The sequence below is a fragment of the Enterococcus sp. LJL51 genome (genome assembly GCF_054871795.1).
Genome location: NZ_JBTXLW010000006.1, coordinates 115,343 through 173,013, shown reverse-complemented (window position 1 = coordinate 173,013; position 57,671 = coordinate 115,343). Strand labels below are relative to the sequence as shown.

At 38.9% G+C, this 57,671-nt stretch carries 52 protein-coding genes (2 of these 52 running past the window's edge); 12 read left to right on the top strand and 40 right to left on the bottom strand.

What is annotated here, in order from left to right:
- From arcC to ptcA, 4 genes are all read right to left on the bottom strand, one after another.
- Positions 1 to 493, bottom strand: the 5' portion of a protein-coding gene (gene arcC / locus ACYSNQ_RS08395) for a carbamate kinase (RefSeq protein WP_426082465.1). 446 nt of this gene lie to the left of the window's left edge; 493 of the gene's 939 nt are visible here — the first part of the coding sequence; it begins with the start codon at positions 491 to 493; the stop codon falls past the left edge of the window.
- A gap of 18 nt (positions 494 to 511) precedes the next feature.
- Positions 512 to 1,609, bottom strand: coding sequence for an agmatine deiminase (gene aguA / locus ACYSNQ_RS08390; RefSeq protein ID WP_426082464.1), 1,098 nt, complete (start codon positions 1,607 to 1,609; stop codon positions 512 to 514).
- 20 nt (positions 1,610 to 1,629) lie between these two features.
- Positions 1,630 to 2,991: an APC family permease gene (locus ACYSNQ_RS08385; RefSeq protein WP_426082463.1), complete on the bottom strand. Its 1,362-nt coding sequence runs from the start codon at positions 2,989 to 2,991 to the stop codon at positions 1,630 to 1,632.
- 130 nt (positions 2,992 to 3,121) lie between these two features.
- Positions 3,122 to 4,141: a putrescine carbamoyltransferase gene (ptcA, locus tag ACYSNQ_RS08380; RefSeq protein WP_426082462.1), complete on the bottom strand. Its 1,020-nt coding sequence runs from the start codon at positions 4,139 to 4,141 to the stop codon at positions 3,122 to 3,124.
- A 346-nt stretch (positions 4,142 to 4,487) separates the two neighbouring features.
- Between ptcA and ACYSNQ_RS08375 the strand changes: the two genes are divergently transcribed.
- Both ACYSNQ_RS08375 and ACYSNQ_RS08370 read left to right on the top strand, forming a co-directional pair.
- A complete protein-coding gene (locus tag ACYSNQ_RS08375; protein ID WP_426082461.1) occupies positions 4,488 to 5,477 on the top strand; it encodes a helix-turn-helix transcriptional regulator in 990 nt (329 codons plus the stop codon).
- A 296-nt stretch (positions 5,478 to 5,773) separates the two neighbouring features.
- Complete coding sequence (locus ACYSNQ_RS08370; protein ID WP_426082460.1) at positions 5,774 to 6,682, top strand: oligosaccharide biosynthesis protein Alg14; 909 nt, start codon at positions 5,774 to 5,776, stop codon at positions 6,680 to 6,682.
- 239 nt (positions 6,683 to 6,921) lie between these two features.
- Here ACYSNQ_RS08370 and ACYSNQ_RS08365 read toward each other — a convergent pair whose 3' ends face one another.
- The 5 genes from ACYSNQ_RS08365 to ACYSNQ_RS08345 form a co-directional block, all read right to left on the bottom strand.
- Positions 6,922 to 7,398, bottom strand: coding sequence for a SprT family protein (locus ACYSNQ_RS08365; RefSeq protein WP_426082459.1), 477 nt, complete (start codon positions 7,396 to 7,398; stop codon positions 6,922 to 6,924).
- Positions 7,395 to 9,584 (bottom strand): Tex family protein, encoded by a 2,190-nt coding sequence (locus ACYSNQ_RS08360; protein ID WP_426082458.1) that lies wholly within the window; start codon positions 9,582 to 9,584, stop codon positions 7,395 to 7,397. The genes ACYSNQ_RS08365 and ACYSNQ_RS08360 overlap by 4 nt, the downstream gene beginning before the upstream one ends.
- Positions 9,585 to 9,787: 203 nt before the next feature.
- A complete protein-coding gene (locus tag ACYSNQ_RS08355) occupies positions 9,788 to 10,522 on the bottom strand; it encodes a metallophosphoesterase (protein ID WP_426082457.1) in 735 nt (244 codons plus the stop codon).
- Positions 10,523 to 10,819: 297 nt separating this feature from the next.
- On the bottom strand, positions 10,820 to 11,227 hold the full coding sequence (locus ACYSNQ_RS08350; protein ID WP_426082456.1) for an EVE domain-containing protein: 408 nt from the start codon (positions 11,225 to 11,227) through the stop codon (positions 10,820 to 10,822).
- 12 nt (positions 11,228 to 11,239) lie between these two features.
- Positions 11,240 to 11,662, bottom strand: coding sequence for a pyridoxamine 5'-phosphate oxidase family protein (locus tag ACYSNQ_RS08345; protein WP_426082455.1), 423 nt, complete (start codon positions 11,660 to 11,662; stop codon positions 11,240 to 11,242).
- Positions 11,663 to 11,913: 251 nt separating this feature from the next.
- On the opposite strand from ACYSNQ_RS08345, the gene ACYSNQ_RS08340 reads away from it, so the two are divergent.
- Positions 11,914 to 12,849, top strand: a complete 936-nt coding sequence (locus ACYSNQ_RS08340; RefSeq protein WP_426082454.1) for a helix-turn-helix transcriptional regulator — start codon at positions 11,914 to 11,916, stop codon at positions 12,847 to 12,849.
- 117 nt (positions 12,850 to 12,966) lie between these two features.
- Here ACYSNQ_RS08340 and dnaJ read toward each other — a convergent pair whose 3' ends face one another.
- From dnaJ to ACYSNQ_RS08305, 7 genes are all read right to left on the bottom strand, one after another.
- On the bottom strand, positions 12,967 to 14,133 hold the full coding sequence (gene dnaJ / locus ACYSNQ_RS08335; RefSeq protein WP_426082453.1) for a molecular chaperone DnaJ: 1,167 nt from the start codon (positions 14,131 to 14,133) through the stop codon (positions 12,967 to 12,969).
- Positions 14,134 to 14,535: 402 nt separating this feature from the next.
- A complete protein-coding gene (gene dnaK, locus ACYSNQ_RS08330; RefSeq protein ID WP_426082452.1) occupies positions 14,536 to 16,365 on the bottom strand; it encodes a molecular chaperone DnaK in 1,830 nt (609 codons plus the stop codon).
- Positions 16,366 to 16,419: 54 nt separating this feature from the next.
- Positions 16,420 to 16,944, bottom strand: a complete 525-nt coding sequence (gene grpE, locus ACYSNQ_RS08325) for a nucleotide exchange factor GrpE (RefSeq protein ID WP_426082450.1) — start codon at positions 16,942 to 16,944, stop codon at positions 16,420 to 16,422.
- Positions 16,945 to 17,005: 61 nt separating this feature from the next.
- On the bottom strand, positions 17,006 to 18,049 hold the full coding sequence (gene hrcA, locus ACYSNQ_RS08320; protein ID WP_426082449.1) for a heat-inducible transcriptional repressor HrcA: 1,044 nt from the start codon (positions 18,047 to 18,049) through the stop codon (positions 17,006 to 17,008).
- A gap of 154 nt (positions 18,050 to 18,203) precedes the next feature.
- Positions 18,204 to 19,373, bottom strand: coding sequence for a radical SAM family heme chaperone HemW (gene hemW, locus ACYSNQ_RS08315; protein WP_426082498.1), 1,170 nt, complete (start codon positions 19,371 to 19,373; stop codon positions 18,204 to 18,206).
- A 295-nt stretch (positions 19,374 to 19,668) separates the two neighbouring features.
- Positions 19,669 to 19,854, bottom strand: coding sequence for a helix-turn-helix transcriptional regulator (locus tag ACYSNQ_RS08310; protein WP_426082448.1), 186 nt, complete (start codon positions 19,852 to 19,854; stop codon positions 19,669 to 19,671).
- Between the two features lie 6 nt (positions 19,855 to 19,860).
- Entirely contained in the window at positions 19,861 to 20,217 is a 357-nt protein-coding gene (locus ACYSNQ_RS08305; protein WP_426082447.1) for a winged helix-turn-helix transcriptional regulator, read from the bottom strand.
- Positions 20,218 to 20,347: 130 nt separating this feature from the next.
- Between ACYSNQ_RS08305 and ACYSNQ_RS08300 the strand changes: the two genes are divergently transcribed.
- Positions 20,348 to 21,187, top strand: a complete 840-nt coding sequence (locus tag ACYSNQ_RS08300) for an aldo/keto reductase (RefSeq protein ID WP_426082446.1) — start codon at positions 20,348 to 20,350, stop codon at positions 21,185 to 21,187.
- 14 nt (positions 21,188 to 21,201) lie between these two features.
- A complete protein-coding gene (locus ACYSNQ_RS08295; RefSeq protein WP_426082445.1) occupies positions 21,202 to 21,996 on the top strand; it encodes an SDR family NAD(P)-dependent oxidoreductase in 795 nt (264 codons plus the stop codon).
- A gap of 279 nt (positions 21,997 to 22,275) precedes the next feature.
- Here the strand turns inward: ACYSNQ_RS08295 and ribF are convergent, their stop codons facing one another.
- From ribF to ACYSNQ_RS08275, 4 genes are all read right to left on the bottom strand, one after another.
- A complete protein-coding gene (ribF, locus tag ACYSNQ_RS08290; RefSeq protein ID WP_426082444.1) occupies positions 22,276 to 23,223 on the bottom strand; it encodes a riboflavin biosynthesis protein RibF in 948 nt (315 codons plus the stop codon).
- A gap of 18 nt (positions 23,224 to 23,241) precedes the next feature.
- Positions 23,242 to 24,162: a tRNA pseudouridine(55) synthase TruB gene (truB, locus tag ACYSNQ_RS08285; RefSeq protein ID WP_426082443.1), complete on the bottom strand. Its 921-nt coding sequence runs from the start codon at positions 24,160 to 24,162 to the stop codon at positions 23,242 to 23,244.
- A gap of 280 nt (positions 24,163 to 24,442) precedes the next feature.
- The gene (locus ACYSNQ_RS08280) at positions 24,443 to 25,753 is read right to left on the bottom strand and encodes a DEAD/DEAH box helicase (protein ID WP_426082496.1); all 1,311 of its coding nucleotides are present in this window, start codon (positions 25,751 to 25,753) and stop codon (positions 24,443 to 24,445) included.
- A gap of 90 nt (positions 25,754 to 25,843) precedes the next feature.
- Entirely contained in the window at positions 25,844 to 27,031 is a 1,188-nt protein-coding gene (locus ACYSNQ_RS08275; protein WP_426082442.1) for a VanZ family protein, read from the bottom strand.
- A 355-nt stretch (positions 27,032 to 27,386) separates the two neighbouring features.
- Here ACYSNQ_RS08275 and ACYSNQ_RS08270 point away from each other — a divergent pair, with 355 nt between their 5' ends.
- The gene (locus ACYSNQ_RS08270; RefSeq protein ID WP_426082440.1) at positions 27,387 to 27,722 is read left to right on the top strand and encodes a hypothetical protein; all 336 of its coding nucleotides are present in this window, start codon (positions 27,387 to 27,389) and stop codon (positions 27,720 to 27,722) included.
- A 127-nt stretch (positions 27,723 to 27,849) separates the two neighbouring features.
- On the opposite strand, the gene ACYSNQ_RS08265 is transcribed toward ACYSNQ_RS08270, so the two are convergent.
- The 10 genes from ACYSNQ_RS08265 to ACYSNQ_RS08220 form a co-directional block, all read right to left on the bottom strand.
- Positions 27,850 to 29,058 (bottom strand): esterase/lipase family protein, encoded by a 1,209-nt coding sequence (locus tag ACYSNQ_RS08265; protein WP_426082438.1) that lies wholly within the window; start codon positions 29,056 to 29,058, stop codon positions 27,850 to 27,852.
- Positions 29,059 to 29,368: 310 nt separating this feature from the next.
- Positions 29,369 to 29,710: a zinc ribbon domain-containing protein YjdM gene (locus ACYSNQ_RS08260; RefSeq protein WP_426082437.1), complete on the bottom strand. Its 342-nt coding sequence runs from the start codon at positions 29,708 to 29,710 to the stop codon at positions 29,369 to 29,371.
- A gap of 234 nt (positions 29,711 to 29,944) precedes the next feature.
- On the bottom strand, positions 29,945 to 30,895 hold the full coding sequence (locus ACYSNQ_RS08255) for a DHH family phosphoesterase (RefSeq protein ID WP_426082435.1): 951 nt from the start codon (positions 30,893 to 30,895) through the stop codon (positions 29,945 to 29,947).
- A gap of 13 nt (positions 30,896 to 30,908) precedes the next feature.
- The gene (locus tag ACYSNQ_RS08250; protein WP_426082433.1) at positions 30,909 to 32,243 is read right to left on the bottom strand and encodes a DRTGG domain-containing protein; all 1,335 of its coding nucleotides are present in this window, start codon (positions 32,241 to 32,243) and stop codon (positions 30,909 to 30,911) included.
- Between the two features lie 10 nt (positions 32,244 to 32,253).
- Positions 32,254 to 32,934, bottom strand: a complete 681-nt coding sequence (locus ACYSNQ_RS08245; protein ID WP_426082432.1) for a metal-dependent hydrolase — start codon at positions 32,932 to 32,934, stop codon at positions 32,254 to 32,256.
- A gap of 423 nt (positions 32,935 to 33,357) precedes the next feature.
- Positions 33,358 to 34,011, bottom strand: a complete 654-nt coding sequence (locus tag ACYSNQ_RS08240) for a peptidoglycan amidohydrolase family protein (RefSeq protein ID WP_426082430.1) — start codon at positions 34,009 to 34,011, stop codon at positions 33,358 to 33,360.
- Positions 34,001 to 34,246: a phage holin gene (locus ACYSNQ_RS08235; protein ID WP_426082429.1), complete on the bottom strand. Its 246-nt coding sequence runs from the start codon at positions 34,244 to 34,246 to the stop codon at positions 34,001 to 34,003. The genes ACYSNQ_RS08240 and ACYSNQ_RS08235 overlap by 11 nt, the downstream gene beginning before the upstream one ends.
- A 2-nt stretch (positions 34,247 to 34,248) precedes the next feature.
- Positions 34,249 to 34,578, bottom strand: a complete 330-nt coding sequence (locus tag ACYSNQ_RS08230) for a hypothetical protein (RefSeq protein WP_426082428.1) — start codon at positions 34,576 to 34,578, stop codon at positions 34,249 to 34,251.
- Positions 34,579 to 34,707: 129 nt separating this feature from the next.
- A complete protein-coding gene (locus tag ACYSNQ_RS08225; protein WP_426082427.1) occupies positions 34,708 to 35,124 on the bottom strand; it encodes an ArpU family phage packaging/lysis transcriptional regulator in 417 nt (138 codons plus the stop codon).
- Positions 35,125 to 35,139: 15 nt separating this feature from the next.
- The gene (locus tag ACYSNQ_RS08220) at positions 35,140 to 35,439 is read right to left on the bottom strand and encodes a hypothetical protein (RefSeq protein ID WP_426082426.1); all 300 of its coding nucleotides are present in this window, start codon (positions 35,437 to 35,439) and stop codon (positions 35,140 to 35,142) included.
- A 263-nt stretch (positions 35,440 to 35,702) separates the two neighbouring features.
- Between ACYSNQ_RS08220 and ACYSNQ_RS08215 the strand changes: the two genes are divergently transcribed.
- The 4 genes from ACYSNQ_RS08215 to ACYSNQ_RS08200 all read left to right on the top strand — a co-directional run bounded on the left by ACYSNQ_RS08215 (position 35,703) and on the right by ACYSNQ_RS08200 (position 39,564).
- Positions 35,703 to 36,065: a helix-turn-helix domain-containing protein gene (locus ACYSNQ_RS08215; protein WP_426082425.1), complete on the top strand. Its 363-nt coding sequence runs from the start codon at positions 35,703 to 35,705 to the stop codon at positions 36,063 to 36,065.
- 16 nt (positions 36,066 to 36,081) lie between these two features.
- Complete coding sequence (locus tag ACYSNQ_RS08210; protein ID WP_426082424.1) at positions 36,082 to 36,762, top strand: ImmA/IrrE family metallo-endopeptidase; 681 nt, start codon at positions 36,082 to 36,084, stop codon at positions 36,760 to 36,762.
- 392 nt (positions 36,763 to 37,154) lie between these two features.
- Positions 37,155 to 38,285, top strand: coding sequence for a baeRF6 domain-containing protein (locus tag ACYSNQ_RS08205; protein WP_426082423.1), 1,131 nt, complete (start codon positions 37,155 to 37,157; stop codon positions 38,283 to 38,285).
- A gap of 1,078 nt (positions 38,286 to 39,363) precedes the next feature.
- Positions 39,364 to 39,564 (top strand): cold-shock protein, encoded by a 201-nt coding sequence (locus ACYSNQ_RS08200; RefSeq protein WP_086275065.1) that lies wholly within the window; start codon positions 39,364 to 39,366, stop codon positions 39,562 to 39,564.
- 103 nt (positions 39,565 to 39,667) lie between these two features.
- Here ACYSNQ_RS08200 and icd read toward each other — a convergent pair whose 3' ends face one another.
- The 4 genes from icd to ACYSNQ_RS08180 form a co-directional block, all read right to left on the bottom strand.
- Positions 39,668 to 40,924: an NADP-dependent isocitrate dehydrogenase gene (gene icd / locus ACYSNQ_RS08195; RefSeq protein ID WP_426082494.1), complete on the bottom strand. Its 1,257-nt coding sequence runs from the start codon at positions 40,922 to 40,924 to the stop codon at positions 39,668 to 39,670.
- Positions 40,925 to 40,941: 17 nt separating this feature from the next.
- Positions 40,942 to 42,084, bottom strand: coding sequence for a citrate/2-methylcitrate synthase (locus ACYSNQ_RS08190; RefSeq protein ID WP_426082422.1), 1,143 nt, complete (start codon positions 42,082 to 42,084; stop codon positions 40,942 to 40,944).
- Positions 42,085 to 42,106: 22 nt separating this feature from the next.
- Positions 42,107 to 44,824, bottom strand: coding sequence for an aconitate hydratase AcnA (gene acnA, locus ACYSNQ_RS08185; RefSeq protein WP_426082421.1), 2,718 nt, complete (start codon positions 44,822 to 44,824; stop codon positions 42,107 to 42,109).
- 461 nt (positions 44,825 to 45,285) lie between these two features.
- Positions 45,286 to 45,666: a PH domain-containing protein gene (locus tag ACYSNQ_RS08180; protein WP_426082420.1), complete on the bottom strand. Its 381-nt coding sequence runs from the start codon at positions 45,664 to 45,666 to the stop codon at positions 45,286 to 45,288.
- Between the two features lie 186 nt (positions 45,667 to 45,852).
- Here ACYSNQ_RS08180 and ACYSNQ_RS08175 point away from each other — a divergent pair, with 186 nt between their 5' ends.
- Complete coding sequence (locus tag ACYSNQ_RS08175) at positions 45,853 to 47,055, top strand: YdcF family protein (RefSeq protein WP_426082419.1); 1,203 nt, start codon at positions 45,853 to 45,855, stop codon at positions 47,053 to 47,055.
- Between the two features lie 685 nt (positions 47,056 to 47,740).
- Here the strand turns inward: ACYSNQ_RS08175 and ACYSNQ_RS08170 are convergent.
- Positions 47,741 to 48,952, bottom strand: a complete 1,212-nt coding sequence (locus tag ACYSNQ_RS08170; protein ID WP_426082418.1) for a serine/threonine protein kinase — start codon at positions 48,950 to 48,952, stop codon at positions 47,741 to 47,743.
- 117 nt (positions 48,953 to 49,069) lie between these two features.
- Here ACYSNQ_RS08170 and ACYSNQ_RS08165 point away from each other — a divergent pair, with 117 nt between their 5' ends.
- Positions 49,070 to 49,498 carry an XRE family transcriptional regulator gene (locus tag ACYSNQ_RS08165; protein ID WP_426082417.1) on the top strand — a complete coding sequence of 143 codons (429 nt, stop codon included), beginning with the start codon at positions 49,070 to 49,072 and terminating at the stop codon, positions 49,496 to 49,498.
- Between the two features lie 277 nt (positions 49,499 to 49,775).
- On the opposite strand, the gene lpdA is transcribed toward ACYSNQ_RS08165, so the two are convergent.
- The 5 genes from lpdA to mgtA form a co-directional block, all read right to left on the bottom strand.
- Positions 49,776 to 51,182 carry a dihydrolipoyl dehydrogenase gene (gene lpdA, locus ACYSNQ_RS08160; RefSeq protein ID WP_426082416.1) on the bottom strand — a complete coding sequence of 469 codons (1,407 nt, stop codon included), beginning with the start codon at positions 51,180 to 51,182 and terminating at the stop codon, positions 49,776 to 49,778.
- A 7-nt stretch (positions 51,183 to 51,189) separates the two neighbouring features.
- Positions 51,190 to 52,830 carry a dihydrolipoyllysine-residue acetyltransferase gene (locus tag ACYSNQ_RS08155; RefSeq protein ID WP_426082414.1) on the bottom strand — a complete coding sequence of 547 codons (1,641 nt, stop codon included), beginning with the start codon at positions 52,828 to 52,830 and terminating at the stop codon, positions 51,190 to 51,192.
- A 26-nt stretch (positions 52,831 to 52,856) separates the two neighbouring features.
- Positions 52,857 to 53,834, bottom strand: a complete 978-nt coding sequence (locus ACYSNQ_RS08150; protein WP_426082413.1) for an alpha-ketoacid dehydrogenase subunit beta — start codon at positions 53,832 to 53,834, stop codon at positions 52,857 to 52,859.
- A gap of 2 nt (positions 53,835 to 53,836) precedes the next feature.
- The gene (gene pdhA, locus ACYSNQ_RS08145; protein WP_426082412.1) at positions 53,837 to 54,946 is read right to left on the bottom strand and encodes a pyruvate dehydrogenase (acetyl-transferring) E1 component subunit alpha; all 1,110 of its coding nucleotides are present in this window, start codon (positions 54,944 to 54,946) and stop codon (positions 53,837 to 53,839) included.
- A 675-nt stretch (positions 54,947 to 55,621) separates the two neighbouring features.
- Positions 55,622 to 57,671 carry the 3' portion of a magnesium-translocating P-type ATPase gene (gene mgtA, locus ACYSNQ_RS08140; protein WP_426082411.1) on the bottom strand. 563 nt of this gene lie beyond the right edge of the window, so only the last 2,050 of its 2,613 coding nucleotides appear in the window; its start codon lies beyond the right edge, outside the window; the stop codon is at positions 55,622 to 55,624.

Sequence of the window (57,671 nt, the reverse complement as noted above, 5' to 3'; positions counted from 1 at the left end):
TAGGCGAAGCAACCATTTGGCGGTAGCCTCTGCCAGAATCCTCTTTGAATACTAACGCCGGATTTTCTTTTTGTAGCTTTTCAGCTTGTTCTTCAGTGTAAAAGCTGCCAATCGGCTTGGTTGGCGCTTCAAACGCCGGATCTTTCGGATCTACTTCTACCTGAGTAACAATTGTCGCTACGTTCCAAGGCATGCCTTCTTTCCGAAGCTGATTCAAAATTCTATTCTGCAAATGAAAACCAATATACCCCTGACTCATTGCTGTACATTCTGGAAGCTGGAAATGAGCAACAGATTCATCCTGATCAGCAGCCATATTCAATGCTTTTTCCAGCATCCCAACCTGAGGACCATTTCCATGGCTCAGAATGATTTCATGACCCTGCTTAATTAGATTGATTAATGCAGGAGCGGATGCTTCAATTTGTTCCAGCTGTTCCTCTGGAGAATTTCCCAGCGCATTTCCTCCAAGTGCAATAACGATTCGTGACATCTTTTTTCCTCCTGCTTCCTAACATTTTGGCTGTTGCTGTGTAATACAGTGAATGTTTCCACCGCCGTACACTACTTCTACTGTATTAACCCCTACTACTTCATGATTTGGGAATATTTCCTGAATTTGCTGAATAGCCAGTGCATCATTTTCATCCCCATATTGAGGAACGATTACACCATTATTTGTAATCAGGAAGTTCATATAAGAAGCAATACAAATATCTCCATCTTCTCTTGGCATTGTTCCTTCTACATAATCAATCTTAAATGAGCCTTTGATTGTTACATTTTCAACAGGACAACAAATTTTGTGAACCTTCAGTTTTCTACCTTTCGCATCAGTCATTTCATTTAAACGCTTATATGCATCCTGAGCAGCTGCATAGAAAGGACTGTTTTCATCTTCTGTATAAATGCAGGCAACCTCTCCCGGTGCAACAAAGCAGGCGATGTCGTCAACGTGTCCATTGGTTTCTTCAGGATCGATACCATCCTTCAGCCAGAGAACTTTCTCACAGTTTAGATAATCACAAAGTTTAGCTTCAATCTCTTCTTTGGTCATATGAGGGTTGCGTCCTTCACTCAATAAGCACATTTCTGTAGTTAAAACTGTTCCTTCACCATCTACATGAATCGAACCGCCTTCTAAAACAAAATCTGGTGTCCGATAAGAATCCACATGTTCAATCTCACAAATTTTCTGAGCCACTAAATCATCTTGATCCCAAGGGAAATACAAGCCATCTACTAAACCGCCCCAGGCATTAAATGCCCAATCTGCACCACGCAATTCACCTTTATCGTTAATTAGGAATGACGGACCGCAGTCTCTCACCCAAGCATCATTATTAGACATTTCATAAACCGTAATTTCCGCCGGCAGCTGCCGGCGACAGTTCTGGAACTGTGCTTGAGAAACAACCACATTCATTGGGGTAAAACGGCTGATTGCCTTAGCAACTTCAGTAAACGCCTCTTGCACTGGTTTGCCGCCATCCCGCCAGTTATCAGGACGTTCCGGCCAAATCATCCAGACTTTTTCCTGAGGTTCGTACTCACCGGGCATTCTAAATCCGTCTTGCTTAGGGGTTGTTCCTTCAATTCTTTTAGCCATCTCTATCTACTCCATTCGTTTTATTTTTTTATTTTCTTGAATAAAATGATTCCTTCACCAAATAGGACAAAAACAATTGCGCCAATGGTTATCGGCAGCTGTTCATTTAGTGTTTCCGCATCAAATTGTAGAGGCAGCGCTGTAAATACCAGAGAAATAAGAATTAGAATCATTGGTACAACAACTAGAACTTTTAAGAACAAATCGCTTCCTCCAACCTTGAATGGTCTCGGTGTATCTGGATCGATTTTTCTCAGTTTATAGAAAGCTGGGAAAACCGGTACATAAGATAATAAGAACATCACCAGATTTAACGAGAAGAATGCCCAGAATAAATCTTGATTCGGCAATATTGGTGCGATTATTACTACAACTGATGCAACGACACCGTTCATGATTGCTGAACCAATCGGCATTTCATTCTTCTTACTTCTCAAACCAAAGAATTTCGGCATATCGCCATTTTCAGCAGCATAGCAGGCCGTATTATTTACACCAAGTGACCATGAAATCATATTGCCAAAAAGTGTTAACAGGAATAGGAAAGCCATCGCGCCAATGAAAAACCCTGAGTTTGATCCTGTAAGCAGCTTGAAGCTATCCATTAGACCACTGCTTGTACTAATTTCTTCTGTCGGAATGGCTACGCCAATACCAAATGCTGAGAAAATATAAATCGCGGCAATTACAATTCCTGCAGCAATAATTGACTGAGGAATTTGTTTTTTAGGATTTTCCATATCATCAGCAAACGTACAGATTACTTCAAAACCTAGTAGGTTAAAAATGATTACAGAGATAAAGGATAAGCTGTGAAGATCAAATTTCGGCAGCATCGAACCAACAGAGTATTCGTTCGCTACACCTTTGGTTAATGCTACATAAACGCCCAGTCCGCCGATTAGAACTGCCAGCAGCATTTTAACAACAGCTGCTCCGTTCAAAATCCAGATACTGTCGCTGACTGGGTAAAAGCTAATCCAGACAATCAACCAGATGAAGATTAATTCAATAATAACAGCTCCTACTGTAGATACTTCAATACCAGTAATTGTGGTAATTAATTCAGGACACATAACTGCTAACGATGCTAACCACAGCGGATAATTAATCCAATAATACCAGGATACTCTAGAGCCCCAGCGGTGACCGTAAGCCTTTGTCACCCAATCATAGATTCCCCCATCGCCAATATAAGTAGTTCCAAGCTCAGATGAAATTAGACCATAAGGGAGTAAAAAGGCAATTAATAGAAAAATCCACCAAAAAAACTGCGAATTCCCAATTGCAGCTACTGGTGCGGCCGCTTCTGCCACAAACACCACACATATTACAGAAAGTATGGCGCTGAATAGACTAAACTTTTTTCGTTTTGCTTCCATGTTTAACATCCTTTCTTTTGGGTGTATGGAAGTAGGAGGGAAAACAGCTTAACTTTCCCTCCCGTCAACGAATATACTTCTCAGAAGAATGTTCCTAAGCTGTTTTCTCTGAATACTCCGATAGCATTTTTTACAATGGTTTACCTAAAAATACTTCCAGTGCTGCTTTTGCATCCGCTTGTTTTTTGATATCAATCGGATTTCTTTCGTCATGCTTGCCTAATAGATAAACTAGTAAACCGCGAATTGAGGTTAAACGATTTTCTGCTTCATCAAAACAGATAGAGTTTGGTCCGTCCATCACTTCATCTGTTACTTCTTCACCTCTTGAAGCAGGCAGGCAGTGCATAAATTTACAATTTTCTCCTGCTTTTTTCAACATGTCGGCAGTCACCTGATATTTTGGATAGAAAATAGCTAAACGTTCTTCTTCAGAAAGCTCAGCATCATAAAGACCATACCAAACGTCTGTATATAGAAAATCAGCTCCCATAATATCATCTTCATTATCAGTGATTAAGAAGCTTCCTCCTGAAACTTCACAATTTTTTGTCAGTTTAGCCTGATGGTCTTCATTTAATTGGTAGCCTTTAGGTCCAAAATGAACAAAATTCATTCCCATTTTAGTTGCAATCAAACCAAGAGAGAAACATACCTGAGTAGCATCCCCTACGAAAACAACTTTGCAGTCTTCAATCTTTTTACCTTCCGGCAAATGTTCAATCATTGTACATAAATCGCCTAATTCTTGTGTTGGGTGATTATAATCTGACATTGCGTTGATTACAGGTATTGTGGCATGAGTAGCTAAATCATCTACACTATGATGACGGTCAACACGAGCCATGATAATATCTACTAATCTTGAAAGAACACGACTAGTATCTTCTATTGTTTCATGTCCGCCCAGTTGAATCTGACCAGGTGCTAGGTATTGAGCATGACCACCTAATTGTGTCATGGCTGTTTCAAAAGATACACGTGTACGAGTAGAGCTTTGCTGGAAAATCATTCCAAGTGATTTATTTTTTAATAGTTGAGGATAATAACCGTTTTTGATACATGCTTTAATTTTTAATGAAAGATCTACAATTTCAGTAATTTCTCCTTTCGTATAATTTTCAGTTGTAATAAAATCTTTTTTTGACATGTTTGTTTCCTCCTCATTTTTCCTTTGTGCTTTTTACACTCCAAACTATAAACTTTAAAAAACAAGTTTACGATAAACCAACGGATGTAAACGCTATCATTTTGTCCCTACCTAAGTATTTAATCATTCAGAAAATGTAGGTTTATCAAGGGTTTAGAAAAGTTTAGATGAAAAGTTTAGAAAGTTTTATGAATAAACCTTTGAAAAAATGTTATAATTTAAGCGCAAAGAAGAAATAGAACCTTATGCTTTACTTAGTCATTTTTTATTTATTTTCGATCATTTTATTTTGCTGTCTACTATACACAAATCGTTATCATTCGAAAAAAATGAAAGGGGTTTCTTCATGATGATATCTATTTTTATCTATAATATCTTATTGATTGTCCTATATGCGCTCGCCATGTCTCTTTCTATTAGCTTTTACATGAAAGAAAAAAAGAAAATCTACATGGTATTAACTATTTTTCTGCTATTTTTTATTTTTGATAATGTCATTATTTATATGACAGAGTTTATTAACTCCTTTGCCTCCAGCTACAATCAAACCTTTATGAGTATTCCTGCTGCTAAAACCATTATTTATTTGGCAAACGCTTATTGCTCATTTTTAATCATCACAACACTTTTAAATGAAAAACTCAAAATGATTCACTACCTACTCTTAATTATGATGGCTGTTTGGCTCTTAAGTGTTCCGCTTCTGCCTAACTCTGCTTTTAAAATCTGGCTTTACTATCTGCCTAATCAACTACTCATGATTTACATGGGGCTCTTTGCCTGGATGAAGTGGCGCAGACATTCGGCTGAATTATCTACTAACAGTGCTTACTATTTGAAGTGGGCTGCACTTGCTTCTCTAATTGGCGGGATTCTGATTTTACTTGAAGACACCTACGTCATCTTTAACCTGGATCAATACACCTCCCTATCGATTAAAATCAACAATCGAAACGTTTGTGAAGATATTTTCTCAATCCTTATTTGCGTGTTAATGATGAAGTTCTTCCTCCATGACAGTCAGAAACCTGTGGCAGTTGAAGAGCCTGAACAAAATAATGAAGCCGTTCTATTTGAAAATTTTTGCTGTCATTACGCTCTTACACAACGGGAAAAAGAAATTTTCACCCTGCTACTTGCTCATAAACAGAATCAGGAAATCGCCGATGAAATTTTTCTCTCTATCGGCACAGTCAAAACCCATGTCCACAATATTTTTATTAAACTAAACATCAAAAAAAGAAATCAGATATTTAGCTTATACGAAGCATTTACAGCAGATCAAAGCAATACACTCTCTCCGCTGAATCAGCAGCAGAAACATCCTTCCTTTTGAAAGGAGTCTGCAGCAAATTATGTTGGCAAGAAAAAACTGAATAAAAATGAAGAGCTTGGAACGAAAAAGCAGAGAATTGTACCGACCTCCAAACGTTAGAATTTTGGTCTAACTTTTGGGGTCGGTACAATTTTTTATTTTGAAATAGCCTGCTGGTTTTTTACTAATAAAATATGCTCATTCCAATTTTTTGAAGCTGCTCTTTCCAATCAGTTGTGAGCAAATCAGATGGGAAATTATCTAGAACATGCTACTATAATCAAAACCAGCATTATATGGAAAGTGGGGAGAAAATCATGCATGAGCAAACAACCTTGTTAGTTGCTAAAGATGAACATTTGTATTTTTTTGATACGCTAACTGATATCGATGTCATTTCAGGCCATCAGCTACTTCGCATTCCTTTGGATAAAAAAAGCTGGGAAAACAAACTCTCTCAGTATTGTCTGATTATTTTTCTTGATAACGGCTTTGAACCAGTCATGGCCAAGCTGGTTCGTCCATTAACAAATGCCAAACTGGTCCTTTTCTTCTGGAATCACCTTACTGAAGAAAAAATCACCATGCTTCAACAAACACAATCAGATCAAATCATCGACGACATCTACAGCTTTGATCCTCTGGAAGCTCAGAATTTCTCATTAAAACATAATTCAAGCTTTTACTCGAAGCACATGCAGCTGCCGAAAGAGCCTGTGAATCATGATATCTTTTTTGGTGCTTCTAATAATGGCCGTGGAAAACAGGCGCACTATCTTTTGGAAATCTTTAACTACCTACGCTTACATAGTCGTTTTTTCATATTGGAAGGAAAAGGAAACGACCAAAAAGGCTATCTCTCCTATCCTGATTATCTGATCCTGACTGCTCAAAGTAAGAGTATTTTAGAGATTATGCGACCTGGGCAAACTGGTATCACATTACGCTCCCTTGAGTCTATCTACTTCAAAAAGAAGTTACTTACAACTAATAAAAAAATCCGTTACTACCACTTTTACAATCCTGCCAATATATTTATTATTGGCTATGACAATTTCACCGATCTCCCGGACTTTCTTGAAACACCATACCTTGCAGAAAATGATACGTTCTTAGATTTTTATGACCATAGTCAATGGGCACAGCGGTTTCTTGCAGAGGATTCCGCTATCTTTGAAGAACTAGAGTACCGACCGCAGCTTTTCGATTACCATTACGCTGAATAGCAGACAAAAAGAGCACACCAAAACAGATAGTTCGTTTTGGTGCGCTCTTTACAGGATAAGCAACAAGACAGAAGTAAATTCTTATACTAAACTACGGCAAATAATTACAGGAACAGCTCTTTCAAAAACAAGCAGACATTCCCTAAAATTTGAAGAGTATTTACGGGATTTCTTGCCTGTTTTTTAGCCATAAATCTTTTTTGTTTTATTTGACAAAAAAGTTATATTCTTCTTACTTTCTATTTCCCTATCCATTTCAATGTACCCCGACAATTTCCACAGACATAGCGCTGAGTATTTATCTTTCGTTTTCGTTTGATTACTCCACCACAGCTCGTACATCGATAAACCTGAAACTGCTGCTCATCAACCAGTGACTGCACATATCGGCTCCCACCAGTAACAGCAAGCAACTTTTTAAACTCAGGATCTTTATGTTGATAGCCTCTACCCTCTATATGAAGATGATAGTGGCATAATTCATGCTTAATCACGCCGATCAATTCTGCCAATCCATATTTTTCCAATACTTTGGGATTAAAATCAATGTCGTGAGTGCTTAAATGGTAGCGGCCTCCGGTTGTTTTCAAGCGACTATTGAAATACGCTTTATGAAGAAACGGCTTTTGAAAAAATTCCTGCGATACCTGCGATACCAGCTGCTGCAGCTCTCCATCTGTTTCTGGTGCGCTCAGCTCTGCTAATAATTGGCTCACTTGTCGTTTCCTTTTGGCAGCATCGTCAGACTAATTCGTCCTTTTGCTACATCAATTGCTTCTACCCAGACAGTCACTACATCTCCAACAGCTACTACATCTGTTGGATGCTTAACAAAACGATTGCTCAGTTTGGAAATATGAACCAAGCCATCCTGCTTTACGCCAATATCTACGAAAGCACCAAAATCAATCACATTTCGAACGGTTCCTTCAAGCTCCATCCCCGGCTTCAAATCCTCCATAGAAAGTACATCTTTTCTTAAAAGAGGGGCGCTCATCTCATCCCGCATATCTCTTCCCGGCTGCTGCAGCGATGCTAAAATATCTTTTAACGTCTCAAGCCCGACAGATAGCTCTGCTTCCAACTGCTGTGCTTTCAGCGTTTTAATTTTTTCTGTTGCTTCAGCGGTTCCCAGAGTTTTCAGTTCAACATCAGCTTTTGCAAGAATAGCTTTCGCCGTATCATAGCTTTCTGGGTGAATACCTGTATTATCAAGAACATTTTTCCCATCCGGAATTCGTAAAAAGCCGATAGCCTGTTCATAGGCTTTCGGTCCTAAGCGAGGAACCTTTTTTATTTGATTTCTAGCAGTGAATGCGCCATTCTCATCCCGATAGGTTACCAAATTCTGAGCTGTTGTTTTATTCAGACCAGAAATATACTGCAGCAGCTGCGGACTCGCCGTATTCACATCTACACCAACCTGATTTACCGCTGTTTCAACGACAAACGCCAGCTGTTCAGCCAATCTTTTTTGAGAAACATCATGTTGATATTGTCCCACACCAACGGCTTTAGGATCAATTTTTACCAGCTCTGCCAATGGGTCCTGTAAACGGCGGGCAATACTGACTGCACTTCGCTCTTCAACCTGAAGATTAGGAAATTCTGTTCGAGCTACCTCACTGGCAGAATATACGGAAGCACCTGCTTCGTTTACGATAACATAATAGATATCCCGCGGCAGTTTTTTCAGATGTTCAGCAACAAACTGTTCTGATTCCCGGCTGGCTGTACCATTACCAATCGCAACCATCTCTACACCATATTTTTCAATTAGCTTTTGAAAAGCCGGGCCTGCTGCAGCTCGTTTTTCACCAGACGCTGGTTTATGCGGATAAATGACATCAATAGCCAGCACCTTTCCTGTAGCATCCACGACTGCCAGCTTACATCCTGTGCGATAAGCAGGGTCAAAGCCCATCACTACTTTGCCTTTTAGCGGCGGCTGCAGTAGTAAATTGCGTAGATTTTCGCCAAAAATACGGATGGCTTGCTCATCAGCCATTTCAGTCAGCTGATTGCGGATTTCCCGCTCAATTGCTGGTCCAATAAACCGTTTATAACTATCTGTATAAGCTGCGATAATCGCTGACGCGGCAACCGAGTTCTGCTTTTTACCAATCAGCTGTCTGTTAAAATAATCATTAATCTTCTCTTCTTCTACAAGCAGAGATACTTTTAAGATATCCTCTTTTTCTCCACGGTTTGTAGCCAAAATTCGATGAGAGACCATCTTACTTACCGGTTCTGAAAAGTCATAGTACATCTCATAAACAGCTTTTTCATCTTTATCACCGTTCTTAACTGTACTCGTGTATTGTCCTTTATTGAAAGTAAAATCACGAATCCATTTACGGAATTTGGCTTCGTCACTAATTCGTTCAGCCAGGATTTCATGTGCGCCAGCCAATGCGTCAGCAACTGATGCTACTTCCTTACCGCTGTCAGTATACTTCTCGGCTTCGGCAGAAACATCCCCGGCTTCAGGCAGTTGAGCCAGCCAATCTGCCAACGGCTCCAGCCCTTTTTCTTTTGCAATTGTTGCTTTGGTCCGCCGTTTTTGCTTATATGGACGATAGAGGTCTTCTACCTGCTGCATTTTTGCAGAAGCAAGGATTTCTTTTTTCAGCTCTTCTGTTAATTTTCCCTGTTCTTCAATGATTCGTACAACTTCTTCTTTTCTTTTTTCCAGATTTTCCAAGTAGCCGTAGCGTTCTTCTATTTCTCTAATTTGTACTTCATCTAGACTTCCCGTCATCTCTTTACGGTAGCGGGCAATAAACGGGACTGTATTTCCTTCACCCAATAAAGTCAGTACTGTAATCATTTGTTTTGGGCGATATTCTGTTAATTCTTTTTGGAGTAATTCTACTATTTTCTGATTGTAACTATCAGTCATTGTTTCAACCTCTTTCTTTAGCATACCTATCTATTTTAGCACATCTTGCCAGTTTTTTGTAGAAACCCAGATGCATAACTGACTTGTCTATACCTGACATGTAAAAGATATACACGACACAAAAAAGCAGCTCCGATAAGTATTGGTGAAGACAGCTCTTTACTTAGCCATCCTTCCATATCTTTACCTGCTGCTCTACTTTTTTAAAATTCCGGCTGCCACGGTCCGTGCATGTTCTGATATTCTATATCCTGAACAATGCCATCCTCATCAAAGATTACTCCATGAACAGAACCGCCGAAAACGGCTCCGCCGTCAATCCCAATTTTGTTATCTGAAATCCATAAATCTGTCGTCTGCATATCTCCGTGAAGCATGGGTGTAATTGTATGACCGAAAACAATCGTCCGGCCAGTCTTATTTTTACCTCGATGGAAAGCATCTCTAATCCAGATAAAGTCCCGAGGACTGGTCTGATGCCAGTCTTTTTTTGTTAAATCAACGCCAGCATGAACAAAAACATAATTCCGCCATTCATAGTAAAGGGGACGCTTCACTAAAAAGTCTACTAAATCGGCATAACGACTACGAATCATCAGCGCGATTTCTGTTGGAGAATATTCTTCTGTAGCGCCTGTATGAAGAAGACTATCAATCGTTTCTTTGCCTCCATTGCGAACATACCCTTGATACCAGTCTTCCGGATTTTGTAAAAATTGAAGGAAATATTCCTCATGGTTTCCCCGAAGATAAACAGCCCCATATTCTTCTACAAGTCTTTTTCCAAGTAAAAAACTTTCTTTACTCTTTTTTCCGCGGTCATTTAGGTCACCAATCAAGACCAGCTGATGCCTTCTATCGTCATAGTAATTGATCAGCTGTTCAAATAAGTCAAATTCTCCATGAATATCACTGATTGCATAAACATATTTCTTCATGATCTTTCCTCCTAAACCTTGGAAAAACTTTTTCTATTTATAGTATACCTCAGAAACTCCTAAAAAATCATTGTTTTAGGTAAAATGACCACAAAAAAATAACGTTGGTTATTTATCGAAAAGGGAAGTAGGACATAAAGAAATTTTTAACTCTTTCTACTCCTAAAAATCGAATAACTGGTGGTCTAAAAGCTGCCTCTTCGGAAATAAACCGGCGATACTGAAAATATGAAGAGTTATTTTCAGTATCGTCCGGCATCTTTTTAGCTGTTTGTACGAGCCGTTTGAACCTTCTGCTTATGCTTCAAACATATGAAAAGTAATATATTCAAATAATTCTTGCGGTATTTCTAAATGACCAAAACGCAGTTTAGAACGGTACTCAGACCACAAAGGATAGTCACTAACTGCTTGAAGTGAAACTGGATATGGATTGGGTAAATAAGAGACATTTTTTCGAAACGGGAAAAAATTCGGCTTCATCTCTACCTGATAAGCACAGCCGGCTTTTATGGTACCTACCGCAATAAACTTCTGACAAGGTTCATTTCGTTTCAAGCTTTCCTTAGGTGCATAATAAATCAGCCAATCCCCTTCCTTCATTCTATTTAACGGGGCTTGTTTTCCGTGACACAGCTGACTGAATCCTCCTGCCACACCAATCTCCACGTGCTCCTTCGATGCTACTCCTAGCCAGTACCTCATTGATTTTTCCTCCTAAACAGCAATATCCTCCCGTGCCATCATTCCTTGGATGACGGTTGCCTTTTCAAATGAAATTTCATACACATCCAGCTGTGCTGTTCCCATATCGATAATTTCTTGATAAAACGGCATCTTAGCTACCCATTGCTCAGCCAGATCAAGCAGTGAGTATTCACTCTTTTCAGCGTGTCCCTCTAATACCCGTATGTGATTGTTTTCTTCTCCCGTGACAACTGTGGTAAAAGCAACTTTAGGATTTTTTTCGATTTCTTTTACCTTGTCACTTTCCTTAAATGTGGAAAAATAAACGACCTTGCGTTCTGAATCATAAAGAAAATTAACGATTCGAACATTTGGCTGTCCATAAACACTTGTTGCTAAAGCAATCTCCATTTGAGTTTCCATCATTTCTTCATATTTTTCTCTGACTTTCATTTTTCCGCCTCCATAAGCTTATTCTCTAGGACTTATTTGAAATTTGGGGCTAGTAGATTTTACTAAAACAGAAGTAATTTGTATGATGCATCGACTTCCTTTAGCTCTGTCATCTGCTGCTTTTTCCTACACAAAACATTTACTGCTAAACTTTTTTTCAAACATATCCTAGTACAAATTTAGTTTATCAAACAAACCTTGACAACTATTTGTCAGGGTTCTATTATTTTAATTGAGGAGTGTGAAAAAAGATGAAAAATGAACGTCTGCTGGCAATCACTATGTTGCTGCTGGAACAAAAACAAATCAGTGCACCTAAATTAGCAGAACGCTTTGAGGTCTCTGTTCGAACTATCTATCGAGATGTTGACTCTTTGGGACAAGCGGGAATCCCCATAACAACAATTCCCGGCAGCAAAGGCGGAATTCGAATAATGGAAAACTACAAAATCGATCAGCGCTTCTTTACTTCTTCTGAGCTGGTTTCTCTCATGATTAGCCTAGCCAGCTTGAATAACCACATCAATATGAAGCAAACACAATACACTCTTGAAAAGTTAAAATCATTGATTCCGCAAAAAATGGAAGAGGAAATTGCACTGAAAACCGATCAGCTGATTATTGATTTAACTCCTTGGATCCGAGGAGAACTTTCCCGTAATACCATCGAAGCTATCCAACTATGTCTAGACAAAAATCAAATTTTGTCTATTGCTTATGAGAATAGATCTGGTCAGTACTCTACAAGAAAATTAGAGCCCTATCGGTTGATTCTGAAAGAAGCCAGCTGGTACACACAAGCATATTGTTTGGAAAAACAGGATTTCCGTATCTTTAAACTATCCAGAATGAAAAATGTTATTGTAACAGAGGATACCTTTGTCCCGAGAGCTGCTCCTCCTGCTGCACTGGGCAAAAATACCATTAAAGAAGCAGACTTTACTACGATTTTTCTTGAAGTTGACTACTCTGTAAAGGACCAGCTTCTAGAGCGATTTCCTGATTTAATATTCAACAAAAAAAAGAATAGTGATTACTTTGATGTTACCTTTCCTTATTTTATACCCGATGATTTTGGCTATCATCTCCTTTTAGGCTTTGGCAATCGATGTATATGTCACGGTCCCGCATTTGTTCGTGAAGAACTTGCTCAGCGTGTCCGACAAATGCTGACGCAGTATGAATAAGACTGTTCTAATTATAAAAAAAGAGCTGTACTAGTTGTCAAATTGACAATCCAGTACAGCTCTTAATTTTTAACCAGCACTCTATTGATAGAAGCTGTCTCTCTTCGATTTATTCAACTATTTCTTTTTCTTACCGCCAAAAGCATCTTTCATTTTATCGAAAAAACCTTCTTCTTGCTGCTCACTAATTTCTTGTCCGCCTGCCTTAGCGAAAGAACGAAGGGCGTTCCGTTGTTCCTCACTAAGATTTTTTGGTGTAATTAGTTTCACCTTCACATGCTGATCGCCATTTGCTCCGCCCCGTAAACGAGGTGCTCCTTTTCCACGTAAGCGGAAGTTGGTTCCAGTTTGTGTACCGGCAGGAATTTTTAATTTCACATCTCCATGAACAGTAGGTACCTGTACCTCATCACCTAGTGCAGCCTGCACAAAGCTTAACGGCATTTCATAGTAAATTTCAGCACCATCCCTGTCGAAAATATTACTTTCCTCCACATGAAAGACAACATACAAATCGCCATAAGGTCCGCCATTCATTCCAGCTTCCCCCTGATTAGCCAGGCGCATTTGTTGACCATCTTCCACACCAGCAGGAACTTTAACCTTCACGTGATGTGCTTTCTTCTCATGTCCAGAGCCATGACAGGTTGGACATGGGTCCTTAATTTCTTTTCCGGTTCCGCGACAGACATCACATGTTTGACGGCTCATAACTCGTCCTAATGGAGTTTGACGTTCTACATTGATTGAACCAGAGCCATGACATTTGTGACAGGTTTCCGGTTGTGTTCCCGGCTTAGCCCCATTCCCATGACAAGTGCCGCAAACATCTTCACGTTTATATTTGATTTCTTTTTCTATACCGAAAATCGCTTCTTCAAATTTTAACTGAATGGTATATTGAAGATCCGATCCTTGTCTTGGTGCAGTCGGATCAACAGTACGTCCACCACCGCCGCCAAAGAATGAATCGAAGATATCTTCAAATCCGCCAAAGCTGCTGCCGCTGAAGCCACCGCCGCCAAAACCACCAAAGCCGCCGGCACCGCCATAATTCGGGTCAGTACCTGCATGACCATATTGATCATACGCCGCTTTCTTTTGAGGGTCGCTTAAAACCTCATATGCTTCAGAAATTTCTTTAAACTTATCTTCGGCATCTGCTTCCTTATTAATATCTGGGTGATACTGCTTAGATAGTTTACGGTACGCTTTTTTTATTTCATCATCTGAAGCCCCTTTAGACAGCCCCAGTACCTCATAATAATCTCGTTTTGTAGCCATTGGTTTCCCTCCAACTTGTATTTCCCTTGAGTATAGATACACCTTAGCCATCATCACTCAAAACTTGAATAGTTGACAATCAGAAGCAGTGTGATCAGAAACAAAGGTTTTGCTTATAGAGAATTCGGCGTCACATCAGACACATACATGCAAAAAATATCTGGTTTATTCCCGCCTGTTTTCTCCGCACTGACTGCCTTTTTTAGTCTTTTACAACAAAAGCACCGTTGTAATCATACCATAATTCAAGTAAAACCTAAATACATTTATGTAAAATCAACATTGGCAGTGTCCTTTTTGATTATCAGAAAATTATTTTTCTCTCTACAATAAACGGCGGGACAGAAGCAGTTTCCGGCTTCTGTCCCGACCTCTTTCCTGACTTCTTTTTAGGCAGTCTGCTTATTGTTCGTCTTTGTCGACTTCTTCAAAGTCTGCATCAACAACATCATCTGCGCCGCCTTGAGCTGCTTCCGGATTTTCCTGTGCTTGTTGCTGAGCTGCCTGCTCATACAATTTAACTGTTAGATTTTGAACGATTTCGTTTAATGAATCACGTTTAGCTTTCATTTGTTCGATATCATTTGCTTCTACAGCTGCTTTCAGTTCATCACGAGCATCTTCTGCTTTTTTCACTTCATCCGCATCAACTTTACCTTCAAGTTCTTTCAATGTTTTGTCTACAGTGAACAGCAAAGCGTCTACGTCATTACGAAGATCTACTTCTTCTTTACGTTGTTTATCTGCTTCCGCATTTGATTCAGCATCCTTCACCATGCGTTCGATTTCATCGTCTGATAAACCTGAAGAAGATTTAATTGTAATTGTTTGTTCTTTTTGTGTTCCTAAATCTTTCGCACGTACGTTCACGATACCGTTCTTATCGATATCAAAGCTTACTTCGATTTGCGGTACACCGCGAGGAGCAGCTGGAATATCTGTCAATTGGAATCTTCCTAATGTTTTATTGTCTGCCGCCATTGGACGTTCACCTTGCAGTACATGAATATCTACTGCCGGCTGGTTATCTGCTGCGGTAGAAAATACTTGAGATTTACTTGTTGGAATCGTTGTGTTGCGGTCAATCAGCTTCGTAAATACGCCGCCCATTGTTTCAATACCTAGTGATAAAGGAGTCACGTCTAATAGTACAACGTCCTTCACATCACCAGTGATAACGCCCCCTTGAATAGCCGCACCCATTGCCACTACTTCATCCGGGTTCACAGATTTATTTGGTTCTTTATTCGTTTCTTTACGAACTGCTTCAACAACCGCTGGAATACGAGTTGAACCACCAACTAAAATCACTTCATCAATATCAGAAGCGTTCAATGCTGCATCCTTTAATGCCTGACGTACAGGAATTTTTGTCCGTTCTACTAAATCAGCAGTTAGCTCATCAAATTTTGCACGAGTCAAGTTCATTTCTAAGTGAAGCGGACCTGCATCTCCGGCTGTAATAAACGGTAAGCTGATTTGTGTACTTGTAACACCTGATAAATCTTTTTTCGCTTTTTCAGCAGCATCTTTCAAACGCTGCAATGCCATTTTATCCTGACCTAAGTCGATACCGTTTTCTTTCTTGAATTCCGCAACCATATGATCAATGATTTTGTTATCGAAATCATCCCCACCTAAGTTGTTGTCTCCAGAAGTAGATAATACATCAAAGACACCATCGCCTAACTCAAGGATGGAAACGTCAAATGTACCGCCGCCCAAGTCAAATACTAGAATTTTTTCATCTTTATCTGTTTTGTCCAAACCATAAGCCAATGCTGCTGCTGTTGGTTCATTGACAATCCGTTCAACTTCCAACCCGGCAATTTTACCAGCATCTTTAGTTGCCTGACGTTGTGCATCGTTGAAATATGCTGGAACAGTAATAACTGCTTTATCTACTTTTTCACCTAGGTAGTCTTCTGCAAAACCTTTTAGATATTGCAGAATCATTGCAGAAATTTCCTGAGGCGTATAAGATTTACCTTCAGCTTCCACTTTAAAGCCAGCTTCACCCATGTGGCGTTTAATTGAAGCGATTGTATGAGGATTTGTCACTGCCTGACGCTTAGCAACTTCCCCTACTTGAATTTCTCCATTTTTAAAAGATACAACAGAAGGTGTTGTACGGTTTCCTTCTGGATTCGCAATAATCTTTGCTTCTCCGCCTTCTAATACAGCAACTGCTGAGTTTGTTGTTCCTAAGTCAATACCAATTATTTTACTCATGTTTATTTCTCCTATCTTCTATTTTAATTTTAAAATTGAATGTGCTTATTTTATTTATTGAGAAACGACTACCATGCTGGCGCGCAGAACACGATCCTGTAGCTTATAGCCCTTTTGCAGAACCTCTACAATTGTGTCTGAAGCAACACCATCATCAGCCGGAACTGTCTGAACTGCTTGATGAAGATTCGGATCGAAAGACTCTCCCTGTGCCGGTATTTCTTCGATTCCTTCTTCTTTCAAGGCAAAGATCATGCTTTCATAAACCATCTCGATGCCCTTTTTCAGGCTTGCGCCTTGTTCATCGTCGACTTCAATCGCCATTGCCCGTTCTAAATTATCTAGAGCCGGCAATAATTTTTTCCCTAAATCCTGTGATCTGTAACGAACCAGCAGCTCTCGTTCATTTTTAAAACGATTGCTCATATTAGCAATTTCTGCACGGGCCCGCAGGAACTTATCTTCCATTTCATTAAGCTCGTTCTTTAGTGTTTCTGTTTCTGTCAGTTCAGGTTCTGTGTTTTCCGAAGCTGTTTCTTCTACTTGATCCTGAAGCTCTTCTTTTTCTTCTTTGTTCAATCCAGCAACTTCCCTTCCCGTTTCGTAGATTCAATTTATCTTTAAGAATATCACCAAAGCGCTATCCATCAAGAAATCGATAGTAAGAGCCTAACTGTGAAGCCAGCTCATTTCTAAATACATCAACTAGACTAAATATTTTAGAATACGGCATACTTGCCGGTCCCAGTAATGCGATAGTTCCTTTGCCATGTCCGATAACTTCATAGGTTGCCGTAATCATGCTCATGCTTTTCAGTAAATCGTTGCCGATTTCCGAACCGATTTTAAAGCTAATTGGTCTTGCAGCTGTTTCAGTCATTTCCAGCAGATTGGTCAGCGCTTCTGTGTTATTCATAAAAGAATAAACTGATTTTAACTGACTGTGATCCATACTAACGCCAAAATCCAGCAGATTCAAACGACCGCTCACATAAACCTTCTCTTCAAAAATGTGCCCCAGCATCGTGTCGAAAAGATTCATCATCCCTTCAGGCGTTTGGAAATACCTGTGCAGAATCATTGGAATCTCTGTGCGTAAACGATGGTAAACGGTCAGCAAAGGCTGCCCAACAAGCTTTTCGTTGATAATATTAGTCATTTTTTCTAAATCTTCTTTGGAAACAGTGTTTGGGATAGCAAATACCTGACTCTCGACATTTCCTTTGTCAGTAACAATGATAGCAATAACCTGCCGATCATTCAAAGGAACCATCCGAAATCCTGTTAATTTTCTTTCCTTAACCTCCGGCCCCAAAGAAAACGCTGTATAGCTGGTTAGCTCAGATAAGATTTTCGCAGATTGTTCAATGATATCATTAATCTCCCGAAACTCTGAGCCAAAGGACTGGCGAATACTATTTAATTCTCCCGGTTCTACCTCAGCTGGTTTCAGCAGGTAATCAACATAATAGCGATAGCCGTTCATAGACGGAACCCTTCCAGAAGAAGAATGGGTTTTAAGCAGCAATCCCTGCTCCTCTAAAGCTTTCATATCATTTCGAATTGTGGCAGAACTGGACTTGATTCCATCCTCCATCAATTTTTTCGAACCTACAGGTGTCCCCGTAGTTGTGTACTGCTGGATGATAAGTCTCAAGATTTCTTTTTGTCTTTCAGTAATCATAATACCACCCTCCATTAGCACTCCTATCTAATGAGTGCTAATACAATTATTAATATAGCAAGTTCTATCATGATTGTCAAGAAAAAAACAGCAATTTTTAGCACTCTTTATAACCGAGTGCTAAAAATTGCTATAGTTTTCTTTTTTCTTGTTATTAAGCATCCAAAAGGAAGGATTCAAAGACTTCATTTCCAATATATAGTCCTTTTTCACTGAGGCGAAGTGCCTCTGCTGTTTCAACTAATAATCCCTTATTGATTAGTGAAGGAATAACTTCCCCGTAAACTGTCGTTATGTCAATGCCAAACTTTTCTACAAAACGCTTTTTGTTTACACCGCTTAGCTTTCTTAGTCCCAGAAACATTTCTTCTTCAATTTGATTGTTCTTAGTTAAATGTTCAGTTTCTAATACTGGCAGACGATTTTCACGCAAGGGTTTTAAATAATGCTGAATGGGTCCGTAATTACGGTAACGATTGTCTCCCAGATAACCACTGGCTCCAGCACCAAATCCATAATAATGTTCATTATTCCAATACACAAGATTGTGTTGGCTCTCTTTTCCCTTCAACGCAAAATTGCTGACCTCGTACTGTTGTCTGTTCGTCTGCGCCATTTTTTTGATTGTCTCTTCAAACATCCCTGCTTCCGCATCCTCATCAGGAAGAGTCAGCCTTCCTTGTCTCACCCAATTCATAAACATCGTTTTATTTTCCAATATCAGTGAATACAATGAATAATGAGGGAGGTCTAAATCAATTGCCCGCTGAAGTGTATCCTGGAAGCTGGCAAGCGTCTGCCCTGGCAACGCATAAATTAAATCAATACTAACATTCTCAAATGCCTCTTTGTCTAAAAAGTCCATTGTCTGGTAGACATCAGCTGCGGTATGTTTTCTACCAATTTTTTTCAGCAGTTGATCGTCGAAGGTCTGAACCCCCATTGATAGACGGTTTACACCATAATTCTTCATTACTTTCAGCTTCTCTCGACTTAAATCTCCCGGATTTGCTTCTACTGTAAACTCGTTGCAGTCATCAAAAGGAAGCAGCTCCCTCACACCAAACAGCAAGCGGTCCAGCTGTTCTGCACTTAGCGATGTTGGTGTTCCGCCGCCTATATAGATTGTTTCCATCTTTTTTCGAGGGGATTGCGCCAATGTCAGACGAATCTCTTTTAGCAGCGCTTCAATATATTCATCTACCGGCTGACCTTCCAGAAAAACTTTATTGAAGTCGCAATAGTAGCAGATATGCTCACAGAATGGTATGTGAATGTAAGCTGAAATTTTGCTGTTGTTTCTTAAATCATTGTTTATCGTCATTCTATTCATTTTCCTTCCAAAAACCAAAATCACACAATATTAACACCATGGAAACCATTAGAAAAAATTCACTTGTATCATCGTTCAAATTTTAATCATTTCTAGCGCCCTTCGGTTGCTTTTCAAGCTTAAGCCGCCAGTTAAACACTGGATGTTTCCGTCTATTTTAGCATATTATCCGCATAGGTTATAGAGAGTCTGTTTGGCATCTTTCAGTTCTATTTTTTATCATGGTAGGTTAGTGCCATCTGGATACAGATAATCAGAGTATCTATTGGCAACACTTCTTGAGGATTCAGTACAATAGCTCTGTTTTTTGAAAAGCTGAGTGAATCGGAAAACCTGCATATTCAATCGTTTCAATGTCTCTGAAAATTGTTCGCTTAGAAACGCCGAAACGTGCAGCCAGCTCAGAAGCGGAAATAACATCATTTTCTAAAAGTAAAATAATGATTGATAAAACACGCTCAATTTTCTTCATTTTCTATCAACTTTCTGCTAAAAGCAGTACCTCTTCCCCCTGATTCTGCAAGGTGGTCACATGCATCGTGCCCCACTGACACAATCCATCCAAAACAATTTCCAGTGTTTCTCCATATGGACTCAATGAGTATTCTACTTTTGGCGGTACCTGATTGTATGATTTTCGTTTGACAATATTATCCAATTCTAATTCACGCAGCTGCTGAGTCAGCATTTTCTGACTAATTCCCGGAATTTTACGCTGCAAGTCGCTTGGACGCAATGCACCATGACGCAAATTACATAAAATAATCGGTTTCCATTTCCCGCCAATAACCTCCATCGCAGCTTCAACACCAATATTATAAATTTTTTGTTTCATTTTTTCGCTCCAATCCTTCTAGTTTCACAATTGATACTTTTTTGTTAGTATAGCACAAAAAAGTCGGTACTATCCTTTTGGATAATTCCGTTATATAGTAATTTCAGAAAAAGCTTGAGGAGGAAAATCAATGATTCATTCATTAGAAGAAAAAATAATAGTAAACAATGGAAGCCAAATTCCCGGGTTAGGCTTAGGGGTTTTTCAAATACCTGATGAAGAAACAGAAGCAGTGGTTTCTGAAGGAATTCTTCAAGGCTACCGCCTGATTGACACTGCTCAAATTTACGGAAACGAAGCTGGTACAGGCGCTGGAATAAAAAAAGGAATGGCAGCAGCAAATATAGCAAGGGAAGAACTATTTGTGACTTCCAAGCTTTGGAATAATCACTTATCCTATGACGAAACAATAACTGCTTTTGAAAATAGTTTGTCACTTCTAGGGCTGGACTACCTTGATTTATACCTGATTCACTGGCCTGGAACAGATGCATTTGAGACATCCTGGAAAGCATTGGAGGACCTATACAAAGCTGGAAAAGTTAAGGCTATCGGCGTCAGCAATTTTCAGATTCAGCATTTAGAAAAGCTGCTAAGTTTCGCAACCGTTCTACCTGTCATCAATCAAATTGAGCTGCATCCAAAATTGAACCAGCAGAAATTACGGGATTTTTGTAAACAGCATAATACCCATATTCAGGCTTGGTCACCATTGATGCAGGGCAGAATATTAAATGACCCCCTCCTACAAAAGATTGGGGCAGCTCACCAGCGTTCCAGCGCACAAATAGTTTTGCGTTGGGCTGTTCAACAGGATATTCTGCTGGTAGTAAAATCTGTGCAGTCTGCTCGGATGAAAAGTAATGCACAGCTGTTTGATTTTGAATTATCTGATGAAGAGATGGTGGCAATAACTAATTTGAACGAAAATCTACGCGTCGGACCAGATCCCGATACGTTTGACTTTTAAAGGAGGTTTTTATTATGGAGATGAATGTAGCTAAAAAAACTGCTCTTGTTACTGGTTCCACCAAAGGAATTGGAAAAGCCATCGCTATTGAGCTGGCACGCGAAGGAGCAGATGTGATTATTAACGGACGAGATAAAGTTCAGGTGATGCATGCTGTTGAGGAGATTAAGCAGCTGTTTCCAGAAACTGACCCACATGGGGCCCCAGCTGATTTAGAAAAATTAGAAGAACGTGAGAAGCTTTTCAATACCTTTCCTAAAGTAGATATTTTAGTTAACAACATGGGTATTTTTCAGCCAATGGATTATTGGGCTATCACCGATGATATTTGGGAACATTTTTTCAAGGTTAATGTCTTAGCCGGTAATGCTCTAGCCAACCATTATTTACCAGCTATGCTGAAACAGGATTTCGGACGAATTATTTTTATCGCCAGCGAAGAGGCCTTGATGCCGTCAGGAGAAATGGCCCAGTACAGTATGACGAAGACAATGAATCTATCCTTAGCAAAAAGCTTATCGAAGCTGACCGTAGGTACTCATGTAACGGTAAATACGATTATGCCTGGCTCTACTTTGACTGAAGGTGTTCAGAAAATGCTTGAGGACATGTACCAGGATAGCAGTCTTCCTTCAGATGAATGGGAACATGATTTTATGAAAAACCATCGTCCTCTTTCACAGATTCAGCGGCTGATTCGTCCTGAAGAAATCGGTCGGTTGGCCGTTTTTGTTGCCAGCCCGTATGCCTCATCTTTTTCCGGCTCTGCTTTACGTGCAGATGGCGGCTTAATCCCTACGATTTATTAGCTATTTATGAAAAGATAAGAAAGCAGTTCCCAGCCTGTGATTTGTAAAAAACGTTCAAATTAAATGCAATTAGAGGCTACACTGCTAAAGTTGAGAAACTAATTATCACGAATATACAAAAGACAGGTTGAACATGAGATCTAAAACGTCTTATACTCAACCTGTCCTTAATTAAGAGTGCGCATCAATTAGAAGCACTGACTCTCTCACCAATAGGATTCTTCTCTTGCCAACTGCAGTTATGCAAGAGTCGCTTTAACTATAGCTTGCTGCTTTATTTCACTTTTTCCTTTTTGCAAAATAATCCGCAGTATCCTGCTCATCCTGCTTCAGTTGGCTAATTAAGGCGTCTGCCCCATTGAATTTGACCTGATCACGCAGATAGTGGTCCCAGCGGACAGTAACCTGCTCACCATAGATGTCTTTATGAAAATCTAAAATATAGACTTCTACTGTTAACTCCCTACCTTCACCAAATGTATCATTATGCCCAATGGATCCCATTCCGGCATACCACTGATTACCAATTTTAATCCGAGTAGCATAAACGCCGATTCGAGGTAGTCTAACAATACTTTTCACTTGAATATTCGCAGTAGGAAAACCAAGTTGTCTTCCCCGTGCATCTCCATGAACAACTGTTCCTTCAGTTTCATACACATACCCTAATAGCTCAGTAACCTCTTCCATATTACCATCATCCATCATTTCCCGAATACGTGTGGAACTAATTTTCAGCCCCTCCAGCTCTTCCTTCTGAACAGTAACAACATCGAACCGCCCCTTGGCATATTCAGGAAAATGAGCAACATCAGCAATATCCTTAGGTCCGTAAGTATAGTCAAACCCGGATACTGCAACTTTTCCATGCAGCGCTACAATATATTGATCAACAAATTCCTGTGGAGGCAGCTTTGCAAATGCAGAGGTGAAGTCAATAATATAAAGAATGTCTACGCCTAGCGCTTCCATGTGTTCTTCTTTTTGTTTTAAACTGGTCAGGTACTTCATAGATGCCGGCTCAATTTTTTGAAATACAATTGAAGGATGTTGATTAAAAGTCATCACTGCGAGCTTCAGCCCTTTTTCTTCGGCAATTTTTTTGCCGGTTTCGATAACCTTCTGATGTCCTTTGTGCACGCCGTCAAAAAAACCCAGAACCATCACCACATCCTCGTTTGGAATTTCTTTTGGATCGTAGGGATGGCGGATTGAAACGATTTTCATAATTCAAAACTTCTTTCTTTAATTATTTCTCAATACCTTGCTCGGCTTTAAAAGATGAGATTTTTCCTCATGCTGTTTATATAAGCTTACCACCAAATCATGGTGATAGAGGGCAATTAGTTCTGCCGGCATATCAGTGATGCCCAACTCTTTCATCGTCAAAAATACGCCATTCCGTACTTTATTATACTGTTCGTCCGTTAAATAAAACGCAGGAAAGTCTTTAACTGCTGTTTCAATAGGTAGTAACACCTGATTAATTTCTCCGGCCTCCATTTTCTCTGCCACTTCTGCTAATGTCAGACACTGATCCTGTCTCAAACCACCACTCGCTGTTCTAACTAACTCAGACATATGAGCGGGTACGCCTAATAAAGTACCTGTATCAACTGAAAGAGTACGTACATAAGTCCCTTTTCCGCAGACCACTTTGAAACGCCAAGACTGCGTTCCTTTCTCCTTATCTAACTGCGGCGTACTAGTTCGTTCAAATGAATGAATCAGCGCCGTTCTTTTAGGTCGTTCAACTTCCTCACCATTTCGGGCATAGTCATACAATCGCCGCCCGTTCACTTTAACAGCAGAATACATCGGTGGGATTTGAGTGATTTCTCCTAGCATCTGTTCCATCGCCCAGTCGATTTTCTCAACAGGAAAAGGTGTGGTAATGCTTTTTTGCTCAACCACATCTCCGCTGGCATCTTCAGTTGTTGTAGAGATTCCTAAGGTAATCTCTCCTTCATACGTTTTTCCTGAATCAACCATATATTCAATTACCTTTGTTCCTTTACCAATACAAATGGGTAAGACACCAGAGACATCAGGGTCTAGTGTGCCTCCATGACCAATTTTTTTGGTATGCAGAATTTTTCTTAGCTTAAAGACACAGTCATGACTGGTCATTCCGCTTTCCTTCCATAAAGGCAGGATTCCATCCATCTTATTTCCTCCATTTTCGTACTAACCAGATTATTATAGCATAGAACGATTTCAGTTTACACGCCGCAAATCTGTACGCAATGATTCCTCACCTGCCTATAAGTGTCTGAAAAATATAATAACACAATCATAATCTTTTATTTTGTGTTATAGCTAACTTCAGTCAATAGAATGTAAACAGGTGCAAACACCTCTTGATGTCTAAAAATACCTACAACCTACTCTAAAAAAGCAAAGACCTTACCATACAAATGTATGTAATAAAGTCTCTGCCTGTGTCTTATTGATTAGAGTTTTTCTTGGCTTTTCTTGCAGTTCTTGTTTGCTGTCGACGATCTACTTTTCGTTTCTGCTTATTGCTGGCAGAAATCGCACGATCAATTTTTTTCTTATAGCCTGGTTTAATCTTTTTCTTTTTCTTCTTTACTAGGCCAATCAGCGTAGGATCTAACTCATCTTTTGATTTTACACGTTTCGTCCGACGATTACGATCATAGGTATCCACAATCTCACCGTCTTTGATTTCCTTAGGATAAAACTTTATCCCAAGTTTCTCAACCTGAGCAATAAGTAAATCATCGGAAGGATCATAAAGTGTTATCGCAGTTCCATCCAGACCATTTCTTCCTGTTCTACCAACGCGATGAATAAAGAAATCCAGTTCTGAAGGCACTTCTGCATTGATGACATGAGAAACTCCCTCAATGTCAATGCCCCGTGCGGCTAAATCTGTTGCTACTACATATTGGAACTCCAGATTTTGAACTTGGCGCATCACGCGTTTTCGTTCTCTCGGCGTAATATCTCCGTGAATTTTGGCTGTTTTTAGCCCTTGCTTTTTCAAATAATCCGCAATTTCATCCACACGTTGCTTAGTGTTAGCAAATACAATTGCCAGATAAGGATGACCAACTGTCAGCAGCTGATAAATCAAACGATTTTTATCCTTACCTTTGGTAGATATCAGCCAGTTGTCAATAGTATCAGAAATAACCGTCTTCGGTTTAATATGTTCAACAACTGGATTTTCCATATACTTCTTCAAAAAAGGCTTTAGCTTTTCAGGAATTGTGGCTGAAAACACCAGCATTTGCAGCTTATCAGGCAAACGTCCCGCAATATGATCTACTTCCTCAAGGAAGCCCATGTCCAATGTCATATCCGCTTCATCTACTACAAAAGCAAACGCCGTATGGACCTTCAGTGCTTGTTCATTAATCATATCCAAAATCCGGCCAGGCGTACCTATTACAATATGGGGTTGTTGATTCCCCAGTTTATTAAGCTGACGCTGCTTATCTGTTCCGCCAACAAAGTTTGTAACACGGATTTCCGGCGAACTAAATTGTGCAATTTGACTTGCCTCTCCATAAATCTGACCAGCCAGTTCACGGCTAGGAGCAGTAATAACTATCTGTACTTCATCCCGTGCTGCATCAACTTTATCCATTAAAGGCAACAGAAAGGTATGCGTCTTTCCGCTTCCAGTTTGTGATTGTCCAATCACATTTTTTCCTTTTTTAATCACAGGGATTAGCTTTTCCTGAACTTCAGTTGGTGCTTTAAATCCTTTATCCTCTAAGGCCTTCATAATAAAAGGCTGAAATTGTTCAAAGGAGCTCACTTGCCCACCTCTTTTCTTTTAATTACTAGTAAGTCCTCAAGCATTATACCACAAAAGTCATTCAGACTCTCCGCTTTTTCTGAACTTTTCTTCTCTAGCGATGGTACTGGCAGTATACGTATGGCTGGCTCTTTCATAAAATAGCCTTCTGTTTTTCTTGAAAAAGGCATAGCCGATATTTAGAAAGAATAGTAAAAAAAGCAGTCCACAAAACAAGGTAAGTATGAATGAAATCAACTGAAGCATACGATTATTTGAATTTAGCCATTGCGCTGAACTGCTGAGATAAAGCGAGATTAACCCAAATACATAATAGAAATAGCCATATCTCAAGATTAACGAGCGAAAACGAACACTACTGCCATCTTCTGAAACGATTCTGATTTTAACAATTTTTTTCCCAAGCGTTTGACCATTCGCTACGGCAGGTAAAACCATAAATACAAGAAAAACCATCAAGAAGTACCAGAAACGGCTTCCAGAAAACTGTACTTGATTATCCCAAATACGATAGCTCGGAATGAGCCTCAGTATAATATTAATGCAGCCTTCAAGAATAAAAATGCTTATCCAGTCAATCGTAAAAGCAACAAATCTTCTAAACAGCGTCACCTGCTGTCCTTTCTTATAAGCCGCTTCATCAATTTCCGCTCTTGTCGGCAGTAAAAAGGTGAATAACGGTGTAAACAGAAAGCCAATCATTCCGCCTAAAGTATTGTTCATTAAATCATTGACATCTGCTAAACGATACGGTCTAGGATAGATAAAATATAGCCCGCTCAATTGTGTCAGTTCAAAAAATAATGATAACAAAAAACTATATAAAACAACTTTTTTGAAGGTTAACCCGAAATAGTACCTTAAATACATACCAAAAGGAACTAAAAGTAAAATATTAAAAACAGGCTCTAGTACAACTCCCTGTTTGAGTGCCGGCAGATAGGTTGATGGCTCTCCTATAACCAGCTTCGTTTGATCTAAAAATCGGACAACCGTATAAAATGGCCGCAGTTCAATAATCTGACTTGTGTATTTTGCTACCTCCTCACGGGATGGTAGTGGTAAAATAACTAAAAAATAGGCACATAAAAGATAAAAAATGAATGAATATAGAATAACTGCCCGTCTAAATAAAAATGTACCGTATTTTCGATATTCATAAATGATAAAAATAAATGAAATAGCAAATGCTAAAAATGGAAAAGTATAGATTGCTGTCTGAATCGGTCCTTCATATGCTGCCATCTTGTCGCCTCCTTTACACTTAATTCTAAGTCTAATCAAAAAACAACTATTTGTCATGTCAGGCGAATGCTTTTTAAAGAAAATATTTTTTGAAAACTAAACGATTTACAGTTATTATATAGATAAATCTTATTGAACAGGTATATGAAGCTAAACTACAGCTATCTATCGAAACACATACTATCCGTTATGGAAATCAGATTCAAAACATGATACTTGTTTTATCCAGCGAGTTACTTTTCAATTGTTCTGAAAAAACAAACGCTAATTTTGATTTTAGACTTTGCTTTTTTTGAAATTTAGTTTTGCTTTTGTATTTATGATAATTTCTAACAAAAAGAAGGAGGGAAATTATATGCTGAACGGGTATTTTGCATTCGGTGTGCCAGTGTTTCTAATTGTTTTATATATCTTTTTTGAATGGATTAGACTAAAAACCCATGTTCATTATTATATAGGTTTTATTCTTTTACTCATCTCATCATTTATGACTGTTTTTAGTTTTCAAGTTATGCAGGAATTCTGGGCATCTAATGCAAAATCAGATGTTCAACTGGGCTACTCTCCGAATATCCTTTGGTTTCCTCTTATTCTCGGTATGCTTTTAATTATCCTTAACTGCGGACGTGGTTTGAAACGAATTTATGCTTTTGAACAGGAACGTAAGCAGACTCACAAAGAGAATGATTAATCTAAGCTACAATAAAAATAGGAAGTTAAACCCCATACTTTTGTTTCCACGACTAAACAGCTATTTCCCTAATAAAGAAGCATTCAGCAGATTATTGACCGCTGAATGCTTCTTTATTATTTATATATTAAATTGTATAGTTTCTTTGAACAATTTTTTCATAAAATGCTCTTACATCTTTTTTTAGTAATGGTGCCTGCAAATAATCTTGTCCAATAAAATCAATATGATCCCAGCCTTTAATAACTGGTTCTACATACCAAATTCCTGGTTCCATTTGATTATCCGCAACTTTACTCTTTTGTGTGAAAGGAGCTTTTGCCGAAATAACTGGTACAAGTCCATCATTCGCTCGCCATTCCACTGTTCCTGTTTTCCCAAGAATTGATGAAGGAATTGTAAACAGAGGAGACATTGTAATAAATGGTAAATAATTACTACTAATCCCTGATTTATAAGTAGCATCTCCAGCAAAAGAGAAGTAATATACATCTTCAGCAAGATTTGTCATTTGGTTAATTGTATCTGAACCAGCTACAGTTAAATCATGAAGGGCAATATCTTGACTATTATTCCAAACATTACTGCTCAATACCCGCTTCATATAGTCCTTGTTGCTTTCTCCAGTGCGCTGACGCAGCCCCCATTGATCTAATTTGAAATCATATGGAATCTTACTTTTACTACTTCCGGTTGCAGCTGCCAAACTATAGATAAGATCACTAATTAGTGGTTTAGCAACATCTGCGATTTTCGTCCCATTATGTGGGGTTCCCAAGGTCGTAATACTGTGAACCCAATTTTTATTTCCTTGAAACAGTTCTGATACATCTGTTCCATTGGCTGCGGCATAACTTTGTTCTTCCGCGGATCCTTCCCGCAGCAGCGTTTCCAGCACTCGACTGGTTTGCCCTCCTTGGCTATGTCCTATTAAATGGATTTTGTGCTGACCATCCCATTGAGGATAAATTCCAGGAAATGTTCGTCCATATCGGTCATGACCATGCTTTTGAGCATGAGCAGCACCATAGTCTACTGTTCCTCCTTTAATATAATAGTACAGCTCTACAGCACGATCCCAGTTACTTCCAAACGGACTAACAATAGCTTCCAAACTAGTATAGCCTTTCGCATTCAAATCCCCTAAAATATTAGAAAATCCACCCCAATAAGTAATTGGGAAAGGTTTCAGCTCATCTGGACCAAAACCAACCAATCCATGGACAAAAACATGCGGATCCTTATTTTCTCCATGTACTTCTTCAGTTTGAAAAAAACCAATACCTAAAAATAGACAAACTCCTACAATAAAATAATACAAATGTTTCTTTTTCATTTTTTTCCCCCTAAAAAATATTTGAATGCCAAAAAACATCCTACTTATTATTATAATATTTATACAACAAATAAGAAACATATTTTTGTAATATTTTTTTAATTTTCAAATAAAATGACAAAAAAGAGTTTGGGACATAAGTAAATGCCCGAACTCTTCTTTCTCTAAAATCCGAATAAACGGCGTTCCAAAAGTAGCTCTCTCGGAAATAAGCCGAACTATCTCAAAAATATGAAAAGCTATTTTCGGATAATTCGTCTTATTTCTCGGAGCTAAACACTTTTGTCTCGACCTCTATGCTTTTATTCTCTTATGCTTTTTTTACAAACTCAGATTTTAGCTTCATTGGTCCAAAGCCATCCACTTTACAATCAATATTATGACCATCTGCACTTTCAACTAAACGAATATTTTTCACTTTAGTCCCCTGCTTGATTGCTCCGCTGGCACCCTTGACTTTTAAATCCTTAATCACGGTTACTGTATCTCCATCCGCTAAAGGATTGCCATTTGAGTCCTTCACACTAAAACCAGTATCTTCTCCTGCCTCTGTGGGACTCCATTCATGGCTGCATTCCGGACAAATCATCATTCCCCGATCTTCATACGTGTAAGCTGACCCGCATTCCGGGCAATTTGGTAAAGTTTCCATGTTCTTTCTCCTTTAATCATTAATAATTGACAATGTTCTTTCCGAAAAAATGCGCTTATGTATATCGGAAAAATACTTCCTTCGAAATTGAATGTCTGTTATATTTTAGCCTACTTCCTTTCAAAAGAAAAGACTCTCCAGCAGAAACAGGAGTATCAGCAGCTCTAACAAAAAGGTTAACTCTCCTGAAAAAAACTATCAGCAAAATTAACCTTGATCAAGCATATCATCATCTTATCCTATAAATTCTCGACAAGCCGCTTGAATTTCCTTATAAATTTCATTGACCTCTTCCATGTTTCTAGCATTTGCTCCACTTGCAAGAGGATGTCCGCCACCATGATGGCGTTTGGCAATCTCGTTAATTACTGGACCTTTAGAACGCAGCCGTACTCGATAATAGCCTTCCGGCTGCTGAACAAAAATGGCCCAGGCCAGCACGACATCCACCACTCCTGGAAGTGCAACAATTGCAGCTGTTTCAGAATCCACAATTCCATATTCAGTCAATAATTGTTGAGAAATAATTACCTTGCCAGCCCCATATTTATCTACATCAAGTCCTTGATAGACAGAACCGGCAAGCTTCGCTACAGCCATCGAAATTTGTTCCAGTTCCCGGTTAAGTGCTGACGCATCAAAGGAATAGTTCCGTAATACTGCAGCAACTTCCAACGTATGGGAAGTTGTTGCTGGATAAAGAAAACGTCCCGTATCCCCAACAATGCCAGCATACAGCAAGCGAGCAGCCTCGTCAGACAAGCGCAGTTCGTTGGAGAATGCCAGATAAAAATCCATAATCATTTCACTACAGCTACTGGCACTTGTATCAACCCAAACTAAATCGCCATATGGTTCGTCATTGGGATGATGATCTATTTTAATCAACTTTTCCCCTAATTTGTAGCGCTCATCGCTAATTCTTGGTGAATTGGCAGTATCCGTCACTATGACCAAAGCTCCTTGATACAGCTCATCCCCAAACTCATTCATTTCAGCTAAAAACTCTAAACCCTCTACTGATCCGCCAGCCTGATAAACAGTCTTTTCAGGAAAGCTTTGCCGCAGCAGTTCGGCCAAGCCGACCTGAGATCCAATCGCATCAGGGTCTGGCCGCTGATGTCGATGGATAATTATTGTTTTATATTTCTTAATCATTAACAGGATTTCTTTCTGCACACTCATTGACATTTTCCTCCTACGAACGTTCCATAACCTGACAAACCACAATTGCTTTAGCAACTAAGGCATTTTCCAGGTAAATTTCTACATCCAGCTTCGCTGAACGCCTGCCCAGCTCTAAAATCCTCGGGCGAATAGATAAATCACTTTCCAGTTGAATTAATCGTAAATAGTGAAGATTAATTTGTTCGATTAGAACATTTCTTTTTTGATTGATAATCATGGTTCTCTGGGTCACATTTGAAACGATTTCGCTCAGTACGCCAAAAGAGATAGTTCCCACACCATTAACCATTTGAGGGGTTACATGGAATTTGAACTCCGGAGCTTCCATTTTTCCTTTTTCTTCAGTCTGATCCTCAACAATCAGAATCTCTCCAGAAATCTGATCAGAAATCGTATCCGCAATCTGGGTCTGCCTTTGCACCAGCTGCATGGCCTTCATCACATCCTGACGTGAAACTAGACCAACTAAAGAAAAGTCATCGGCAACGACTGGCATAACCTCTAAGCCATCCCAAATCATCTGGTGGCTCACACTAGCCACACTCATTGTTTTCTTCACTACAATGGGTTCTTTTGTCATCACCTTATCAATCGTAGCTGTGTCACTCTTACCAATCACGTCTTTGGCTGTAATGATTCCAACCAGCCGCATATTTTTATTCACAACCGGAAACCGGGAATGACTGGTCTCTTCTGACAGAAGCTGATAATCTGTAATGGTATTAGAAATACTTAAATAGTTTGTTTTTTCCAGAGTTGTATAAATATCGCTAACCAACATAATATCTTTTTTAATCAGCTGGTCGCTAAGTGCCCGGTTAATCATTGTCGCTACTGTAAATGTGTCATACGTTGTCCGCAAAACCGGCATCTCCAGCTTATCTGCCAGTGCTGCTATCTCATGGTCTGTATCAAATCCGCCTGTAATCAAAACTGCTGCACCGTTTTCCAGCGCCAGCTTTTGTACTTCATGTCTATTTCCCACAATCATTAGCGAGCCTGGTGTAATATAGCGGGTCATTGCACTTTTGGTCATTGCCCCAATCACAAACTTATTCAATACCTTGTCTAGTCCAGCAGCGCCGCCTAGTACATCTCCCTCGATAATCCGAACTACTTCACCAAACGTCAGTTTTTCAATATGTTTTTTCAGCTTCCGTTCAATCCGGATGGTCCCCACACGTTGAATTGTCGAAACTAACCCAATATTTTCTGCATCTTTAATGGCTCTATAAGCCGTTCCTTCACTTACACCTAAATTTTTTGCAATACTACGAACAGAAATCCGGTCTCCAATCGGCAAACCTTCAATATGCTGCAATATTTGATCATGTTTCGTCGCCATAGTAGACCTCCTATAATTCTATACTTTCTCCAACAGTCAATACTTGTCCAACGCCAGGCTTCAGACTACTACTAAACAGCTCTGGATCTTGTTTGATAACTTCAAATGTATTGTAATGAATTGGAACAACCACTTTGGCTCCCAAATATTCCGCAGCCACGGCTGCTTCTTTTGGTCCCATCGTGAAGTTATCGCCAATTGGCAGAAAAGCAATATCAATATCATAAAATTGCTTCAACAGCTGCATATCTGTAAAAAGAGCTGTATCCCCAGCGTGATAAATGGTCTTTCCTTCTGCCTGAAGCAAAATTCCCGCAGGCTCGCCCATATAAAGAGTTTGTCCCTCATACTCATAACTTGAACTGTGCAGTGCCGGTACAAAGTGAACCGTTCCAAAATCAAATGTAAATTTGCCGCCTAGATTCATACCATGTCCGTTAACTCCCTGCTTCTCAGCAAACTGTACAATTTCAACAATACTAATGACCTTCGCCTGATTTCTTTGAGCGATAGGAATCATATCACCTATATGATCACTGTGTCCATGAGTAATTAGAATTACATCGGTTTTTACTTCCTCGACGGTTAAATCAGACATTGGGTTTCCAGAGATGAACGGGTCTATCAGCAAATTGGTTCCATCCTCTAACTGGATTTCAATACATGAATGACCATGAAATGTTAACTTCATTTTTTTATCTCCTTCTTTGTGTTAACTACTTACTAGTAAACATCCTGCACACTACTTTCCAATGAGAAATAATAGAATCCTCTTTTCAGAACTCTCTTAGTCGCATCGTTTCAGCTGCACTATCTTATTTTTTGCTTTTTCTTCTAGTATACTTACTACTAAATTATAACAGAAAAAAAATATTATAGTACAGTTTTTATCTGAAAGTATAACAGATACAAAAAGATTGTCCTAAAAAAACTAAAACAGTATAAGACCCTCCTATCTTTAAAGACGATTTCTTTATTAATAGCTCTATCGTTCATTATCACAATTGTTATTTACAAAACGACCTATTCAAAGAAAAACAAAAAGGAACTATGACATTTGTCAAACCGACACTGCCCTAGTTCCTTTAAATCAAACAAAGGATTTTAATCCAATTTATCCTAAATCCTGTTCTAACACCCAACTTTGAATTTCTTTCAAAAGATAGGCTTTTTTAGAATTCGATTGCGTTACTTTTTTTTCTTGCTGAATCGTATATGTCCTGTTTTTTACCCAGACCGGAATTCGCTCTCTCGTCTGGTACTGTGTTGCGTGATTCAGCAGCTTCACTTGCTGACCGACAGAAAATTCTTTTGATGCTGAACTGCTATTATTTTCTGTCCCCTGATAGCGATAGATTGTATTCGCCGGACCGCCATTGTAAGTCCATATCTGGTCATGATTATTTACAGTGATTCCATTATATCCATAGTTGCAATGAATAATCTTCTCAGTATCCAGAAAGATTCCTGTATGACCAGACGCACCGCCAGATGCTCCTCGAACACCCCAAATAAAAATATCTCCTCGTCCAGCATCAATGTAGCCATTTCTTTCTGAGAGAGCTTTCCAGCCATTGTTTTCAAGATGCCCAAAAAGACTGTCTGTGTTCCCCATCGTTCCAGCATGAAGAAACTCCCCAGCCTGTAAAGCATAGTATACGGCGCTGGAACAGTCATAACTGGCAGGACCCGTGCGGGCATTCATTGAATACGTAACCTTTCCCTGTCTATCAGCCATCCATCGAATCATCTGTTCTTTACTTGTCATGGGCTTTCAGCTCCTTCAACAGCTCATCAGCTTTGATTGCCTTTTCAGTAAAGCTGTTGTTTTTCCACCAAGCCATTACAGTTGTACTCAATGTAAACAATAGACTAACGACCTGATAAATGTCATTTTCTGCAATAGTCAGCATTTCCTTTCCTGTCACTGCCAGCACTTGATTAAGAAGTGCCAGCAGCAGGATAAGCGTGCGTGCAATTGTTTCTGCGGATATTTTCTGCATGCTCATTTCTCCTTTCGAAACAGCGTTTTGATTCGTTCATCATGTTTGATAACTGTATCCTCGATATGACCAATTTTCTCTTCATGATCTCCAAGTTTCTCAACTACTTCTGTATGCCTCTCATGAACCCAGCGGGTTTCAGCTTCAACATTTTTCGACAGAAGCGTAATCGCTTCTGAAAGACCGTCAAGATTTTGCTTAATAGGGTCTGATATATTGTCCTTTACAGCGTTGTACGCCCGTTTACAGATCCATAAAAGCCATCCACCCAACGAACCAATGACAGCCATTAATGTAGCAATTTCAGCGATAGTTAAACCTAAAAATCTCATTGCATCAACTCCCTTTCTGTTATTTTCTAATCTCCTTTTAGCATAATGGGCCCATTATCTATTAGTAGACTATCTTTATTCTATAAGAATTTGCCTTTCCAAAACTCTCTAAGTACTGTCAAAAAAGTGTTATTTTTCTATCACAAGTCTCCCACTGTCATAGGATTCTGCAAAATGAATTAATGCTCTATCCAGTTCTCGATAGAATTTACTCTCACTAATGTGATACTTCATATAAAGGGCTACATTTGTTTCTTTATTATTAATAAATTTGTCATATAATAGCTGTCTTTCAAAGGAGCTTAATTTATTAATTCCTTTCGCAATTTTTCTTAATTCCTGCCCAGCTCTGGATTCCTTTTCAAGAATAAACTCAAAAGAACCACTTCCCCCTTTTTCACTTTGTCTCAGTTCAAATGTATAACTAGAAGTAATATTAGGTAGATCGCTTGCTTCTGCTAATCGAAGTAGTTTAGGATATGCTTTTAGAACCTTGCGAGCATTGTCTTTTGTTTTCTTTTTATCAATTTCGGGGAAAATCATCATTAGTCACGACTCCTTCTATAAAATAATTTTTAGTTGAAATTTTCGTCCATAACAGTCTAGCTTTTCACTTTCTAAAAAACCTTCAAGTTCCGCAGGTGTTAAGCGAAACCTATTGACGACTTCTTCAAAGGAAATGTAATCAGTCGATTTTCCTGTGGGAAAACGAACAGTTATTAAGTAATTTTCCTCCTGTTCTTCAGAGCAAAATATTTGCTGAGCTAAGTAATCTGCTTTTTTCTGCGCTTCATCGTCTCCTCTTTCCGCATGAGAAAGATAATGACATAGCAGCTTCCCTTTTAATTTTCTAATTTTCATGTTTTCTCTCCTTTCTACATCTTATAAAATAGCTAATTTACTAATACGCTTGACTAGAATTAGCTTTTACGCTATCATTAAGTTAAAGAAAAAAGCAACGAGCGATTGAACAGATGCTTTATCTGGTCAACCTCATTCACTTCTTTTAAATAATCAGCTCGAAATAGCTTATACGCTAATTATAATAGCTTTTAAGCTAATTGTCAATAAGAAAATTGACTTTTATGCTATTATTTTGTACTAAATTAGAAAGGTTGAGTATTATGAGCTTAACAAACAGAATTAAGGAGCTTGCAGACAGAAGGAAAGTCACTTTCGCTGAACTTGAACGCTCTGTAGGAATTTCCAACGGACAGATTCGGCGCTGGGATGCTTCCTCACCTAAAATTGATAATCTCCAAAAAGTTGCTGATTACTTTCACGTCTCCACTGATTATCTGTTGGGTCGATCAGAGTTTTCTTCCTCTGAAACAGATTTAGAGGACACTTTATCGTCTCAGATTATGTTTCGCATGAATACAGACGGACTTTCAGAGAATGAAGTTACCGAACTAAAAAGCGAAGTAGAACGATTTTTGACCTTCCGAAAATCTGAGATTGAAAGAGAACGTAATCAAAAACAATAGTTAGGCGCGTGATGACATGACAGAGCAGGTCGATGAATATCTTAATTTTTCAGATAAAATCAATGATTTTTTATCAGCATTAATGGTTGCTGAAAATCTTCATTATGAAGATTATTATTATTCTTATGTATGGGATTATGTGAAGGAAAAAGGCGTGGCAATTCGAGGATTTTCTTTTGACGGTATTGCTAAAGAGAGAATTTCTGGAATGATTGTTCAGGACGGCTTGGAAACCACTATTGGTTATAATCAGAATATGGTGGAGAAAAGGAAAAACTTTACTATCAGTCACGAAATCACTCACTATCTTTTTCATCTAAATGAAGAAAATCCGATTTTTACGGATACAGAGAACAGCCTTCACTATTCTTATAATGAGATTCTTCATGAATTTCAGGCCAATATTGGGGCTTCTGCGATATTGATTCCTGATGTCGTACTTTTTCGTTTTTTAAAAAAAGGATGGAGCTTGAGCAGTTTGTCACAGCACTTTGGTATTTCTGAAAGTGCCTTGTATATTCGTCTGATCCAGACAATGCAAGCCTATTTCAACGTTTCCTATATAGCGGCCAAGACAAATGCCGACAATATTCGATATAAATTTTACGGAAAAGGTAAATCAGCTGCGGCTGAGCTTGGCAAAAATCTGGAAAGCCGCTTGTTAAGAACCAACCGTTTCATTGAAGCACTGGGATAACTAACAGTATCTCAGTGCTTTTTTCTATACTCAAATCACTTCTATAACACAGTCAAGCATTGAGAGCCTTTGATTTTTGTAATCATTAACTGGCTGCCTCTTTAGTACTAAAACAAAAAACCACCACATCGGGTAATGTGGTGGAAATGAAGGTTGTTATTTACTCTTGGTAGGAGTAAGTATGAAAAACCAATTCGGGATAATTGGCATACACCTATTTTATTACAAAACAAGGCGGAAAACATGAGTAAGTCCTATGGATTTATTAAAATTTCCATGAGAAAAAATCATCTTACCTGACGAATTTCGCAATCATATTATTTCAAACATCCTTCTCCTTGTGCTACACTTTTTAATAGATAGAAAACGTTTCACTATAGGAGGAATTGATTATGTCAGATAACGGAAAAACTCGGTTCAATGAATTATTTTCAGATGATATCCAAGGTCCTTTTGTTACGTTTGTTTTAAACACCCATGTTGCCCATCAGGATATTTCTAAAGATATTTTGGCCTTCAAAAATTTGGGGAAATCGGCAAAAAGCCGCTTTGAAAAACGATTTGCCGAGCATGACTGGGCACCCATCCAAGAAAAAATTGATGCTTTAGAGGCTGATGCCGCTTTTTGGCGGAATACCACAAAAAGCATAACCATCATTTTTACAAAAGATGAAACTTATATATACAAGCTCAATGTTCCCGTCGATAATCAATACTACGTTGGGAAGAAACCTTATTTACTTGGCATTATCAAGGATAATCAGTTTACCTACAACTACTATCTTTTAGCATTAAACAGAGACTCCATGTCCCTATATCTGGTAAATAACCAGATTGTTACTCCAGTAGAACTGCCGGAGGATGCACCGACTGACTTGGTTGGCACTTTAGGTGATGAATTAACAGGGGGGAACTTGAACTACTCTACTAAAGCTGGAACTGGCTATAATGGTTCTGGTAAAGAAGGCGTTGCTTATCATGGCATCAATCCCAAAGATGAAGAGGTTGAAATTGACTGGATTAATTATTATCAAGCTATCGATAACTACTTAAAGGATTCCTTTGATAATCCAGAAAATCTTCCAATTTTTCTTTATGCTCTGCCTGAAAATCAAGCTACGTTTAAGAAAATCGCCAAGAATCCCTATCTCGATACAAGTGCTTCAGTTCCCTCTTCTCCTGCACAAGTAACAATCAAAGAAATAAGCGCAGGTGCGGAAAAGATTAATCAGCATCTAGAAGAATTGGAAACTGAAAACTATAATGAGTTGATGGATAAGAAATTTGTAGACCAGCTAGTCGACATCGTTCCAGCAGCCAAGGAAGGACGATTGTCACATTTCTTTATTGCTACAGCAAACTTTATTAACGAGACTAACGAGATGTCTTCTGAAGAGTTTGACCGTCGAAAACTTTTAAATAATACCGCATACGCTGTTATCAAGACAGGTGGAAATGTTTTTGTTTTAGAACAGCATGCTGCGCCCGATGAAAAATCACTCTTAGGTATTTTACGCTACTAAAAACAAATCTGTACTAAATTGTGTCCGGAATCTAACTACGATTCCGGTTTTTTCTTTTGTCTGAACCTAAATAAATAATAGGTAATCAAGGGAGCCGCTTATAGTTAGCTTCTATCTTTTTTCGTTGATATATTTGTATAAAGCAGTTTTTCCAGAACATTAAAAGGACATTCGCGAATATCTCCGCAGCTTCTCTTTTTCAAACAAAAAACTTAAAACTAAACCTGAAATTTCTGTTTTTTTCCAAGTGCTGCAATTTTATTCAGCTTTTATCCTATCAATACAATATGACATAGAGACAAACTTTAATCATGAAGAACAAAAAAGGCTATCTCCGAAGAGATAGCCAAAAAGGAGTATTACTCAATTAAGAGTAAAATGAAAAATAAAAAGGTTGTTGTTGGTAATTAAAATAATACGCAATTATTCCTTCTTTGTCAACAATTATCCTTAAAACAAGCAAATTTTTTTGACTTAGTAGATTTACTTGTCTTTTACTACTTTCAAAACTATTCTATTTCTCTTTAATTCATTTGTTCCGTTATGCTCTGACAATAGCATTTCATTTTCCTACCCTTTAAGTACAAATTCAATAAAAAGGCAAAAAAAATAGACGTACCTGAAATGCTTCTGCAACAGCAGCTCAGATACGATTTATAATTAAGTAAATCAAATATTCTAAAGAAACCGGGTAAAACTCTCTATTTCGTCTACAGAAACCATTCTCATCTAAACAACTTGAACCCTACCTGCTTTCAAGTCTATGCAGCTCCTAGACTGCGCCTTCGGAATAGATTTCAACGATATGTTCTCTGTCTTCACGTCCATATTTAATGCTTAATATAGCTATAGTATACCAGAAAAATTTGTGATATAAGGAAAAAGATTTTACACTAATGAAAAATTTAATAAATAGCTGATTTACTATGCAAAACTAAAAATGTATGTTATAGTAATAAATGTAGTTTTTGTTCGGTAGTATATGTGTAGTTGTTTCATGTATAGTAAACATCCTCCACATTTTCACCCTTCAAGTAATTGCACAATATTTTTCGAAACATAAGGAGGATTTTCTATTATGGAAACAGGTACAGTAAAATGGTTCAACTCAGACAAAGGTTTTGGATTTATCACAGCTGAAAACGGAAACGACGTATTCGTACATTTCTCAGCTATCCAAGGCGACGGTTTCAAAACTTTAGAAGAAGGTCAAGCAGTTACTTTCGACATCGAAGATGGTCAACGCGGACCTCAAGCAACTAACGTTAACAAAGCGTAATTAGCCTATTAGACCTGACGGATAACCGTCAGGTTTTTTTGTCATCATTTAGAAAGAGTTGTCAGAAAGCGTAACCATCTTTCTGACAACTCTTTTTCTCTCTTTATTGCTCTTTGACCCATTTTGCCAATAAATCACCAAATTCCGAACATTTCAAACAATGAGCGTTTGTCATCTGATCAGCAAAATCTATAGTAACTGTTTTATTTTTTATCGCAGCTTCAATGCTTTGTACAATTAAATCACGAACTTCCAACCAGCCAATATATTCAAACATCAACGCTCCCGATAGGAGCAGTGAAGAAGGATTTAGCTGATCCAAGCCGGCAAATTCTGGTGCTGTTCCATGAGTCGCTTCAAAGATAGCATGCCCTGTCTGGAAATTTATATTCGCCCCAGGAGCAATACCGATGCCGCCAACCTGAGCGGCCAAAGCATCTGAAATGTAATCACCATTCAAATTCAGTGTAGCAATAACATCATACTCTTCTGGATGAAGCAGGATGTCCTGCAGAAAGATATCAGCAATCCGGTCTTTAATGATAATTTTCCCTTCTACTTTAGCTTTAGATAAAGCCTTCTCAGCCTGTTCATAGCCTTGCTCTTTTTTTATTGTTAGATACTGATTCCAACTAAAAGTAACATCTGAAAATTCATTTTCAGCCAGTTCATAACCCCATTGCTTAAAACCACCTTCTGTAAATTTCATGATATTGCCTTTATGAACCAATGTAACAGACTTTCTATTTTTCTTAATAGCCTCCTGAATGGCACTTCGAACCATTCGGACACTTCCTTCCTTCGATACAGGCTTAATTCCTATGGCAGAAGTTTTTGGAAAACGGATTTTTTCAGTACCTAATTCCTGTTTTAGAAAAGTGATTAATTTTTTTGCTTCCACACTTTCCGCTGGAAATTCAATACCCGCATAAATATCCTCTGTGTTCTCCCTAAAAATCAGCATATCGGTAAGCTCCGGGCGTTTGAGAGGAGATGGAACACCTTCAAAATACCGTACCGGTCGATAGCAGACATAAAGATCCAGTTCTTGCCTTAACGTCACATTTAGCGAGCGAAAGCCTCCGCCAATCGGAGTTGTAAGCGGTCCTTTTATTGCTATTAAATGACTTTTAATGGTCTCTAAGGTTTCCTGAGGCAACCAACTTCCTATGCTGGTAAATGCTTTTTCTCCCGCTAAAAGCTCCTGCCACTCGACTTCTTTTTCTCCCCCATAAGCTTTTTCAACAGCCGCATCAAAAACAGCTTTAGCTGCTGACCAAATTTCAGGACCAATTCCATCGCCTTCAATAAATGGGATAATTAGTTTATCCGGAACAGTTAACTCCCCTTGTTCGTTCATATGAATCTGACTAAAACTCACGCTTCCATCCCTCCATTTGCCTGTTCAATCGTTGGATAACAACTATATTTTTCTCCTACATAAAAAGACCGCGGGCGAATGAGACAATCTTCTTCCTTCTGTTCGTGAACGTGCCCCAGCCACCCAGATACCCTGCTCATTGCAAACAGCAGCGTAAACAAGTCGCTGTCAATTCCCAAGCAATGATAGACGGTTGCCGAATAGAAATCCACATTAGGAATCAACCCTTTCTTTTCTTTCAAATACTGTTCAATTTGGCAGGAAAGAAAGTACCAATGCTGCTTGTCATCTGCTGCTGTCAGCTTTTGAGCCAACCGTTTCAAATGCTTCTTCCGAGGATCTTCTGTTTTATATACGCGATGACCGAAGCCCATCACTTTCTCTTTTCGGTCCAGTTTGTAGTCTAAATATTCTTCTACTGAGAGATTTCCTTCTGCAATCTCTCTGAGCATATCAAAAACCTTTTCGTTTGCGCCGCCATGAAGCGGTCCTTTTAGGGCACCAATCGCAGCGGTAATGCACGAATATACATCCGATAGGGTCGATGAGCAAACTCTAGCCGTAAATGTACTGGCGTTGAAATCATGATCAGCATGCAGAACCAGTGCCTGATTCATGCCATAAATCTGCATACTATCCGGTTCTTCTCCGGTAAGCATGTAAAGAAAATTTTCCGCCAGCTCTGTGCCGTCCTGTTTAGGCGGAATCGGATCTAAGCCTCGTCTTAAGCGGGCATACGCCGCGATTATAGTGGGGATTTTGGCTTGCAGAGCTAAGCTTTGTTTGTATACAGCTTCCTGATCAGTTTCCTCTGCGAAAGGATCAAATACACCCAAAAGAGAAATCGTAGAGCGCAAAACACTCATTGGGTGCAGATTTTCTCTCGTTTGGATCTTCAGACAGGTGATGATTGTATCAGACACCGGCATTTGATCATACAACTCCTGCTTGAAGCGGGTTAACTCTTCTTTATTTGGCGCTTTAAGATACCACAGTAAATAGATAACTTCTTCAAACAGGACATTCTTATGAATCAGCTCGTCTATATTATATCCAGCAAATAACAGCTGGTTATCAACGATTGCACTAATTTTTGTTTCAGATACAACGACGCCGTTTAATCCCTTATGAATTTCCATAGACAATTCCTCCTTTGCCTCTTTATAAAGCTGTAACCTTATTTGACAGTTTTTTACGGATAACCATTGGTAAGATTCCCCCATGCTGGTAATAGCTAATATCTACTGGTGAATCAAAACGAACAGTTGTTGAAAATTTACTACTGCTGCCATCTTCTTTTCTCGCAGTAACAGTTACTTCTGCGCCCACCTCTACTGTGTCATCAATTTCAATATCGAATTTTTCCCGGCCTGTCAGTCCCAATGTTTCAGCATCTTCACCAGCCATAAACTGTAAAGGAAGAATTCCCATCATCACTAGATTTGACCGGTGAATACGTTCATAACTTTTGGCTATCACTGCCTGAACTCCCAGCAGTTGGACCCCTTTAGCTGCCCAGTCTCTAGACGATCCCATACCGTAATCGTCTCCTGCTAAAAGAACAGTTCCAATCCCTTGCTCTTTGTATTTCATCGCTGCATCATAAATTGACAGCGTCTCTTCATCAGGAAAATAGTTCGTATAGCCGCCTTCAACCTCTGGAACCAGCTGATTTTGAATTCTAATGTTAGCCAAGGTTCCCCGCATCATCACCTCATGGTGTCCTCTTCTGGAGCCGTAGGAGTTAAATGCACGAGGTTCAATACCATGCTCTATCAAATAACGGCCTGCTGGACTGTTTTTAGGAATAATTCCCGCCGGCGAGATATGATCCGTTGTCACAGAATCACCAAATTTGGCCAAAACAGTCAGCTCTTTTAACGGTTTTATTTGCTTTTTCTCCTTCTCCATCTCCTCAAAATAAGGCGGATTGGCAATATAAGTTGAAGCTTCTTCCCAGCCATACAATGGTGAAGCTTCCGTCTGAATCTTATTCCATTCCTCATTAGACTGAAATACTTGCTGATAATGTTCCTTAAATAGCTCTGGTGTAACCCATGAATCAACATATTCTTGAATTTCCTGAGTGGTTGGCCAAAGATCACGGAAATATACTGGTTGATTATTATGACCAGTTCCTATTGGTTCATTCAGCAAATCAATGTTAACTGTACCTGCTAATGCATATAAAACAACCAGAGGGGGCGAGGCAAGATAGTTTGCTTTTACCAGCGGATGAATACGCCCTTCAAAATTACGGTTGCCGCTTAACACTCCTGCTAAAAGAAGATTTTCTTGATTCATTAATTCTTCAATTTCTTCGCTAAGATTCCCTGAATTACCTATGCAGGTTGTACAGCCATAACCTACCACATAAAAACCAAGCTTTTCTAAATAAGGCAGCAGTCCGGCGTTTTCTAAATAAGCAGTCACCACTTTCGAACCTGGCGCCAATGATGCTTTTACTGATTTTGGAACAGTTAATCCCAGCTCAACCGCTTTTTTCGCTGTTAGCCCCGCGCTTAACATGACATAAGGATTCGATGTGTTTGTACAAGAGGTAATCGCAGCAATTGCAACAGCTCCATCAGAAAGCGAGACTTCTGTTCCGTCAATCGTTACAGTGTACTCTTTTTTAGAGGCTGGTACTTGTGAAGGAAAGTTTTCGATAAAGGTTTCTTTCATATGAGAAAGCGGGATTAAATCCTGAGGTCTTTTTGGACCAGCCAAATTTGCTTCGATGGCCGCCAAATCCAATTCAACAATCTGAGAATACGCTACTTGATCTGAAGGAGAATAATACAATTGGTTGGCTTTCAAATAAGTCTGAGCAACTTCAATTTTTTCTTCTTCCCGTCCAGTTAGCTTCAAATAACGTATTGTTTCATCATCTACGGGGAAAAATCCGCAGGTAGCACCATATTCTGGGGCCATATTGGCAACTGTCGCCCGATCAGCAAGCGATAGCGAGGTCAGCCCTGGACCAAAAAACTCAACAAACTTACCAACTACCTTGGTTTCTCTCAATACCTGTGTCACTTTCAAGGCCAAATCAGTAGCCGTCGCCCCTTCTGCCAACTCGTTCACCAAGCGTACGCCTATTACTTCAGGTATTGGAAAATACGATGGTTCTCCCAGCATACAGGCTTCTGCTTCAATCCCGCCAACGCCCCAGCCTAAAACACCAAGGGCATTTACCATTGTCGTATGTGAATCTGTTCCTACCAGTGTATCTGGATATAATAAAATATTAGTATTATCTAGCTCTTTTTGAACAACAACATCTGCAAGATATTCAACATTTACTTGATGAACAATCCCTGTTGCCGGAGGAACCACCCGATAATTATCAAATGCCTTCTGAGCCCAGTTCAGGAAACGATAGCGCTCCTGATTTCGTTGAAATTCCATATTCATGTTTCGTTCCAGCGCATATTTTGTTCCTGCTACATCTACCTGTACAGAGTGATCAATAACTAAATCAACTGGTATTTCAGGGTTAATTTCTTCTGGAGCGCCTCCTAGCTGTGCATACGTTTCTCTTAATGAAGCTAAGTCTACGACAACTGGTACACCAGTAAAGTCTTGTAAGATAACCCTCGCCGGCTTAAATGGCACAGAACCGTCATTCTTCTGATCTGGCTTCCAAAAAGCTAAATCTGTTATATGCTTATCTGTGATTTCTTGGTCATTTTTTTGTCTGAGCACAGACTCCAGCAATGTTCGAATACTGTACGGCAGCCGTGTGATTTCTATAGGATAATCATCTTCTAATGCTTTTAAAGAATAATAATGATAGTTTATTCCGTTTTTAGTGAATATCTTTTTGCTCTTAGTCTCCAAATGATTAAACCTCCTTTTTATCCAAATTTTAATCATTTTCTAATTTTAGTTATTATATCGAGTTACTTATAAAATGTAAACACTTTGAACAACTGCTCACTAAGACTTTGTGACATTCTCCTGACATATCAATGTTAAATTTAAATGAGAATATATTAGTTATTTATCTAATCACAACCGATAAACCTACTAAGATAAACCGTTTTCATTTTTTTATCAGCAGTGTTCTTTTATTTTATTTACCAGCTAACATCCGCCACTTTCAGAATAATCAAATAATCCGATTTTTCATGTTTCATCTCATTTATATGTTTTTACCCTTTTCAGTTAATTACGAATGGTCTCTACTTAAAAACTTCTCTATCTAAATGAATCAAATAAAAGTAAAAAATGACCGTTCTTCCTAGTCCTACAGGAATGAACGGTCATATAATTATATGTTTTTAACTTTTAATTGTTCTTGATGAGCGACTAAAATCAGACGTTTTACCACCTGATTATCCTAAAACAGCTACTGCCAGCGCTCGCTGAATAGCTAGGATATCTTTGTCCTTGTTAAACTGCAGCACTTCTGCCGGCTCTATGCCGCTGGATATCCAAATTCGTAATTCCCCATCCAAATCAAAATGTCCCGATGTTTCTACAGAGAATCTTGAGATTGCCCGGTATGGAATTGATTTGTATTCCGTCTTTTTTGCTGTCATGCCTTGTTTGTCTATTATTAACAAACGTTTATTTGTGAAAATTACCATGTCGCGAATCAGTTTAAATGCAAGCTCAATTTGTTCACCTGGAACTAAAAAATCCTTTAGCTTTTCTTCTGCTTTTTCATTTGACTGTGCAGAAGCATTACCAATCAAACCACTAAATAATCCCATCTTATTTCTCCTTACTCGTTTTTACCTATTATAACAAATCCCTGATAGACCGCAAAGGTGCTTTTCACCTAAATCACTAAATCACAACATTCTAGACTCTCTTAAAATATAAAAGAAAAAGTTTTTGTTATCTTTTATGTATATTTTTCGCTATACTTAGGATGGATTATATTTAAAGGAGCTGTAATGAAAATGAATTTTGATTTATCATTAGCCTTGATTTTTCTGATAGGACTAGTACTGATTCCCTTATGGCGGAAAAAACGCATGAAAAGCCGGCTTTTCCCAGTATTCATCTGGACCCTTGGCTGTTTCAGCATTTATCTTCTCTCTTTAGAGATCAAGGATCGAACTTATTTTATTTTAATTCCGCTTTTTTTCTTTTGTCTATTTTTCTTTTTTTATCGAAGAGAAAAAAGACGCTTGATAAATGGATTGCTATTTAATTTCTTTTTAGTCAGCTTCGGCTTGTACTTAGGGCTATTAGCCATCAGCAGCCGCAGTCCATTTTTGATTTTTCTGCTTGCTGGAATTTTTGTCCTACTACTTCTATTGTTATTGGTTGGTATTTATGCACTAATCATCTTTCTTTATTGGAATGCTGTTGTTGTCTGGCGTAAAGAAGGGCACTCGCTAGCTAACCTGCTTACCTTGCTGCTGGCACTTGCGTTGACAGGTTTCCTTATACTCAGCTATGTTTCCGGACGTTACCTGCCTCTATGGGCCGCATCACTATTTTCTATGTTTCCAATGTGCATCGCTTATTTTGCCATCGTTTTTTATAATTTCCTAACTATTTCTGTGCTTTATCAGTTTAACAGACCAAAGTACACTCAGCATTACATTATTGTTTTGGGAGCTGGTCTGCTTAACGGGAAAACCGTCCCACCGCTATTAGGCAAGCGTATTGAAAGAGGCATTCAATTTTATCAAAAGCAAAAGCAAGCGACTGACGTGCCGCCCAAGCTGCTAATGTCAGGCGGTAAAGGAGATGATGAGCATTTGGCTGAAAGTTTAGCCATGAAGCAATACGCTCTAGAAAAGGGCATCCCGGAAGAAGATATTTTAGTTGAAGCCAACTCCAAAAACACCTTGGAAAACATGAAATTCTCTAAAGAAATTATGGAACAGGATTTTGGCGGCACCAGCTATCAGGCAATTTTCACCACAAATAATTACCATCTGTTCCGTGCCGGCCTTTTTGCCAAAGAAGCAAACATAAAAGCTGACGGCATCGGCGCAAAAACGGCTTTTTACTTTTTACCAAATGCTTTTTTAAGAGAATTCATCGCCATTGCAATGATGCGAAAAAGACGCCATCTCATCATTTGCTCACTGATTGTTGCCATGAATATTTTATTTGCAATCATTCAACTGTTGTTTGGCTAATTCAAAAGAAACAGGATAAGGACTTCCAAAAATGGAAAGCTCCTTATCCTGTTTCTTTTGTTGCTACCCTTTTACTCTACCTTTTTCATACTCCTTTTAGCTGCTGTATACTTATGCTACATCAGCTAAACAAAATAACGAATCAAGCAACCAAAGTTTTCAATCAAATAGTCTTTGACATGGAGATACATTTGATTTTTTAACTCTAAAAGAAGCGAAAACTGATTGAATGCATCAAAAACATTGGGCTGTCGATTGAGTGTACCTGCTTATAGAAAAAACATTGTTCTGTCCCCTAAAACACTTTCATTTAACTCTTAACCCCTTTAATAACAGAACGTCGTTGATTCAATAAACATTTGATGTCACTAGACAATTGCAAACTAACGCGAAAATCATGGCAGTCTCCTGCTGTCTATAGCCCTTTAAGAATAACAAGTCTACCAAACTTCAGCTGTTGGTCTGACAGCTGTCTTTTATTCTTAAAACAGGCTAGATGATTTTCTGGTTTGCTGATCCGTATTTCTATAGTAATCATACTCAATCTGTCAATTTAAATCTTATGCAATATGCATAATTCGACGCTTTTTTGTTTTAATACCGTAAAGGCTGATTAACAAAGGCCTATCTTCCAACACTCAAATGCAAATAAGCAGGAAAAAGTTGTTGTTTCGAGCTTCCATTTTTATATAACTGGCCTAAAAGCAAAATAAAGCAGCAGCAGCAAGAACCAGCATACAGCGAGAACCACATATCCGATTACCCGTTTCGTTTGGGAATCTGATGATAATAGGGGTAAATCGCGATGAAAATCAAGAAAATTTGTATACATCATCATCGGAATAATAAAAATCATAAAAAAATCTGTTAAATCAAGAATCTTCTCATAAGTCTCTGCACTACTTGAAAAGATATAAACAATTTGATTAATCGAAACAGCGTAGAACGCAACGGCCAGCACCTTCTTCCACCACTGTCCTGTTCTAAAGCCGGGAACGTATTGGCTAAAAAAGTTCTGTTTCTTTTTTTTATTTGTAGAGAAAACCTGAGCATCGAACCTCTCAGATTCTTGTTTTTTTGGGGGAGCTGATACAGGTTTTGGCAGTTCAAAATCAGTTTTGTTTTGAGTAGAAGCCAGTTGTTCATTTGCTCTCGCTTCAACGGAATCCAATAATTTCAAACTGGTAATTACTGCCGCTCTCATAGCTTCAGCTGTCTGATAACGGTCACTCGGATCAATCCGTACCGCTTTTGAAATGATTTCTTTCAGTAAAGGCTCTTCAGTCAATTTATTTTTAGGATAATCTAAAGTGGCACAGACATTCATTACAACGCCCAAAGAATAGAGGTCACTGCGCTGATCCGTTTCAGCAAACCCAAACTGCTCAGGTGCCGCGAAACCTACAGTTCCCAACTGCACCGTATCTGTATCTTTTTCTCCGCTAATAATCCGAACTGCATCAAAGTCAATCAGTTTAATGGTCTCATCGTTTGTAATCATTATATTTGATGGTTTAATATCTCGATGAATCACGCCATACTTATGCAGCTCTGACAACCCAGCTAAAATATCTCTGGCAAGCTCCAGAATCTGCCTCGTATCCATCTGTTCAGATGAACGAATGCGGTCACTCAAGGTTGTTCCATGGATATACTCCTCGTAAAGAAATAATTGCTTTTCTTCAACAAATACCTCTTCAATTTTAGGTAAGTTGATATGCCTGATTTGCTTCAGTGTCTCTAAGCTTTCTCTCAAAGCTATTGGATATTGTTTTTTTACCCAGAACTGCTGATTTTTTTCACTTCGTACCAGTACAGGACCATTCTCCTTAGCCGTTAACTCCTCGATATGTCGATACCCATTCAACGAACGCTTTTCTGTCCACTCATTTTCCATTTATCGCTAACCCCATTTTGCTCAATTTTACAGGATAATAAAAAAAACACAGGAAGATATTTTATCTTTCTCTAAGTCATTGTATACTATTTTTATACCATTTTAAAGGAGCAGAAAATGAAAGAAAAAGAAACACATCAATTATTGAATTCTTTAAAACAAGCTGAAAGTTTTAAAACCGCAATTTCTGAAACAAAACCTCATACAATTGAATACAATATAGAGCAGCAGCTTTCTGACTGGTTGAATAAAAAAAAACTTTCTAAAAGCTCTGTGCTAAGAAAAGCCGGGATTGCCGAAGCTACTGGTTATCAGTACTTTGATGGAAAGCGAAAGCCGCCTAGAGAGCGTCTGATTGCTCTGGGAATCGGTATGACACTGACTTTAGATGAGCTGAATGAGTTGCTGAAAAAAACCGGTTTTGCTCAGCTTTATCCTAAAAACAGCTGGGATGCTGTGGTTATTTATGGCATTATTCAGCAATTAACTATCCCGGAAATTGATGATCTTTTGTATCAGGAGAGCCTGAAAACATTTACTGATTGATTTGTTGCCAGCCCATCTACATGCTACTCTTCAGATTATGAGCAAAAACTTTTCTGTTATTTCCGCTAAGGATTGTGCATACAATTAATCAAAAAAACTGGATTATAGAAAAATTAGTTAGTATATTTGGTGGTCGTTTTAGGAAGAACAATAAAATATAACTAACAAAAAAAAGAAACCTATCCTTTGATTTTATCAGTTTCTTTTTTTGAATTTTATAGTAAAAAACCAGGCTTGGCCAGCCCGGTTTTTCTGTGTGACAAAATATATGATATGCTTAAATATGGATTGGCAAACCTAAAGCCAATTCAGAAGCATCCATAACAATTTCCCCTAGAGAAGGGTGTGGATGGATAGTCAATGCAATGTCTTCCGCATTCATCCCTGATTCAATAGCTAGCGCCATTTCAGAGATCATATCACTTGCGCCTACACCAGCAATTTGAGCACCGATAATCACGTTATCTTCAACAGTCGTTACCAGACGGACAAAGCCTTCTGTTTTGCCTAATGAGATAGCGCGGCCGTTACCGGCGAACGGGAATTTATAGCCTTTGGCTTCAATTCCAGCTTCTTTTGCTTCTGCAACAGTCATCCCAACAGATGCTAACTCAGGATCTGTAAAGGCTACTGCCGGCATTGCTTTATAATCAACAGCTACTTTTTTGCCAGAAATGGCTTCTGCTGCGATTTTTGCTTCATAGCTAGCTTTATGAGCTAGAGCGGCTCCTGGAACGATATCTCCGATTGCAAAGATATTCGATACATTTGTACGTCCTTGATTGTCTACTTTGATTAAGCCGCGCTCACCAAGCTCAACACCTGCTTGTTCAAGTCCTAAATCATCTGTATTCGCACGACGACCTACCGTAACCATCACATAATCCGCAGTTACTTCTTCTTGTTTACCATCTACTTCGTATTTAACAGTTACGCTGTCACCGTTATCGACTGCTTCTTTTGCCATAGCAGAAGTGACAATCTTCACACCTTTTTTGGCAAAATCATCGACAACAAGCTTCACCATATCTTTTTCATAAGTTGGTAAAATTGAAGGAGTTCCTTCAATAATCGTTACTTCAGAACCAAGATTAGCATAAGCGCCACCCAGTTCTGCGCCAATAACACCGCCGCCGATAATTACAAACTTTTCAGGTACTTCCTTTAAGTTTAATCCGCCTGTTGAATCCAGAACACGTCCGCCGAACTTAAATCCTGGAATTTCAATTGGGCGAGAGCCAGTTGCAACAATTGCATTATTGAATGAGTATGTTTGTGCAGAATCCGGATGAATAACACGAAGTGTATGATCATCTACAAAAAATGCTTCTCCTTCAATAATTTCTACTTTGTGCTTTTTCAAAAGCATGCCTACACCGGAAGTTAATGTATTAACAACTTTGTTATCTTTCCATTCCTGTGTTTTCCCGAAATCTAATGAAACATTTTCAGTCGTTACACCAAACAAAGTTGAATCCAGTGATTCTTGATAATGATGACCAGCAGCGATTAGCGCTTTAGAAGGAATACATCCTACATTCAGACAAACTCCGCCGATAAATTCGCGTTCAATAATCGCGACCTTCTGTCCCATTTCGGCAGCACGGATGGCAGCTACATAGCCGCCAGGTCCCGCACCGATTACAACTGTATCTAATTCAATGGCAAAATCTCCTACTACCATTTGTCAATCATCCTTCCATCAATAATAATTCTGGATCAGCTAGTAAACGTTTGATGTTGTTCATTGCTTTTTGAGCAGTTGCACCGTCAACAATACGGTGGTCGAAACTCATTGAAAGTTTCATCATGCGACCTACAACAATTTCACCATCCGCATTTACTACTGGTTGTTGAGCAATTGTTCCTACACCTAAAATAGCGACTTCAGGGTAGTTGATAACTGGTGTAAACCAGCCGCCGCCAACTGAACCAATATTGCTGATTGTGATAGTTCCATCACGCATGTCCTGAGCAGCTAATTTTCCTTCTACTGCCAGACCGGCTTTTTCATTAATCTCATCAGCAATAGCAAACATACTCTTTGTGTTCGCATTTTTAACATTAGGAACGTACAGACCATGATCCGTATCTGTTGCAATCCCAATATTAAAGTAATTTTTATAAACGATTTCCTGTTTTGCATCATCAATTGAGGCATTTAACACAGGGAATTTTTGAACAGTTGCTGTCAATGCTTTAACAACATATGGCAAGAATGTTAATTTTGTACCATTTTCTGCAGCAACATCTTTGAATTTCTTACGATGATCCCATAGCTTGGATACTTCTACTTCATCATGCAGGGTCACATGCGGAGCTGTATGTTTGCTGTTTACCATTGCTTTCGCAATCGCTTTACGTGTTGGTGTCATTGCTTCACGTGTTTCCAATTCACCCAGGCTTGAAGTAAATGTCTGTGCCGGCTTAACTGGTGCAGCTGCCGTTGTTTCTGCAGATGTAGAAGCTGTATCCTTCGCTGGTGCAGTAGTTTCTGCAGCCGATACTGAACCACCATTAGTTAAGAAGCTGTCAATATCTTCTTTAACGACACGTCCACCTTTACCAGTTGCTGATACCTGAGTGATATCTACATCTTTTTCACGAGCATATTGACGTACTGACGGCATTGCTAAGACCCGCTTGTTTGGATCAGCTGCTGCAACAACTCCAGTCGATTCAGTAGCTGGCGCACTCGCTGCTTCTGTTTTCGCAGGTGCTGCTGATGCTGCACTACTTGAAGGAGCTGAATTATGTCCTGGTGCATCGATTTCAACCAGTACATCACCAACATTTGCTACAGTACCTTCTGATACAACAATTTTCTTCACAGTCCCAGTCACTGGCGACGGAATTTCTTCCACTGATTTATCATTTTGCACTTCTAAAAGGGTATCGTCTTCATTAATTGTATCGCCTTCTTTGACGAACCATTTTACGATTTCGCCTTCTGCAATTCCTTCACCAATATCTGGTAATTTGAATTGGAAAACCCCTGTATTGGAATCAGCAGCTGCTGTTGGGGTCGCTGCGGGCTGTGCAGGTGTTTGCTCTTGAGCCGCAACCCCGCTGTCGCCTTCATTGTCTTCATGTCCTGGTGCATCAATTTCAACCAGTACATCACCAACATTTGCTACAGTACCTTCTGATACAACAATATTCTTTACTGTCCCAGTCACTGGAGATGGAATTTCTTCCACTGATTTATCGTTCTGCACTTCTAAAAGTGTATCATCTTCATTAATTGTATCGCCGACTTTAACGAACCATTTTACGATTTCGCCTTCTGCGATTCCTTCACCGATATCCGGTAGTTTAAATTGATAAGCCATCGTTTCTTTCTTCCCTTCTTTACTTATTAAAATTCAGCGATTTCCTTCACTTTTGCTTCGATATCAGAAGCGTTAGGCAACCAAATATTTTCCGCTTGACCAAATGGGAAGATGGTATCTGGTGCTGATACACGGCCAATTGGTGCTTGTAGTGAAAGAATAGATCTTTCTGAAATTTCTGAAACCACTTGGGCAGCAACGCCCGCTTGTTTTTGAGCTTCCTGAACAACAACCACACGTCCAGTTTTTTCAACCGAAGCAATAATTGTTTCGATATCAAGTGGAGCGACTGTGCGCAAATCGATGATTTCTACAGAAATATTTTCCTTTTCAAGATTTTCTGCAGCTTTAATTGCTTCACGAACCATTGCACCATAAGTGATAATTGACACATCTGTTCCTTTACGGGTAACAGCTGCTTTGTCTAAAGGTACTTCGTAAGCTTCGTCCGGCACTTCCTCACGGAATGAACGATACAATTTCATATGCTCTAAAAATACAACAGGGTCATTACTTCTAATAGAAGAAATCAACAAGCCTTTGGCATCATAAGGGTTAGATGGGATAACCACGCGCAAGCCTGGAGATTGAGCCATCAAACCTTCTAAATTATCCGAATGAAGTTCAGGTGTATGAACGCCGCCGCCAAATGGAGAACGAATTGTTACTGGAATATTTCTTGTGCTGCTCATACGGTAACGAGTACGTGCCATTTGAGCCACTACTGCATCCATTGTTTCAAAGATAAAACCGAAAAACTGAATTTCAGGAACTGGACGGTATCCTTCTAAAGCTAGTCCAAATGCCAATCCGCCAATACCGGACTCAGCCAAAGGAGTATCGAATACACGATCTTCGCCAAACTTTTCTTGTAAGCCTTCTGTTGCACGGAATACACCGCCGTTTTTACCAACATCTTCACCAAAAACCAATACATTTTCGTCGTTCTCCAGCTCAAGAGCTAGAGCATCAGTAATAGCTTGAATCATTGTTTTTTGTGCCATGATTATTTCGACTCCTTTGCTTCGTAAATTGCAATTTGTTCTTTAATACTTTGTGGTTGAACTTCAAACATGTTTTTCAGGAAGTGAGAAACTTTTTGTTTGCCAACTTTATCAGCTTCTGCAATTGCAGTTTTAATTTGTTCTTTTGTTTCTTCAATAATTTGTTCTTCTTTTTCTTCAGACCACAAACCCTTTTCAGTTAAGTAGTTACGGAAACGAATCAACGGATCTTTTGCTTGCCATTCGCCGTCCATTTCTTTTGAACGGTAACGAGTTGGATCATCACCAGACAATGTATGCGGACCATAACGGTAAGTTAGTGTTTCAATCAATACTGGACCATTTCCTTCTGCTGCCCAGTCGCGCGCTTCTTTAGCTACAGCATAAACAGCCAATGGATCCATACCATCTACTTGAATCCCTGGAATTCCAGCCGCTACAGCTTTTTGTGCTAGTGTTTTAGCAGCAGTCTGCTTCTCACGAGGAGTGGAAATTGCAAAACCATTATTTTGAATAATGAATACACCATTTGCTTGATAAGCGCCAGCAAAGTTAATTGCTTCATAGAAGTCCCCTTGAGAAGAACCACCGTCGCCAGTATATGTGAAGACAACGTTTTTCTTTCCGCGTTTCTTCATACCAAGAGCAACACCTGCTGCTTGGATATATTGCGCTCCAATGATAATTTGTGGAGGCATTGCATGTAAATCTTCAGCATACATATTCCCGCCAGCATGTCCTCTTGACCATAGAAATGCTTCTTTCAAAGGAAGACCATGTTGTACAAGTTGAGGCACATCGCGATAACCTGGTAACAAATAATCTTCTTTTTCCATCGCAAAATGACTTGCCAGCTGACTTGCTTCCTGTCCAGCAGTTGGAGCATAAAAGCCCAAACGTCCTTGGCGGTTCAACGCAGTTGAGCGTTGATCAAGTACACGGGACCAAACCATACGTGTCATCAATTCTACTAGTTCTTCATCGGATAAATCTGGTACTAAATCTTTGTTTACTACTTTCCCCTCTTGATCCAATACTTGATAAGTTGGGAACTCTGCGTTGACTTCGTCCATTAATTGGTTGAAATCAATAGGTTTTTGCTTCTTTGCCATTTTGTCACACAATCCTCTCTATTAACGATTCTTATTATTTCGAAAAAATGAAACAGCGATTTAAACTGTATCACTTTATCGGCTACATATACAAATTATCATTAATCAATGAAAAGAGCAAGTAAAATATTCTATTTTCCAGGAAAAAAGACTTAGCCTTAAAAAGACTGATAAAACAGCGATTAGTGATAAAAATCACAAGCAAGAAAACGTTTCATTCTGTTCCTTAGCTGTTTTTGCTTTATTTCAACTGCTGTTACAGTATTTACATCAAAAAAATATAACAGTTCATTAATTGTAGTAATTATCTACACTTATTCTACTTGCTCACTTATTAACTTTCCAATCATAACCATTGAAAAATGATTAGAAAACAAAATAGTCGTATCCTTCAATTTAACTTTTGTCAAAAGGAGTTTAAAGAATTTAAATAAAGCTCTCATGCTTTAAAAAATCCCTTTTCAAAAAAAAATTCCTATTATTGTTATTCCCTAAAAGAGCTTTATGTATTTTCATTTCAATAGCTATCATCTTTTAAAATTGTAAGCAATACCTACATATTAATGATACGGGAAATAATTAAAAATGTGAAACAATATGTATTATATTAATTACTAGTCACTTTATAAAAAAAGATTCCGACAAAAGTCGAAATCCTTTTTAAATTATTCGCTGTTAAATCCATTCCTTTGTCAAACGAATATATAGTCTTTTCGCAAATTCCACAGTAATTAAGTATAGCAAAATAATGACGATAAACCAGCCCCAGTAAGTACCTGGCAGAGCAGTGAAATCAAAAACAGCTTTAAGGGGACTTAATACTAAGCCGATTCCCAGTATAATGGCAGCCAAGCTTGTCATTATAACAGGTGCTGATGCAATACTTTGAATAAACGGCAGCTTTCTTGTACGAACCATATGAACCACTAAAGTTTGGCTTACCAAGCCAACTACAAACCATCCTGTTTGGAATAAACTTTGACTAGCTACCGTATTAGCACTGAAAACAAACCACATAACCAAGTAGGTCATAATATCAAAAATACTGCTGACAGGACCAATACATAATGTAAATTTGGCTAAACTGTTAATTTCCCAGCGAACAGGTTTCACCAGTTCTTCCTCATCAACATTGTCCCACGGAATTGTCAACTGAGCGACATCGTAAATCAGATTTTGAATCAGCAGTTGAATGGATAACATAGGTAGAAATGGCAGAAATGCACTGGCTACTAAAATGGAAAAAACATTTCCAAAATTTGAACTAATGGTAATCTTGATATATTTCATCATGTTGCTGAAAACCTTACGTCCTTCAATTACACCTGATTCAAGTACATTGAGGCTCTTTTCAAGCAGGATTATTGAACTGGCATCCTTTGTAATATCAGCTGCTGTATCTACTGAAATACCTACATCTGCTTTTCTCAGAGCTGGGGCATCGTTTATGCCATCTCCCATAAATCCTACAGTATGACCATTCTTTTGCAGCGCTTCAATCAGTCGTGATTTTTGCATAGGATTCAGCTTCGCAAATAGATTCGTCTTTTCGACTTCCTCCGCCAGTTGTTCCTCTGACAGTTCATCAAGCTCTGTACCTAAAACAACATGAGAAACCTCAATGCCTACATCACTACACACTTTCTTTGCGACAATATCATTGTCTCCTGTCAATACCTTCACATTTACACCATGCTCATGGAGAGAGCGGATTGCAGTAATAGCAGATTTTTTGGCTGGATCTAAAAATCCCATAAACCCAATCAATGTCATATTCTGTTCATCTTCTGTATTATAAATTGGTTCACTATGAACATCTTTTTTCACAGCAACAGCAATCACACGCATTCCCTGCTCATTCATCCGCCGGTTGACAACCCGCATATTTTGCCGCAGTTCTTCGGTTAATGCTACAACCTCTCCGTTAATCTCAGCATGTGTACACACTGCTTCCATCTCTTCCACAGCGCCTTTGGTCACCATAATTTGATGGCCATCACCATTCACAACTACAGTCAGCCTTCTTCTTGAAAAATCAAAAGGAATTTCATCCAGCTTTGTGACTGATTGAAATGGGGCCTGGCGGTTGTTTTCTTCATAGTAGTTGATTACAGCAATATCCATAAGGTTTTTCCAACCAGTCTGATAATGAGAGTTCAGGAACGCCATATCCAGTACCTGCTCATTCTCATCACCTAACGGATCCAGGTGTTGAACCAGAACAACTCGATCTTCTGTGATTGTTCCAGTTTTGTCTGTACACAAAACATCCATACTACCAAGATTTTGAATAGATGGTAATTCCTTTACGATTACTTTATGCTTAGACAAGCTAAGGGCTCCTTTGGCCAAATTGCTGGTTACAATCATCGGCAGCATTTCAGGCGTTAACCCTACTGCAACAGCGATTGCAAAGAAGAAGGCTTCTCCCCACTCGCCTTTTGTTAAACCATTAATCAAAAAGACGATTGGAAATAGTACAACAACCATCCGCAGCAGAAACTTGCTAACTTTAGTCAAACCAATGTCAAAGGAGGTTTTCCCTCTTTGCGTTGTTGCATTTTTAGCAATATCTCCAAAAAATGTCCGCTGCCCTGTTTTTAAAATAATTGCTTTTCCCTGACCACTCAACACATCAGTTCCCATAAAAATCAAATCCTGCATGTCTAATGCGGAAACCTCTTGTTGGTCTGTTGTAATCCCTGCCTCAACAAATTTTTCTACC

What these genes read in the sequence shown, in the direction of transcription:
- ACYSNQ_RS08360 (WP_426082458.1), bottom strand. Translation starts at nt 9,584, where the DNA reads ATGACTGATAGTTACAATCAGAAAATAGTAGAATTACTCCAAAAAGAA.
- ACYSNQ_RS08300 (WP_426082446.1), top strand. Translation starts at nt 20,348, where the DNA reads ATGATTCATTCATTAGAAGAAAAAATAATAGTAAACAATGGAAGCCAA.
- ACYSNQ_RS08225 (WP_426082427.1), bottom strand. Translation starts at nt 35,124, where the DNA reads ATGATGATTTTCCCCGAAATTGATAAAAAGAAAACAAAAGACAATGCT.
- acnA (WP_426082421.1), bottom strand. Translation starts at nt 44,824, where the DNA reads ATGATTAAAATTTGGATAAAAAGGAGGTTTAATCATTTGGAGACTAAG.
- ACYSNQ_RS08305 (WP_426082447.1), bottom strand. Translation starts at nt 20,217, where the DNA reads ATGAAACAAAAAATTTATAATATTGGTGTTGAAGCTGCGATGGAGGTT.
- ACYSNQ_RS08370 (WP_426082460.1), top strand. Translation starts at nt 5,774, where the DNA reads ATGCATGAGCAAACAACCTTGTTAGTTGCTAAAGATGAACATTTGTAT.
- ACYSNQ_RS08270 (WP_426082440.1), top strand. Translation starts at nt 27,387, where the DNA reads ATGCTGAACGGGTATTTTGCATTCGGTGTGCCAGTGTTTCTAATTGTT.
- ACYSNQ_RS08265 (WP_426082438.1), bottom strand. Translation starts at nt 29,058, where the DNA reads ATGAAAAAGAAACATTTGTATTATTTTATTGTAGGAGTTTGTCTATTT.
- icd (WP_426082494.1), bottom strand. Translation starts at nt 40,924, where the DNA reads ATGAACGAACAAGGGGAGTTAACTGTTCCGGATAAACTAATTATCCCA.
- pdhA (WP_426082412.1), bottom strand. Translation starts at nt 54,946, where the DNA reads ATGGCAAAGAAGCAAAAACCTATTGATTTCAACCAATTAATGGACGAA.
- ptcA (WP_426082462.1), bottom strand. Translation starts at nt 4,141, where the DNA reads ATGTCAAAAAAAGATTTTATTACAACTGAAAATTATACGAAAGGAGAA.
- ACYSNQ_RS08355 (WP_426082457.1), bottom strand. Translation starts at nt 10,522, where the DNA reads ATGAAGAAATATGTTTATGCAATCAGTGATATTCATGGAGAATTTGAC.
- ACYSNQ_RS08250 (WP_426082433.1), bottom strand. Translation starts at nt 32,243, where the DNA reads ATGGCGACGAAACATGATCAAATATTGCAGCATATTGAAGGTTTGCCG.
- ACYSNQ_RS08240 (WP_426082430.1), bottom strand. Translation starts at nt 34,011, where the DNA reads ATGACAAGTAAAGAACAGATGATTCGATGGATGGCTGATAGACAGGGA.
- ACYSNQ_RS08340 (WP_426082454.1), top strand. Translation starts at nt 11,914, where the DNA reads ATGAAAAATGAACGTCTGCTGGCAATCACTATGTTGCTGCTGGAACAA.
- ACYSNQ_RS08175 (WP_426082419.1), top strand. Translation starts at nt 45,853, where the DNA reads ATGAAAATGAATTTTGATTTATCATTAGCCTTGATTTTTCTGATAGGA.
- ACYSNQ_RS08375 (WP_426082461.1), top strand. Translation starts at nt 4,488, where the DNA reads ATGATGATATCTATTTTTATCTATAATATCTTATTGATTGTCCTATAT.
- ACYSNQ_RS08180 (WP_426082420.1), bottom strand. Translation starts at nt 45,666, where the DNA reads ATGGGATTATTTAGTGGTTTGATTGGTAATGCTTCTGCACAGTCAAAT.
- ACYSNQ_RS08165 (WP_426082417.1), top strand. Translation starts at nt 49,070, where the DNA reads ATGAAAGAAAAAGAAACACATCAATTATTGAATTCTTTAAAACAAGCT.
- ACYSNQ_RS08200 (WP_086275065.1), top strand. Translation starts at nt 39,364, where the DNA reads ATGGAAACAGGTACAGTAAAATGGTTCAACTCAGACAAAGGTTTTGGA.
- ACYSNQ_RS08350 (WP_426082456.1), bottom strand. Translation starts at nt 11,227, where the DNA reads ATGAGGTACTGGCTAGGAGTAGCATCGAAGGAGCACGTGGAGATTGGT.
- ACYSNQ_RS08150 (WP_426082413.1), bottom strand. Translation starts at nt 53,834, where the DNA reads ATGGCACAAAAAACAATGATTCAAGCTATTACTGATGCTCTAGCTCTT.
- ACYSNQ_RS08205 (WP_426082423.1), top strand. Translation starts at nt 37,155, where the DNA reads ATGTCAGATAACGGAAAAACTCGGTTCAATGAATTATTTTCAGATGAT.
- ACYSNQ_RS08275 (WP_426082442.1), bottom strand. Translation starts at nt 27,031, where the DNA reads ATGGCAGCATATGAAGGACCGATTCAGACAGCAATCTATACTTTTCCA.
- dnaJ (WP_426082453.1), bottom strand. Translation starts at nt 14,133, where the DNA reads ATGGCTACAAAACGAGATTATTATGAGGTACTGGGGCTGTCTAAAGGG.
- ACYSNQ_RS08210 (WP_426082424.1), top strand. Translation starts at nt 36,082, where the DNA reads ATGACAGAGCAGGTCGATGAATATCTTAATTTTTCAGATAAAATCAAT.
- ACYSNQ_RS08385 (WP_426082463.1), bottom strand. Translation starts at nt 2,991, where the DNA reads ATGGAAGCAAAACGAAAAAAGTTTAGTCTATTCAGCGCCATACTTTCT.
- ACYSNQ_RS08245 (WP_426082432.1), bottom strand. Translation starts at nt 32,934, where the DNA reads ATGAAGTTAACATTTCATGGTCATTCATGTATTGAAATCCAGTTAGAG.
- ACYSNQ_RS08280 (WP_426082496.1), bottom strand. Translation starts at nt 25,753, where the DNA reads ATGAAGGCCTTAGAGGATAAAGGATTTAAAGCACCAACTGAAGTTCAG.
- truB (WP_426082443.1), bottom strand. Translation starts at nt 24,162, where the DNA reads ATGGATGGAATCCTGCCTTTATGGAAGGAAAGCGGAATGACCAGTCAT.
- ACYSNQ_RS08230 (WP_426082428.1), bottom strand. Translation starts at nt 34,578, where the DNA reads ATGAGATTTTTAGGTTTAACTATCGCTGAAATTGCTACATTAATGGCT.
- ribF (WP_426082444.1), bottom strand. Translation starts at nt 23,223, where the DNA reads ATGAAAATCGTTTCAATCCGCCATCCCTACGATCCAAAAGAAATTCCA.
- ACYSNQ_RS08190 (WP_426082422.1), bottom strand. Translation starts at nt 42,084, where the DNA reads ATGGAAATTCATAAGGGATTAAACGGCGTCGTTGTATCTGAAACAAAA.
- ACYSNQ_RS08255 (WP_426082435.1), bottom strand. Translation starts at nt 30,895, where the DNA reads ATGAGTGTGCAGAAAGAAATCCTGTTAATGATTAAGAAATATAAAACA.
- ACYSNQ_RS08295 (WP_426082445.1), top strand. Translation starts at nt 21,202, where the DNA reads ATGGAGATGAATGTAGCTAAAAAAACTGCTCTTGTTACTGGTTCCACC.
- ACYSNQ_RS08170 (WP_426082418.1), bottom strand. Translation starts at nt 48,952, where the DNA reads ATGGAAAATGAGTGGACAGAAAAGCGTTCGTTGAATGGGTATCGACAT.
- ACYSNQ_RS08155 (WP_426082414.1), bottom strand. Translation starts at nt 52,830, where the DNA reads ATGGCTTATCAATTTAAACTACCGGATATCGGTGAAGGAATCGCAGAA.
- ACYSNQ_RS08215 (WP_426082425.1), top strand. Translation starts at nt 35,703, where the DNA reads ATGAGCTTAACAAACAGAATTAAGGAGCTTGCAGACAGAAGGAAAGTC.
- lpdA (WP_426082416.1), bottom strand. Translation starts at nt 51,182, where the DNA reads ATGGTAGTAGGAGATTTTGCCATTGAATTAGATACAGTTGTAATCGGT.
- hrcA (WP_426082449.1), bottom strand. Translation starts at nt 18,049, where the DNA reads ATGATTACTGAAAGACAAAAAGAAATCTTGAGACTTATCATCCAGCAG.
- aguA (WP_426082464.1), bottom strand. Translation starts at nt 1,609, where the DNA reads ATGGCTAAAAGAATTGAAGGAACAACCCCTAAGCAAGACGGATTTAGA.
- ACYSNQ_RS08220 (WP_426082426.1), bottom strand. Translation starts at nt 35,439, where the DNA reads ATGAAAATTAGAAAATTAAAAGGGAAGCTGCTATGTCATTATCTTTCT.
- dnaK (WP_426082452.1), bottom strand. Translation starts at nt 16,365, where the DNA reads ATGAGTAAAATAATTGGTATTGACTTAGGAACAACAAACTCAGCAGTT.
- ACYSNQ_RS08310 (WP_426082448.1), bottom strand. Translation starts at nt 19,854, where the DNA reads ATGAAGAAAATTGAGCGTGTTTTATCAATCATTATTTTACTTTTAGAA.
- ACYSNQ_RS08235 (WP_426082429.1), bottom strand. Translation starts at nt 34,246, where the DNA reads ATGCAGAAAATATCCGCAGAAACAATTGCACGCACGCTTATCCTGCTG.
- ACYSNQ_RS08260 (WP_426082437.1), bottom strand. Translation starts at nt 29,710, where the DNA reads ATGGAAACTTTACCAAATTGCCCGGAATGCGGGTCAGCTTACACGTAT.
- hemW (WP_426082498.1), bottom strand. Translation starts at nt 19,373, where the DNA reads ATGACGATAAACAATGATTTAAGAAACAACAGCAAAATTTCAGCTTAC.
- ACYSNQ_RS08345 (WP_426082455.1), bottom strand. Translation starts at nt 11,662, where the DNA reads ATGAAAGTCAGAGAAAAATATGAAGAAATGATGGAAACTCAAATGGAG.